Origin of the sequence: Cyclobacterium qasimii M12-11B (genome assembly GCF_000427295.1) — a bacterium.
GTDB lineage: Bacteria > Bacteroidota > Bacteroidia > Cytophagales > Cyclobacteriaceae > Cyclobacterium > Cyclobacterium qasimii.
On record NZ_ATNM01000147.1, the window covers coordinates 115,344 to 161,451 of the forward strand.

The window sequence follows — 46,108 nt, forward strand, 5'->3', positions numbered from 1 at the left end:
ATTTATAGAAAAATTTCAATTAATGAAATCAGCTGGAATACAGAACAGATAAAAAACATAAAATAAAATGGCTTTGCTAAAAAAAGACCTGGATTTAGAAAGAAGATGGTCAAAACTTCTAACTGGATTACAGGATATATTTGGAAAAAAACCCTCCGATCTAAATGCCGTATTGTTTATAATAGGGGTACAGGAACTTGGAAAAGGACCACACAATTTCTCAAAAGAAGAGAAACAGGATTTAATGCACATTGCGGTATGTAAAGTATTAAGTTTCTCGGGGTTCTACTCTTTAGATTTTATTGACCAAGACGGTTGGCCACATTGGAAGTTACTAAAGAAACTACCGCATTTAGACAGTGCTGAGCAAGAAAAGATGTTAAAAATCCATGTTTTGGATTACTTTGAAGATGAATTTGAAATAGATATTAAATGAAGATAATATCCTACAATGTAAACGGAATTAGGGCAGCGTTAAAAAAAGGCTTTGCTGACTGGCTAGCAACTGAAAACCCTGATGTAATCGGGTTACAAGAGGTAAAGTCAATGGCTAACCAAATAGATGTTTCTATTTTCGAAGACTTGGGTTACCATGTTTACTGGTACCCAGCAGTAAAGAAAGGATACAGTGGAGTAGCCATTTTAAGCAAACAAAAACCTGAAAACATCGAGTATGGAATGGGGATGGGAGCTTATGATGATGAGGGAAGGACAATAAGGGCAGATTATGGAGACTTTTCATTCTTATGTGCATATTTCCCCTCTGGAACTACAGGAGGGATAAGGCAGGAGTTTAAATACGCTTTTCTTGATGATATCTATGGCTACACTCAGGACTTGATAAAACAAAGACCCAACCTTATATTAAGTGGGGATTACAATATATGTCACAAACCGATAGATATTCATAATCCCATAGCCAACAAAAAGACATCTGGTTTTCTTCCAGAAGAGAGAGCATGGATGGATAAATTCACTTCCACTGGTTTTGACGACAGTTTCAGGTTATTAAACCAGGAACCTGACCAATACAGCTGGTGGAGCTACCGTGCCAATGCAAGGGCCAATAATAAAGGCTGGAGAATAGATTATCACATGACCACTCCACCGATGAGCGCTAAAGTAAAAAAGTAAACATTTTACAAGGAATTCATCATTCTGATCATTGTCCAGTAGTAGTAGAAGTTTAGAGAATAACAAAATAAAGTCGTGGTAAAAGCCAAATAAATCGATGAAATCAATAAAAATTTCCATTCCATCTTTGATTGAAAATATTACTATCGTTGAGAGTTTTATTGATAATGCCAGAGAGAAGTTTCAGATTAACGATGATATCTATGGCAATATCATGATTTCGGTAACGGAATGTGTGAACAATGCCATTGTGCATGGTAATAAGATAGACAAAAACAGACTCGTCAAATTAGAACTTATTTTCTTAGATGATCAGATAAAATTCATTATTGAAGATGAAGGGGATGGTTTTGACCATAACCACCTCAATGATCCAACTTCTTTAGAAAATTTAGAAAAGTCAGGAGGTAGGGGAGTATTCATTATGAAACATTTATGTGATGAAGTAGAATTTGAGAACGAAGGCAGAAAGATTACCCTCACTTTTTATATGAATTAAAATGGCTATTAATTTCTTTGAAGAAGAAATAAAATCATCCTTAACCAGTAAAAGAATGGTAAAGGAATGGATCAAGCAAATTGCAGGCAATAAAGGGTTCAAGATTGTGACTTTGAATTACATTTTTTGCACAGATGAATATTTATTAGATATAAATATCAACTATCTGAACCACGACACTTATACTGATATAGTCACCTTCGACCAATCTGAGAAAGAAACTGAAATTGAAGGGGATATTTACATAAGTATTGACAGAGTAAAAGAAAATGCTAATAACCAACAAACGGAGTACAAAGAGGAGCTTTTAAGGGTGTTGGCCCACGGGCTTCTACATCTTTGTGGTTATAAGGACAAAACCAAGTTGGACAAAGCAGAAATGAGAAACGAAGAAAATCTTTCCCTCTCATTGTTTCCAACAGCAACTGTTCCACGTGGAACAGTAAAATGAAATCATTAAATCAAAGACAAGTGTTCCACGTGGAACACTAGATAAAACGAATATGTTTCCAATATACGATGTAATAGTAGTAGGTGCAGGACATGCGGGTTGCGAAGCAGCTCAAGCAGCAGCAAAGATGGGGTCATCCGTTTTATTGTGTACCATGAACATGAACACCATTGCTCAGATGTCATGCAACCCAGCAATGGGTGGAGTCGCCAAAGGGCAAATAGTAAGAGAAATTGATGCACTAGGAGGTAAGTCAGGGATAATATCCGACAAATCTACAATACAATTTAGAATGCTAAACAGGTCTAAAGGACCAGCAATGTGGTCTCCTCGAAGTCAAAATGACAGAATGCGTTTCGCCGAAGAATGGAGACTAGCATTAGAAGCCACTCCAAACCTTGATTTTTGGCAAGAAATGATCACTGGCCTTATTGTAAAAGATGGGAGAATCAAAGGGGTTAAAACAGGGCTTGGTATAGAAATAAGAAGCAAGTCTGTTGTTTTGACCAATGGAACATTCTTAAATGGAATAATCCATATTGGAGAAAAGAAGATGGGAGGAGGCAGAACTGGAGAAAGTGCTTCCAAAGGAATAACTGAAGACCTTATTGAAATTGGGTTTGAATCAGGAAGAATGAAAACAGGAACACCGCCTAGAGTAGACGGTAGAAGCCTTAATTATTCTTTAATGGAAGTACAGGAAGGTGATGAAAACCCAGAAAAATTCTCCTATTCCGATGAAACAACTCCGATTAAAAATCAGAGAAATTGCTGGATTACCTATACAAATAAAGAAGTACATGAAACACTAGAGACAGGTTTTGACAGGTCTCCAATGTTTAATGGTAGAATACAGGGCTTAGGTCCAAGATACTGTCCATCCATAGAGGATAAAATCAATCGTTTTGCTGAAAGAGAAAGACATCAGATATTTGTGGAGCCAGAAGGGTGGAATACAGTAGAGATATATGTCAATGGTTTTTCTACATCTCTCCCTGAAGATGTACAATACAAAGCCATTAGGAAGATACAAGGTTTTGAAAATGCTAAAATGTTCAGGCCTGGTTATGCGATTGAATATGATTTCTTTCCACCAACACAGCTGAAATTAACACTTGAAACAAAGCTAGTAGAAAACTTATACTTTGCTGGGCAGATCAACGGTACAACAGGTTATGAAGAAGCAGCAGCTCAAGGCCTCATGGCAGGAATAAATGCTCATAACAAAGTAAAAGAAAAAGAACCTTTCATACTTAAAAGGTCTGAAGCCTATATAGCAGTTCTAATTGATGACCTAATTAACAAAGGCACAGAAGAACCCTATAGGATGTTTACCTCCAGGGCAGAATTCAGATTGTTACTCAGACAAGACAATGCAGACTTAAGATTGACACCTTATGGCTATAAATTGGGTTTGGCAAATGAGAAAGAATACCTGCAAACATTAGCCAAAGCAGAGAAAACAGAGGAGTTAACCAAAAAGCTAGAGAAGTTCAGGTTATCACCAGACGAAGCAAATATTGGATTGGAAGGTCTAAATACAGCACTTATCAAAGAGAAGATAACCGTTGAAAAACTATTGAAAAGACCCAATATAGGTTTACAAGATATTATAAATATCAGTGATTTACTTAAAGAGGAGACAATAGAATATTCCAATGCTGTAAAAGAGCAAACTGAGATTCTTATTAAATACAAGTCTTACATAGATAAGGAAAGACAAATGGTAGAAAAAATAAGTAGCATGGAAGATCTACAAATTCCAGCTACAATTGAATATGCTAATATGAAAGCACTTTCAGCTGAAGGAAGACAGAAATTAGCTAAAATTCAACCACAGACAGTTGGACAAGCATCAAGAATAAGCGGAGTATCACCAGCAGATATGTCAATACTTACCATTTATTTAGGAAGATAACATGTACGAAAGGTTAACCAAATGTCCACTATGTAAAAGTGAACAGTTTATTAATCATCTTGTAGTAAAGGACCATGCCATAAGCAAGGAGTCATTTATCATATGTGAATGCCAAAATTGTAAGGTATGGTTTACCAATCCTAGACCGACTGAGGAGAACATAGCGACCTATTACGACAATCCAAGCTATATTTCCCATCAGGACAAAAGTAAAAACATCACAGATTTAGTTTATAAGGCAGTCAGAAAGTATACCTTAAACCAAAATTAAACTGGATCAATGCAAGACAAAGTTCCAAAGGTAGAATGCTTGATTACGGCTGTGGGGTAGGGCTATTCGTAAAAGCATGTACCAACGATGGCTGGGAAGCTTATGGAATGGAACCCAATGAGAAAGCCGCTACATTTGCTATTGATAACAATGGTATAGATATAATTCCTGACTTCAAAAGTCTTGAGAAGAAAAAGAAATTCGATGTCATTACACTATTTCACGTATTGGAACACGTACATAAGTTGAATAAAACCATCGATATCTTACTGAATAGACTTAAGAAACGAGGTACCTTATTCATCGCAGTTCCCAATAGGGATTCACTCGATGCAAGTACATTTAAAGAGAATTGGGCAGCATTGGATGTACCAAGACACTTGTACCACTTCAATCCTAGCTCAATGGAGTACCTCACAGATAAACACAACTGTAGGATAGTCGATACAATACCGATGAAATTTGATAGTTATTATGTCTCCCTATTAAGCCATCAATATATAGGTACAAAAAACAAATACATAGAAGCTATTAAATCAGGATACAATTCCAATAAACAGGCCAAAAATAATAGCAATAACTATTCAAGTTTGCTATTCGTGATTAAAAAGAAATGAACAAGATTTTCCATAAAATAGCATACGTTTTAATAGCACTTACATTGATATCCTGTGCAAAACAAAGTTCTCCTATGGGCGGACCAAAGGATGAAACAGCACCAATACTATTGTCATCAAGTCCTAAAAACGAAAGCAAAAACATCAAACCAAAGGAAATTAACCTGGAATTTGATGAATATGTGAAACTTGAAACTCCTTCCCAATCTATTATAATTACTCCAAAAGTAGAAAAAGATAAAGTAGAATTTTTAGCCGTTAAAAATAGGGTGCTAATAACCCTAAACCAGGAGCTAGAAGATAGCACAACTTATGTCTTTAACTTTCAAAAAAGCATTCAGGACATTGCAGAAAGTAATCCAGCAGAAAGATTAAAACTTGTGTTTTCTACAGGTTCAACCATAGATAGTCTTACAGTATCTGGTAAAGTAGATTATTGGTTTCCCAAAGCCAAAGAGGATTATGAAGACTTATTGGTAGGTTTATACATAGACCAAGACACATTAGACCTATTCAGTTCAGCACCTTATTATATAGCACAGGTAGATACAGCAGGTAAATTTGAGATAACAAATATAAAGGCTGGAACCTTTAGGGCATATGCCTGGTATGATGACAATAATTCTTTAAAAACTGAATACCGAAGTGAACCTTATGGATTCATTTCTGAACCAATAGAAGTAAACAAAAACTTAGAAGACCTACAAATTAACATTAATAGGGCAGATTTGAGTCCATTAAAAATCAACAGGTCTTCCAATTCAGGAAGTAATTTCGATATCATCCTAAGTAAAGAACTGGCCAATTATGAGGTTACCCATGAGGATAAAAACTCAAAGTTATACTTCAGATTAAAGGAAAATAACTTGAGGTTTTACCATACTGATTTAGTCAATGACAGTACCCAAATTAGATTACAATTGGCAGACTCAGTAGGAGTAGTAGTTGATACCACTTTGTATGCTCGATTTGAAGAAAGCGAAAGAAGCAAAGAAAAACTTGAAGTTAGCTCTAAGGGATCCATCAAATTCACAGACACCATAAAAGCAAAACTTGGCTTTAATAAACCACTGCTTCAAATCAATTATGATTCGCTGTATATGATGTATGATACTGCCAGCATTATACCGATAACACCTTCCATGCTATTCTTAACAGATAGCACAGGTAGCAGAACAGAACTTAATATTTCCATACCCATAAATGATTCGATCCCTTTTGAGAAATACAAATTAGTAGCAGCGGATTCTACCTTTAAGGATGTAGAAAACCTCTTCAATGAAAAGCAATTTGAAGCTACATTCAACCGTCTTAAAAAAGACAATTTGGGGGATGAAATAAGTGGTACTATAGATACAAAAGAAGGCCCAATAATGGTTCAATTATTGGATAACAAGGGAACCGTAGTAACCGAACAATACCTTGAAGGAACAAACAAATTTAGCTTCACAAAACTAGAGGCAACAAATTATCAGCTACAAGCATACATAGATAGGAACGGGAACAAGGCTTGGGATCCAGGCAACATAAATTTAAAAAAGCAACCGGAACCTATCTACTATTTCATGGATCAGGAAACCAAAAGCAAAGAGCTCATCTTAAGGGGAAAATGGACGCTAAATAAGCAAGTAATCTACAAAAGGAGAGAGTCAGGCCTACTTGTTAACAAAACTGAAGATGAGAATCCGGAAATAGAGGGATTACCACTTAATGTTTTAGAAATTACTGAAGATTATTTATTAAACAATTGATTAATAGGTATTTATATAAAATTTAAGGGAATATGAATTCTGTTGATAAGCCAAAATTAAAAGTGGATAAGTATATAGATACCTGTTTATATCAACATCCAAAATTGGGATTAATAACAATTTTTATCAACATCTCATTCTTGTGGGGATAACCATCTACTTGTACACATTTATCCACATAGATACCAACCGAATACTTATACCCAATTAAAATACACCATTTATACACACAAATTACTTGAATGAAATTATCCATCACAAGGTCAATAACTTAGCTATAAAAAACCATGTGGGTAAGAAGTGCATAAGTATCTAATTACCTGTACAGGAAAGTGAGTAATTATTTTAAGACTAGTTTACCAACATATCCACTCTATAATAATAACAATAGCTTTTTTAATTTATGAAAATCCTAAAATAAATAAGGTGTGTATAAACGTTCAACCTTAAATTTTCAATCCAGCTTTAAATTGAAAATTTCACCTTTCTTTTCAAGACGCTTTTTTCAAATTCCAATCCCAGATCAACTATCTTCAGAATACGTTATTTTTAAATAATTAGAAGGTTAAATTTTAATTGATTACAATTCTATTCGTTAATTCTTAAAAGCTTTAAATGATAAAAAATAAGATTAAGGGTTTTGGCTTTCAAATTTTTTTTAGAATAAGTAATCAAACCCTAAACTTTAAAATCTCCTTTGATACTTTAATTGAATTCTCAAATGCCCTAAAAGACGATTTTGCCACTTTAAAAATTTTTTAAGAGGATCCTTCTGGTTTAAAACAAATATCCCTTTTATCATTTTATCGATAAAAACAAAGACTGAACTTTCTAAGTTGCTTGTTACAAACTGCTTAAATCTTGCAAATTTATTATGCATGCATAATTATTTTTATTAAATTGAAGGCGATAGAACAAATGAAAAAGGAAGAAACCATAGATTTTCAAATTAAATCCTGTTGGCATTCAATCTCTAGAATGTATAACCAAAAAGCGACTATGGAAGGAATTACAACTTCCATGGGGTTTGTGCTTATAAACATACATTCTACCGAAGGAACAGCTGCTACTAAAATTGCGCCCAAAATGGGTTTGGAATCAAGAAGTCTTACAAGACTATTGAAGACCATGGTAGAAAAAGGGTTGATAGTGAAAATTCCTGATTTGGAGGATAAACGATCTGTTAAGGTTTATTTAACAGAAAAAGGGAAACAAAAAAAAGCCGCAGCAGTAAGTACTATTAAGGAGTTTAACGTAAAACTTCGTGAAAATCTAACCGAAGAAGAGTTTGGTGCTTTTTTTGCGCTATTTAGAAAAATTAATACGGTGATAGATGAACTCCAGAAACCGTAGAGCAATCAGAAATATTCAATAACAATAAGCAAATATATAACCAATGAAAAAAAGCATAAAAAAAGTTGCCGTTTTAGGCTCCGGAATTATGGGGTCCAGGATTGCTTGTCATTTCGCCAATATTGGGATTGAAGTGTTGCTTTTGGATATAATTCCTAAAGCCCCAAATGATAAAGAAGCAAAGAAAGGTTTAACTATTGAAAGCAAGGAGGTAAGAAACAGAATTGTTAACGATGCCTTAAAAAGCACCCTTTATTCTAAACCGTCTCCTATTTACGACAAGGAATATGTGAAAAGGATTACTACAGGTAATTTTGACGATGACTTGCCAAAAATCAATGCTTACGACTGGGTAATAGAGGTAATCGTTGAGAACCTTGAGATCAAACAAGGTCTATATGAAAAAGTAGAAAAATACCGTAAACCAGGAACACTCATTACTTCCAATACATCAGGCATACCTATTCATTTGATGAGTGATAATAGGTCCCAGGACTTTCAGGAATGTTTTGCAGGAACCCACTTTTTTAACCCTCCGAGATACCTACGATTATTTGAAATTATACCAGGACCTAAGACCAAGCCAGAAATCATTGATTTCTTAATGGATTATGGGGATAGGTTCCTTGGTAAAGAAACCGTTTTATGTAAAGATACTCCAGCCTTTATAGCCAATAGAATTGGAGTGTATGCGCTCATCTCTGCTATCCATACGATAGAAAAGCAAGGGCTTACTGTATCTGAGGTGGATAAGATGACTGGCACGGTAATAGGAAGGGCAAAATCAGCCACTTTCAGGACCTTAGATGTAGTTGGGCTAGATACTACTGTCCATGTGGCTAACAACCTCTACAAGGTGCTTGAACATGATGAATCAAGAGATAAATTTATACTACCCGAGAGTGTTCAGGTTTTATATGACAATAAGTGGTTAGGTGATAAAAGTGGAAAAGGCTTTTTTCAAATGATCAGACATGATGATGGTCGCAAAGAGCTGAAGGAAATTGATTTTCAAACCTATGAGTATAAACCTGTAGAAAAACCAAAAATAGAGGCATTAGAAGCCTCTAAAGGAATTGATGATTTAAAGGAAAGAATCAAATTTTTGGTTAATTATGAGGACAAGGCCGGAACCTTTTATAGGGCTATCTTTTATGACTTGTTTCGCTATTGTTCGTTTAGAATTCCAGAGATAGCGGATGAATTGTATCGAATAGACCAAGCTGTTAGTGCTGGATTTGGTTGGGAATACGGGCCCTTCGAGAATTGGGATATATTGGGAGTAAAAACTACCGTAGAGGCAATGGAAAAAGCAGGTGAAAAACCTGCTGAATGGGTTTACGAGATGTTAGCAGCAGGCCATACAAGTTTTTATAAAGTGGAAGATGGTAAAAAACAATACTATGACATTCCAACTAAATCCTATAAACCTGTTCCTGGATTAGAAGAGTACATACTCTTGGATACCCTTAAGTCTACCCAAAAGAAAGTTTGGGGCAATGAAGGAGCATCTATTTATGACCTTGGGGACGATGTAATCGGCCTTGAATTTCATACTAAAATGAATTCTCTTGGTCAGGAAGTTGTCGAAGGGATTAATACCGCCATAACCATGGCAGAAAAGTCTTACAAAGGCCTGGTGATAGGCAATGAAGGAGGCAATTTTTCTGCTGGTGCGAATTTGGCCATGTTATACATGTATGCAGGAGATCAGGATTTCGATGAAATCAATTTGATGATTGCCCAATTTCAAAACACCGTATTAAGGGCAAGGTTCTCATCAGTTCCAGTAGTGGTAGCACCTCATAATATGGCATTGGGAGGAGGCTGTGAATTGTCCCTTCATGCAGATGCAGTCCAGGCACATGCTGAATTGTATATGGGCTTAGTAGAAGTAGGCGTAGGCCTTATTCCTGCAGGTGGTGGAACGAAAGAAATGACGCTGAGATTCTCTAAGAACATTGCTCCTGGTGATGTTGAGTTAAATCGATTGCAGGAGACATTTATGAACATAGCTACAGCTAAGGTTTCCACTTCTGCGGCTGAAGCCCGAAACTACGGGTATCTTGAACAAAAGGATGCCATTACCATTAATAGAAAGCGTCAATTGGCGGAAGCAAAAGAAAAGTTATCGCATTATTTGATGCAGGATATACCCAACCATTAGAGCGAACAGACATTAAGGTGCTAGGAAAGTCTTCATTGGCACTCTTTGAAACTGGAATAGCCGGAATGCGATATGGTGCCTATATTTCTGAACATGATGCAAAAATTGCTAAGAAATTAGCTTGGATAATGAGTGGCGGTGATCTATCTACACCAACAGAAGTAAGTGAAAGGTACTTGCTGGATTTAGAAAGAGAAGCCTTCCTCAGTCTTTCAGGGGAAAAGAAAACCTTAGAAAGGATTCATAGCATTCTTTTCAAAGGCAAACCTTTAAGGAATTAAGCACAAGAAGACCAATTAATTAAAATTGGTCCTGCTTTGAAAGATCAAAGCGAGCTTCATTCAATTTAACCATATTCAAGCATTAAAATACACATCAAATGGAAGCATATATTATCAATGGCTATAGATCTGCAATAGGAAAAGCAAAAAAAGGTGGATTTAGATTTTACAGGCCCGACGACTTGGCGGCCGATATTATCAAATACCTAATGGCTGATACCCCTGGCTTGGAAGCCAAAATGGTAGATGACCTAATTGTAGGAAATGCTGTCCCGGAAGCAGAGCAAGGCATGCAAATGGGACGAATGATTTCTTTGCTGGCATTGTCAGAAGATACTCCGGGTTTTATTATCAATAGGTATTGTGGATCAGGTCTGGAAGCAATTGCTTTGGCAACGGCTAAAATCAAATCTGGAATGGCAGATTGTATCATTGCTGGTGGGACGGAGTCCATGTCTTTGGTACCCATGATGGGTTACAAGACAGCGCTGAATTACAATATATCAACACATAACCCGGATTATTATTTAAGCATGGGTTTAACAGCAGAGGAGTTAGCGAAAGATTTTAATGTCACCAGAGAGGACTCTGATCAGTTTGCTGTCAGGTCTCATGAAAAAGCCATCAGCGCCATAAAAGAAGGAAGGTTCAAAGATGAGATTGTACCAGTAGAGGTAGAAGAGACCTATCTGGATGAAAATTTAAAAAGACAAACGAGAAAATATACGGTAGATACTGATGAGGGACCAAGACCAGGGACTACCATGGAGGTTCTGGCGAATCTAAAACCTGTCTTCAGACAAGGTGGACAGGTGACGGCAGGAAACTCTTCTCAAACTTCAGACGGGGCTTCATTTGTAGTAGTCATGTCAGAAAGGATGATGAAAGAACTTGGTTTAGAACCTATGGCCAGACTTGCTTCTTATAGCGTAGGTGGCGTAGAGCCTAGAATAATGGGTATGGGGCCGAAAATAGCTGTTCCAAAAGCCCTTAAACAAGCAGGAATAAGTTTAAATGATATTGATCTAATAGAATTAAACGAAGCTTTTGCGGCACAGGCTTTGGGCGTTATTCGTTCCCTGGACTTTAATCCGGACATTGTCAATGTAAATGGAGGAGCTGTTGCTTTGGGACACCCGCTAGGTTGTACAGGAGCCAAGCTTACCGTTCAAATGATGAATGAGTTAAAAAGGAGAGAGGGTAGATACGGTCTTGTGACAGCATGTGTTGGAGGAGGTCAAGGTGTAGCGGGAGTCATTGAGCTATTATAATTGAACTTAGTACGGGTAATTGGCTTTAAGCTAAAATTACCTTAGGATTTTAGCTTAAAGTTTTAATTATCTAAAGAGAAATTAACGATGGAAAAGATAAATAAAAAGAATGCCCTTGATGGCGGAGCCTACCTTATCAAAGAAACGGAAGCTTCTGCTGTCTTTATACCTGAGGAGTTCAGCGAGGAACAAAAAATGATGGCTCAAGCATGTCAGGATTTTCTCGATATGGAGATTACTCCAAAAATGGAGGAAATCGACAGCATGAAGAATCCAGATCTCGTGCCTACAATCTTAAAGAAAGCAGGAGAGTTAGGTCTCCTCGGAATAGCTGTTCCTGAAGAATATGGCGGGTTGGGCATGAGTTTCAATACTTCTATGCTGATTGCAGATATCATTGGAGCAGCGGGTTCATTTTCCACAACTTATGGTGCACATTCTGGAATAGGAACACTTCCTGTACTTTATTACGGGACAGAGGAGCAAAAGAAAAAGTACTTACCCAAGCTTACTAATGCGGACTGGGCCGCTTGTTATTGTTTAACGGAACCAGATGCTGGATCTGATGCAAACAGTGGCAAAACCAAAGCCGTAATAAATAAGGAAGGAACCCATTACCTGATCAATGGGCAGAAAATGTGGATTTCGAATGCTGGCTTTGCGGACTTCTTTATTGTCTTTGCCAAAATAGAAGACGATAAAAATCTTTCAGCCTTTTTGGTTGAAAAGACCTTCGGTGGAATCACAATGAATGCCGAAGAGAAAAAGATGGGAATCAAAGGAAGTTCTACCCGACAAGTCTTTTTCAATGATTGTCCTGTGCCAGTGGAGAATTTGCTTTCTGAAAGAGGAAAAGGCTTTAAAATTGCTGTCAATATTCTCAATATTGGGCGAATAAAATTAGGCGCAGGTGTGCTGGGCGGATGCCGGACTATTTTGGGTCATTCGATAAAATACAGTGCTGACAGGAAACAATTTGGTGTTTCTATCAATTCCTTCGGCGCTATTCAAGCAAAACTTGCAGAAATGGCCATCAGGACTTATGCCTGTGAATCGCTCTGCTATCGTGCCGGTCAGGATGTGGAAGACAGAATAGCGGCATTGGAAGCTGAAGGGATGGAACCCAACAAGGCCAAACTGAAAGGAGTAGAGCAATTTGCCATTGAGTGTGCCATTGCCAAGGTTCATGGATCTGAAGTGCTGGATTACGTAACCGATCAAGGCGTTCAAATTTATGGTGGAATGGGATATTCAGCCGATGCTCCTATGGAACGTGCCTTTAGGGACGCCAGAATTTCCAGAATATATGAAGGTACCAATGAGATCAATCGGATTTTGATGGTAGGCATGTTGCTTAAGCGTGCGATGAAAGGGGAAATCGACGTTTTTGGCCCAGCTATGGCTGTCGCTAAAGAGTTAACATCTGTTCCTAGCTTTTCGAGTGAAGATACTTCTCAACCTTTGGCAGCAGAAAAAGCAGTCTTGAGAAACCTTAAAAAGGTGTTTCTGATGATTGGGGGAAAAGCTGCTAAGGATTTGGGGGCTAAAATGGATCAGGAACAAGAGATTATGATGAATTTGGCAGATATTATGATTGAAATATATGCTGTGGAGTCTACTTTGTTGCGAACTGAGAAACTGTTGAATAAAAATGGTGAAGAAGCGGTGAAGGATCAATTGGCAGCCACCAAAGTTTACCTTTACGAAGCAGTAGAAAAAATTCAATCTGCCGGAAAAGAGGCCATCATGTCGTTTACCAAAGGTGATGAACAGAAAATGCTTTTGATGGGTTTAAAACGATTCACCAAGTATGACAATGTCAACACCAAAGATTTGCGCCGCGAAATTGCAGCTTCGCTTGTCTCAAAAGGAAAGTATTTCTTCTTTCATGCCTAATAGACAAAGATGATTCAAACTGAAGCCTGGTTAAATGGGCCTTTACCTGAAATTCCATTTCTGCTCCAACCTGCTGCACATGCACTTGTACAAGCAGAAATGGAATTAAAGGAATGCATGGAAGATTTTCCTGATAAGCTGCTGTGGAAAACTGTTGGAGGGAGAGCTAGCGTGGGGTTTCACCTGCAACATTTATGGGGAGTAATGGATCGACTTACCACCTATGCCAAGGAACTCCCATTATCAGAATCTCAATTTCGTTATTTAAAAAAAGAGAAGATCCCTGACTTTACCTTAACCTCTAAGGAGTTGGTAAATCGTTTTAGCGAAAAATTGGCAGAGACGCTGGAGATTTTCAGCCATACTACAGAAGAGGAACTTAGGGCTTTTCGCACGGTTGGAAGAAAGAAATTTCCAACAACCGTCATGGGCTTGTATTTTCATATTGCAGAACACAGCCAGCGCCATTTTGGACAACTTTTGGTAACGGTAAGTGTACTTAAAGAGCGAGATTTAATGGATAGGTAAATCATAAATACCGAAAAACTCACTTTGTAATTTAAAAGAAAGAGTATTCATCAAACTTAATTATTTGTAAGGCCTTTCGCTATCCATTTATTTTCTAAATTACAGTGTAAACCCTATTTGGCTAAATGACGGTTGCGACTGTGAAGCAAAATAATAACTGAGCGAATGAAAACTATCAAACAAGTTGTTTTTATCTTTTTTTCCCTGTTTTTGCTATATTTTTCTTTTTCAACGATAAGGCAAATAATACTTTATGGGCCAGTGCAATTGGGTTTTGGCGAGTCGTTTTTTCTGGCTTTTTTAATTAATCTATGTGTCACTGGAGTTTTCGCATTTCCAGGTTTTGTGTTTCCCACACATAGGCTGTTGCCGAGTAGCTATTATGCGATTAAAAATCCCTCCAAGATGATGAAATGGTATCGTATTCTAGGGGTAAAATATTTTCAAAAATTACTGATGCTATTCTTTTGGGGCAGAAAAGCCAACCGGAAGAAATTTTTTGATGGAACCAAAAAAGGCCTGAAGAATTTTAATTACCTATCCAGACAATCTGAATTTGGGCACATGGGTCCCTTTATTATGATTCTATTGGTAGCAATTTTACTTTTACCCTCCTCATATTTTCTATTGGTGTTTTTCATTGTTCTTATTAATTTCATAGGTAATCTTTATCCCGTAATCCTTCAAAGATACCATAGGATAAGAATCGGAAAAATATTGTCCAACTGAATTTAGCAGACCAGTAAAGTATTCTGCCAAAAGGAACTAAATCATTTCAGCTTATATCATAAATTCGCAAACCTTCCAGGTTTTGCTGATAATCAGCCTGATGTTAAAATATGACGAGTGAAACCTGGAAGGTTTTATTTTCATAAGAACCAATTGATAAAAAAAATAGGCTGATGATTTTAGGTTACAGGTAATACTGAAAATTGAATAAGAATAAATTATAAATGAAAACGATGAAAGTGGGAGTAGGAGGAGGGTGCCACTGGTGTACTGAAGGGGTATTCAGATCTGTGTTGGGTGTAAAGGAAGTCAAGCAAGGATGGATTTCTTCAGAAGCCCCTAATAAGGACTGGTCGGAAGGGGTAGAAATTACTTTTGATCCGCTTTTGGTTGATTTATCCTTATTGATAGCCATTCATTTGCATTCACATAGCTGCACAAGTGATCATGCCTTTCGACAAAAGTACAGGTCAGCCATCTATTATTTCAATGAGGAGCAGGAAGAGCTCAGTAAATCTGCTTTGCTAGAACTACAGCGTGATTTTGATGCGCCAATTGTCACCAAAGTGATTCCGTTTGTAGATTTTAAAATGAATACGGAGCAGTTTTTGGATTACTATAAGAAAAACCCTGACTTGCCTTTTTGTATCAACTATATAAAACCTAAACTAAATGCGTTGAAAGAACGTTTTCAAAAGCAAATGGTTAAATAATCCTTAAGCCTGGATTATTTATGAATTTAGAAAAACATAAAATTAAATACCTATGAATTGGAATGATGTCATCAGCTACGCCAATAATGGAAATTTAAAGCCCGATCGTAGGGTGGAAAAATCAGATGCTGAATGGAAAAAACAGCTTACTGAAGAGGAGTTTCGGGTAACTAGACAAAAAGGAACCGAGAGGGCTTTCAGCTCAGATGTATGCAGTTCTTTTGAACCTGGTATATATGCTTGCGTTTGCTGCGGCACTTTGCTTTTTGATGCAAGTAATAAATTTGAAAGTGGTACTGGATGGCCTTCTTTTACCCAACCCATCAAAGACAATGCGGTGGCGCACCACAAAGACAGCAGTTTTGGCATGGTGCGAGTAGAGACGCTTTGCAATACCTGCGATGCACATTTAGGACATGTATTTCCAGATGGCCCGGCACCTAGCGGATTGCGGTTTTGCATGAATGCTGTCTCCCTTAAAAAAGTGGAAGAGGAGAATTAAAAATAGAATGCATAAGGGTTAGCATTCAAAAAAGAAATGCCTGAATTCTGTTGGGCATTTAACATTCAAAAGATTATAACCCTTTTTGCCCTTGTAAATTATCGCCAATTATGTTTAACACCGACCTACTGAGTAGGTGAAAGAAGATTTTCTAATTAAAATAAATACCCTAATGACCTATTCCAAACCGAATCCACTGGTAAAAAATAGCCTAAGGATGATTTTTAATTTATTGATCGTCTTTTGTGCTGTTCCTGCATTTGCGCAGCAGAATGCTGTTCCGGTATTTGAAAATGGCGAAGCACAGGAAGTGAAGGCCTTTAAAGATGCAGGGAAGTGGATCCGACATGACCTTTGGGTGGAAACGGATTTTGACAGTGATGCGGATGGTAAAATGGACCGCATGCATGTGGATGTTACACGTCCTTATCAAACTGAATATGAAGGATTAAAACTTCCGGTAATTTATATATCAAGTCCCTATTTTACCGGTGTAGCTCCAGACGTTCCCGGACTTTTTTGGGAGGTAAGGCATGAATTGGGAAACCCACCCAAAGAAAGGGCACATCCGGAGGTTAAAACCATTTATAAGCGACCATTTATCTCTGATTCCCATATTCGAGAATGGGTGCCAAGGGGATATATTGTTGTGCATAGCTCCTCTCCTGGAACAGGTTTGTCTCAAGGTGCACCTACAGTGGGTGGAGAAAATGAATCTCTTGCACCCAAAGCGGTGATTGATTGGCTTTGCGGCCGGAGAGAAGGGTATACAAGCATTGACGGCAATGAAAAGGTAGAAGCCTTCTGGTCCACGGGCAAAGTAGGAATGACCGGTACTTCCTATAATGGCACCATTCCGCTTGCTGCTGCCACTACTGGGGTGGAAGGTCTGGAAGCCATTATACCCATTGCACCCAATACCTCTTATTACCATTATTACAGATCGAATGGCTTGGTGCGTTCCCCCGGAGGTTATTTGGGTGAAGACATCGATGTATTGTATGACTTTATCCACAGTGGGGATACGGCTATGAGGGCGAGCAATAATGCACGTATTCGAGACAAGGAAATGAAAAATGGTATGGACAGGGAAAGCGGAGATTTAAACGATTTCTGGTTTGGACGTGACTACTTATACCAAATGGGACCAATGAAGGCGGCTTTGTTGATGTCACATGGCTTTAATGATTGGAATGTAATGCCCGAGCATAGCTATAGAATCTATAAAAAAGCCGTTGAAATGGGCATCCCATCCCAACTTTATTACCATCAGGATGGCCATGGCGGACCACCGCCTTTTTCCATGATGAACCGTTGGTTTACCCGGTACTTGCATGGAGTAGAAAACGGCGTGGAAAATGATGCGAAGGTTTGGATCGTTCGTGAAAATGATAAACATGATAAACCAACACCATACACAGCTTATCCCAATCCGGAAGCTTCAGCTGTGGAGTTTTATTTAAAAGGAAAGGCACCAGCTGTAGGAGAATTGAACCTTGTCTCTTATGCAAACCAAGGAACTGAAACCCTGGTGGACAATTTTTCATTTAATGGTGCTTCTCTAGCTCAAGCTGAAATATCAAATCAGCGTCTTATGTTCGTAAGTCCAGAATTAAAAGAAGACCTGCACTTATCGGGAACGGCAGAAATTACCATAAGGCTTGCTTCAAGTAAGCCTGCTGCCAACCTTTCTGTTTGGCTTGTTTCCTTGCCCTGGAATTCAGCAAAAAACGCTAAAATTACCGATAACATCATTACCAGGGGATGGGCTGATCCTCAAAACCATAGCTCACTTAGAAAAGGGAAACCACTTAAACCTGGAAAATTTTATACCATTTCATTCCCTCTCCAGCCCGACGATCAAATAATCCCTATAGGACAGAAAATTGGTTTGATGATTTTCTCTAGTGACAAGGAGTTTACCATTTGGCCGGATCCAGGGACGGAACTAACAATTGATCTTGAAAAGACTACTTTAGAATTGCCAATAGTAGGTGGAAAAGAAGCCATAATTCGAAGCTTTACCAAGCCATAAACCCTATTTAAGCTAAAGAAGCGTTTCATTTTTTACTAAAATGAGCTGAACCCAAGAATAGAAATCTGCGTTTGGTCAAATAAGAATTATGTAAAAGCATCACTTCTGAATTGCCCTATAACCTTACTGATCTTTCTATCAGTTATTTAGCACCAAAATTCATTTTAGTAAAAAAACCATGAAAACACAAACACTAGCATTATTAGTCTTTTTATTTATTTCTCAAGGCCTTATGGCACAAGAAAAAGTGAAGGACTTCACACTACCTGCCGTTGGGGATGAAAAACCATTTGTTTTAAGTGAAGCAAAAGGAAAATACGTTGTCTTACATTTTTTGCTTAAAACGGAATGCCCTTATTGCATTCGGCATACAAATGATTATGTAGAAGAAACTGCGGGACTAAAAGATGTAGTTCAGGTATTTATTAAACCTGATTCTGATGAGGAAATCAAGGAATGGGCAGAAAATCTGGAGGAAGATAGTTTTACAATCTACCGGGATGTGGATGCTCATTTGGCAGATGAATTAGGTGTTCCTGGCGGGTACTCTTTTCACAATCAACTGGTACATTATCCCGCTTTGATTTTGATTGGCCCTGATGGAAAGGAAGTCTATAGGTACATAGGAAAGAAAAATTCCGACAGATTACCTGTTAAAAAATTTATGACTGTTTTGGAAGGTTTAAAGAATTAAACTGCTAGTAGTTGAAAGTGGATTGTTTTATTTCAACAGCCTTAGAAGTGAAATTTAAAAAGCTTCTAAAGGCTGTTGTTTACAATAAGCAGAAGCAGAACCAAGTTGATAACCAATCGAAAGATCCCCAGTAAAATGGCTGTTCTGAGATGATCTACAAGATTTTTATGGGTTAAGCTTATATAGAGCATTGCCCCAACCAGCACAATATTACATAGGGTAACGGCTATTAAGGAATAATTATACCAAATGGGCAAGTCAACCCTGTAAAAAACCCCGTAGAGGATGTAAATGATCAGGGTCAATGTACTGCTTCGGGTATTCCATTTGTACAATAATTCTCTGTTTATTTCTTTGGCAAACATTTTTTTTATTTATGGTGAACTCAATATAACCAATTGAAAGCCCATAACAAACCTAGGCCATTTTGAGGGTTGAGCTTTCGAGGAAAGATCAGGTAGACATTAAGATTGGTGGAATTCAAATAAACTTTAAATCCCTAATAGTTATCCTTTTGCTATCGGTAATCGCTTATTTAATAAAAATAGTCCATGACTTCCAGTCACTGCTCCAGCTATAGTCAAATGGCTTAGCAATAGGAGAACCCAAGGGGCCTTGTGCATGAATGAAAGGTTTTAATCAGATTTTCTTTGGCGAAGGCCATTCTGTTGAAAAAAAAAAGCAAAAAAACCCACCTTCGCTTTATTTGACAGCAAAGGTGGGTTGATACTGAAATTATTGGGTTTATTGAAAATTCTATTTCATCATTAAGGTACCTTTTACAAAGGTTTTCCCAATGCAGCGTACCAGATGCCACCATAAAGGTGTTTTAAGAAATCTGCATCTTCAAAAGCTTCTTCCACATGACCTAGACCGGTGTAGAAAACCCTTCCTCCATCATATTCATGGTACCAGGAGATCGGGTGGACAGCACCCATGCCCATTTTTTTTACCATTGCGTTCTCCTACATTATAGGATGACTCATCCAGTTGTAAAAGGATATTTACATTTGAATTGAAGTTTTTAAACTCGTACCACTCATCTGTCCAAAGCCATTTGTCGTTCAGGTGATAAGTAGACGGGTGGTCTCCATTCATCACTTTAATCCTGGCCGTTTGTTGGTGGGGGTGGTTGTTAAATTGCCCGCCAATCAATTTGGTATACCAGGGCCAGTCATATTCTGTATCCGTAGCACTATGAACACCAACTATGCCTTTTCCACTTTTAACGAAGCGTTCAAAAGCTGCTTTTTCATCTGCGTTTAGAATTGTTCCTGTGGTACTCATCATTATGATAACATCGTATTTTTCAAGATTTTTATCGTTAATCAAACTGGCATCTTCTGTTGCATATACATCAAATCGATGCTTGTCAGCCAACTTTTTTATGGCAGCCACACCCTCAGGGATGGATTGATGCCTGAACCCAGAAGTCTTACTCAGGACCAAAGCCCTAAATTGCTGGGCTTGACTAATTGATGGAAGCCCTGCCAATAATAGGCATAGGGCCAGCAGTGAATATAATTTGAGTTTATTGCTTAGGATGTTCATAGGATAGGTTATTATAATTAAAAATATGCAACGATTATAACGTTTTTATTTAACAATCTCGAATTTCTCTCTGGCAATCTTTCGACTAAATGCATTAAAGTGCCACCATTCAGATCCGATGCCCTTAAAACCTGCTCCTTTCATTACTTCTCGGAGCAATTCTCTGTTGTCCACCTGTAGTTGATTGATTTTACCTTCTTTCAGCATTTGAGCCTCTCTATCTGGATAGGCTGGATAACCAAAATAATCAAAATCAGTACCCATATCCAGTGGCTTTCCATTGCTTTGATCCGCTAGGGTAAGATCCACAGCTACACCAAAATTGTGTAAGCTACCTTTTTGAGGGTCCGCTACGTAAAGCGGTTTTAATTTTCCGGTTTATCCAATTCATCCCAAAGGATCTGTTGAACGGATTGAGGCCTAACACCATCGAATATCAAAAAAGTCAATGAAGAGTTCTTTTCTCTCAAAGCAAGGAGCGCTTTTTTGAGCATTTCAGCTACTTCTGGCTGTAAATACGCCTTGTCAAGTTCCCCATATACATCTTTACCAAAGAAATTATTGCTTGTCGAATACCTCAGGTCTACCAATATTCCGGGAATTGCCTCTTGTAAGTCTACAAGTCCTGCATCTATCAGCCGTTGTTCCAAAGCTCCCTTAACAGAAACAGTATCTTTCATAGAAGAATCCAATGCAACATTGTCTTCAAGGATTATTTCCTGCTGGGCTTCTTTTGCTGGCGCCAAAGTATTCTCTTGTTTGCTTTGCCCGCAAGCCAGGGCAATTAAACTTGCAAAGCCAGCTATTATGACTCTCATAACCCTTCTTTATGCAATAGGGTAGTGCTGGCTTGAGCAGTTGGGAGAATGGTAACATCTGCTAAAACTACATGGGGAGGCCTGGTAACGGCAAAACGAACTACATCCGCGATGTCTTCTGCTTTGAGTGGGGTAAAACCTTGGTAGACATTTGTTGCTTTGTCTTCATCACCCTTAAACCGTACGAGAGAAAACTCTGTATCTACCAAACCAGGGTTAATAGCCATTACCTTGATGCCATATGGGTTCAGGTCCAGGCGCATTCCTTTGGTGATCGCGTCTACCGCATGTTTTGAACCACAATATACATTGCCTTTAGGGTATACTTCTTTGCCAGCCGTTGAGCCAATATTGATAATCTGTCCTTGTTTTCTTTCTACCATACCAGGTATGATTTTTTTAGAAACATAAAGCAATCCTTTCACATTGATGTCCATCATGGAATCCCAGTCGTCTTCACTTCCATTTTGGATAAAGTCAAGGCCATGTGCATTTCCAGCATTATTGATCAAGACTTCTATTTTTTTCCAATCTTCGGGTAAGGAGTCAATGGCAGTGTAAACAGCTTTCTTTTCTTTGACATCAAAGACTAAATACTGATAAGGTGTATTTTCAGGAAGGAGTGTCTTTAATTCTATAAGCCTTTCCTCTCTACGTCCACATGCAATGATAGCAAAACCTTCTTCGGCAAGGTATATTGCGCAAGCTTTTCCTATACCGGAAGTTGCCCCCGTGATAAATGCAATTTTCTTTTCCATAAGGGAAGTTAAAATTTTTCCCCTAAGATTAAAAATCATAAGGGTGGCAATACTTCCTGGTTATTGAAAATTTAAATACAGTGTAATGGATTTTCTTCTGATGTCTGAAATGGCTCCTGCCAATCTATCGTCGGAATGACCATCCTGATAAAGGTTCATCAAACCGTGGGAAAAACGGATTTCAGGGGAGAATTTAAAAAATTGAAAATACATATCGAACCCTAGTCCCATTTCCAACGCTACATCTGTTCCTTTCAATGCAACAGGGTCTTCATTGGCTTCCTCTTGATTTTTAGTTCTGAATTGGCCATTTAGCCCACCCACAAAAAACATTCGGGTATTGTTAAAGCGTTGGGACTTGTATTTGAGCAATAGCGGTAATTCTATAAGGGTTTCTTCAGTAAGCAAAGGTACCGTAGAGATTCCAATGCCGTTAGCGGCATTTGGATCATCTGTAAATAGTTGTAATTCTGTTCGATACTCATAAAATCCTACTTTCGGGTTAAAAAGCAGGTTTACTTGATCATGCATTCTTGCCGTAATAAGAAAACCCAGGGCAAAGCCAGGCGAAAACGCTGGCATTATAGCCCTTACATTACCTAGGCCAGGATAGTTGGGGTTGAGGAAATTGTCAGAATACTTTATTCTTAACGAGCTGTTGTGCGCCGCAAGGAAAAAGCCATACGACAGGGCTTTATTATCACTTCCTGATGAATTAAAGATAAAACTCTTTTGCTGCGCTTTTACCAGTTGGGTTTGGAAAAAGAGCAGGCACAAAGAGAAGAGTATTACTTTATACCAATGTATATCGAACTTATGCCAAATGTTAGCGTTTTGCATTGCGTGTTTTTGAAACCTACCCTTTCAAGAATATTAATGAAATCATTTCCATCAGGAAAAGCCTTTACCGATTCGGGTAAATAAGTGTAGGCAGAGTTGTCCTTTGAAATGACTTTACCAATCTGAGGTAAAATATATTTAAAATAAAAGGAATAAGCTTGTTTCATCGGGAATTTTTTGGTGTGGAAAATTCCAATATTACTGTTTTCCCTCCAGGTTTAAGCACCCGATACATGTCTGCTAAGCCTTTTTCAAGGTTTTCGAAGTTCCTTACACCAAAAGAAACGATTACAGCATCGAACTTATTTTCTTCAAAGAGTAACTTTTCTGAATCACCCATCTGTAAATCTATGAGGTGGTCCAATTTCTTTTGCTTCATTTTCTTACGACCCACATTAAGCATGCCTTCAGATATGTCTACACCGATTATCTTATCCGGTTTCAGCGCCAGCGCTTCTATGGCAAAGTCACCTGTACCTGTGGCGATGTCTAAAATTAGCTTAGGCTGGTCATCTTTCAACATTTTAATGGCCTTCTTTCGCCAGATAATGTCGATCCCCATGCTCAGAACATGGTTTAGCAAATCGTAATTTTTGCTAATATTATTAAACATGTTGGCAACCTGTTGCTTCTTGCCTTCTTTTTGATTTTTGTATGGAACTACGGACATGGCTTCTATTTTCATTACAATATTACTAAGTAAACTTGAGCAATGGAAAATTGTTAATGAATTAATGGTTTGGAGACCATTCAGGAATTTAGTTACCTTTGTTAAAAAAAAGGGCCATGTTGAAGAATGCACGCTTTTTAATGAGTAATAGTGACCATACAAAGTGTCCGGCACCTACTAAGCCGGAGTTTGCTTTTATTGGTAGATCCAATGTTGGCAAAAGCTCGCTTATCAACATGCTCACTGACAATAAAAATCTCGCCAAAACCTCAGGAAGGCCAGGTAAAACTCAGCTAATCAATCACTTTGAGATTGATTCCCGCTGGTTTATGGTGGATCTTCCCGGCTATGGATTTGCGAAGGCTAATAAAAAATTGAAAGCCGAATGGAATAAAATGATCCGAAATTACCTTACGGAAAGGGAAAATCTTGTTTCAGTTTTTATTTTGATCGACAGTCGTTTATCACCTCAGCCTATAGACATAGAATTTATTAACTGGTGTGGACAATTGGAATTGCCTGTAACCATTATTTTTACAAAAGCCGACAAACAGTCTCAAACAAAGACTTCAGAACATGTTCATCGTTTTTTAGATGAAATGGATAAAATGTTTGTTGAGGCACCTGACTTTTTTGTGACCTCTGCTACGACGAGAGTAGGAAGAGATGAATTGACTAAATTTATTGAAGAAAACGTATCGGAATACTACGAGTAGGGGGTAAGTGCCCCAGTCTTTCTCTAGTTAACCTTATATTTGTAGCCAAAAAAAAGAACTATCATGGAATTTAAAGACATTGCCACTGTTTCTGGAAAACCAGGTTTATATAAAGTATTAAAGCCCAGCAGAAGTGGGGTAATCCTCGAATCTCTGGATGAAAAAAAAGGTAAACTGGTTGTAGGTGCCGCTCAAAGGGTATCTCTTCTAAGTGAAATATCCATTTATACCTTAACTGAAGAAGGAGCATCTCCACTTCAGGATATAATGTACAAAATTGAAAAAGAATTTCAAGGCGACACTGGCTTGGAAGGTGCAGACAAAGAAGAATACCAAGCTTTTATGAAGCATATTCTTCCTGAATTTGATGAGGAAAGAGTCTATGCTTCTGATGTCAAAAAATTGATCAATTGGTACCATATTCTACGAGATCAGTGTCCTGAGGTTTTAGAAGAAAAAGCGGCTGAAGAAACTGATTCCAAGGAAGAAGAAAATAAAATTGATGAATCCGTCTAATACTGATTCAGTCCTCATAAAAACAGTTGCAGTAGATCTAAAAGATTTACTGCAACTGTCTGTTATACCTGATAGTGTGGACCGAGAAGATTTGGCAAAGGCCATTGCCCCAATGGTTTCCCAATTACTCAACCGGGAATTTGAAAGATTTTTGCAGCTGTGTTATCGGCTTGATCTTGGAGAGGGAAAAGTTCGTGAAATATTAAACCAAAGCCCACCCGAAGAAATCACCGAGCGCATGTCGCTGGCAATTGTTGATAGGCAATTGATAAAGGTGCATTTTCGAAAAAAATACAGTGAATAACCTAACTTTATTATAGGGCTTTCATCAAGTATTAACCATTCAAAACTTTTTTCAGCTTTTTAACCATGTTCGTAGAGCCAATAAAGAAAGGTGTGCGTTGATGCAGGCTTTCCGGCTGGATGTCTAAAATTCTATTTTTTCCGTCAGATGCCATTCCACCCACTTGTTCAGCGATAAAAGCAAGGGCATTTGCTTCATAAATCAACCTTATTTTTCCTTTGGTAGCCTGACTTGTTGCAGGATATAGGTAAATCCCACCTTTAAGTAAGTTTCTGTGAAAATCTGCTACCAGACTTCCAATGTACCTCGCTGAAGCCCCCTCCCGTTTGCAACTTTCTAGATAGGAGAGAATATTTGGGTTTATAAGTGGAGTAAGCCCCTCATTCATTGTAAAGATATTTCCATCTTCGGGCATTTTCATGTCAGGATGGGAAAGAAAAAATTCTCCCAAAGACCGCTCGTAAGTGAACCCATTGGCTCCCCGTCCGGTGGAGTAAACAAGCATGGTGGAAGAACCGTAAAGTACATACCCTGCAGCTACTTGTTCGCTACCTTTTTGCAAAACGTCAACCTCCTTGATAGGAGAACCTGCAGGTGTAACCCTGCGGTAGATTGAAAAAACGGTACCTATGGACACATTCACATCAATATTAGAAGAGCCGTCAAGTGGGTCTATTGCCACTACATATTTGCCCTTGCTGTTTTGTAAATCAATGACAAGGTCTTCTTCTTCTGATACTATGGCGCAGACTTCACCACCTTTGGTAAGGGCTCTGGTAAACCGAATATCTGCAATTACATCAAGTTTTTGTTGCTCTTCTCCTTGAACGTTGATATTACCAAAAGCTCCAGTAACATCTGATAGGCCAGCCCTACTTATTTCCCGTGAAACAATTTTTGCTGCTAAGGCAATATCACGCAAAATTTGGGAAAGTTCCCCAGAAGCAAAAGGAAAATCTTCCTGTTTGCTTTTAATAAAACGATCAAGAGTAACCCCAACATTATAAGCGAGGTTTTGGGTATCTTGTTTGTAAGGCTGTGTCTTCATATCTTTGAAGTTAATAGATTATAGTTAAAAAAGTACTTTTTCCATTCTATATTTTCATGACACAACCTTTGGTATATAAGTTCGGTGGGGCCTCTATAAAAGATGCAAAAGCCATTCAAAGAATTGCTCAATTACTCAAAAATCATTGGGCAAATAACCTGGTAATAGTGGTTTCGGCCGCAGGGAAGACTACCGACAAATTGGAGCACCTTATTTCCTTATCATTTGATAATAAGGATTTTGATGTACCCTTATTTGAACTATTGGATTATCACCTTGACCTTTGTAAAGGACTATTTGAGGAAGGTCATCCAATTTTCACCAGGGTGGAAAATCATTTTGCTCAATTGAGGAGATCCCTTGAAAATAGCGCTATAAAAGAAAATCAAGCTTTTTTTTATGATCAAATTATCGGTTATGGGGAGTTGATTTCTACAAGGATATTTCAGGAATACCTTTGCCTGAAGGGTTGCCCTTGCTTATGGCAGGATGCCAGAGAGCTTGTAAGTACCGACTCACGTGCTAAAATGGCGAGAGTTGATTGGGCTTTGACCATGCAGCATTGCCGTAAAATCCTGATTCCTATGTTGGATACCTTTCCTGTGGTTACCCAAGGCTTTATCGGTAGGGATCTTCAAGGCAATACTACTACCTTAGGTAGGGAGGGGTCAGATTTCACAGCAGCTATTATGGGAGTAAGTCTTGGCGCCTCCTCTGTCACTATTTGGAAAGACGTAGCAGGAATTCTAAACGGAGATCCTGATATTTTTCCTGATGCGGTCAAATTTGAATACCTTGATTTCGAAGAAGCTGCTGAAATGACCTATTATGGTGCCAGTGTTATTCACCCTAAAACAATAAAACCACTTAGTAAACATGGGATTTCTCTCCATGTAAAATCATTCCTAAATCCTTCTTTGGCTGGAACGATCATAGGAGCCTTTGGTCAGGCGCCGAGAATTCCTATAACCATCATTAAGCATAAACTAAGTCTGATAGAATTGAGGATTAGGGATTTATCGATGTTTGGAGGGTTTCATTTTGACTATATCTATGATGTGGCCGAAAAACTGAATGCTGATATTCAATTGATTCAAGGTGCTGCTGCCCATATAAATATTGTCATAGATGCCCTACCTATAGATGAGGAACAAATTAACAAAGCATTTAGAGATGTGTTTCGTGTAAGTATAAAAAACAACTTGAGGCTGGTCACTGTAAAAAACCCTACTTCTGTGGAAATTGATCATTACCGCAAGATGGAAATGGAGCTTGTCCTTGAGCAAAAAAGCCCAGACCTGATTCAATGGTTGTTTGAAAAAGAATAACCAAGCAATGAAATTTTCTATAAGTCTTGGTTGAGCCTAGCTACCTGAAAACAGGCTTAAGCGTGCATGATCCTTTTATGTGTGGTAGGTAAGAAAATCTGAAAGATTAATTTCACCAATAAAACCCCTTCAAACTAGTATCAGTTAGGTGGAATTTCTCAAATGGACTTTAAAGTATTTCTTAGGAGTTGATTTATCAAGGCTATTACCTGTTTCAGGGGAAGGTTGATAAAACCATATGGGCAATGCAGGTATTATTTTTTTCTAGTAGCTGTTGTTTCTTTTCAAGCTCTTCTATCAATCCATCCAAGGAACTATCAAGAATGTCATACACTTTTTGAAATCCGTCTACACCGCCATAATAAGGGTCTGGAACTTCCATGAATTCCGGATCCTTCTGAAAAGTACGCATCAATAAAAGGTTTTTCGGAACTGCTTTGTGCTGTTCAGCAGATTTTTTAACGTTTTCCAAATTAGACTTATCCATTACTATGAGATAATCAAAATCCCTAAAGTCTGTTCTGTTAAGTTGTCTTCCACGGTGATTCATCTTAATACCGTTTCTATTGGCACAGGCGATGGCCCTTTCATCGGGCAACTCCCCAATGTGGTATTCAGAAGTTCCACAGCTGTCACAGCTAAAGTGGTCCTGATAATTCTTTTGCTTAATTTTATGATTGAAAAGCGCTTCAGCTATTGGAGAGCGGCAAATATTTCCTAAGCATACAAACAACACTTTTACCATAAAACGATCACTTTCTGTCTTTTAGCCACTTCGAGCAGCATATTATTATAAAGGTTAGATTAATAAATGGTTAATTTACAGAAATGAAAGAACTATCCATATGAATTTTGCAAATTATTACCTACATTTGCAGAATGAATCCTAAACAGGAATGATTCTTATATGAAAATGAATGTTGAAAAGCTAAAGGAAAAGATCACTTCTAAAGGGATGAAATTTACGCATCAGCGTTTGGTTATCTACCGTTCACTGTGTGATTCTCAGGATCACCCAACAGCTGATATGGTCTATAATCAAATCACCGAGGAAAATCCTAGTATCTCTAAGGGTACTGTTTACAAAACCTTGGAGAGCTTTGTCAATGCGGGTATTTTGCAAAAATTTAGAGATGATTTAGGCTTGATGCGTTTTGACCCGGTAATGGACACCCATAGTCACCTTTATTGCAACGAAAGCAGCAATATTCGAGATTATAAGAACCCTGATTTGGAGCAATTATTAAATAATTTCTTTAAAGAGAACCAAATCGAAGGATTTGAAGTTGAAGAAGTATCGTTGGTAATAAAAGGAAAAACGAAATAAATTTCTATTTATATCATTAATATATCTATAAACAATTAAAAATTAACTTATGTCATTAGTTGGAAAAAAAGCACCTTTATTTAACGTACCTGCAGTAATTGATGGAGAAGAAATTGTAGAAAATTTCTCTTTGGAGCAATATCTAGGTAAAAAAGATGTTATTTTCTTTTTCTACCCTAAAGATTTCACTTTTGTTTGTCCTACTGAAATTCTTGCATTCCAGGAGAAGTTAGCAGAATTCGAAAAAAGAGGAGTTGCAGTTGTAGGCGCATCTTGCGATACAGAGGAATCTCATCTTGCTTGGTTGAATTTACCAAAAGCAGAAGGTGGAATTCAAGGCGTAACTTATCCAATCATAGCTGACCCAGTAAAAACAGTAGCGCATAATTTTGGCGTATTGGCAGGAGACTGGAACTATAACGAAGAAGGAGAACTTAACTACCAAGGACTTCCTGTTGCTTATAGGGCTACATTCCTTATCGATAAAGAAGGAACAATCAGACATGAAACTGTAAACGATCTTCCATTAGGAAGGAATATCGACGAAATGTTGCGTTTAATCGATGCATTAAGACACGTAGAGAAATTCGGTGAAGTTTGTCCTGCAAACTGGGAAGAAGGAAAAGAAGCAATGAGTGCAACTAGAGAAGGAGTAGCTTCTTATTTATCAAAAAATTAAGCATTAAAATGCTTCTTAAAATAGAAAACCCTGCCATTCGGTAGGGTTTTTTTATGTCCAATTCAGTTTACCTTTATCATTAATCGCCTGCTTAATTTTTTTTGCTGTTGAATTTTTTCCTTTTCTCTCTGTAAATTTTGTCCAGGTCACGTGTAAACTGATCCAATTCTATGGACACTGATTTAATATAGCCAACGTACTCCATAAGTTCTGATTTGTTAATGGCTTTACCGTCTTCCAACAATTGTGTCAAACCTAGAAGACTTGTTACAGGTTTCCTCAAGACATGCGAAATGTCAAAGGAAATTTGTTCTAAGGCATTTCCAAATTCGATACGGTTATTGATATTTTGAAAAGAACCATACAGTAAGACAGACCCATCAGGCATCTTTTGTGGTTTTGCACTTATATAGTGCCAGTTGTACTCATTTTTTACCTTTACCCGATACTCAATACAGAATGGAGTTAGGGACAATAAAGAATCACTAAGACTTTTTTGAAAAGGCCCTATGTCGTCGGGATGAATCAATGAAAAACCCAATTCAGGAGATTTTGCCCATTCTTCAAAGTTGATGGTTGGGTGAAGAGCCTTCATTCCACTGCTTAAAAACTCGAAATTCAACTCACCATTTGGATCCATTTTTAGTTGAAAAATACCACCTGGAACATTGTCTGTTAACTTTTTAAGTTCAGATATATTGGTTTCTATTTTACTGTTTTGTTCTAAAAGTAATTTGCGGGTATTGAGGTAATCCATTGCTTTTTTGGCCAATATTTGCAAGGCCTTCTTATGGTTGGAAGAGATACTTCTTGGCCGATTATCAAGCACACATAAGGTGCCCAAGACATTGCCATTAGGAGTCTCTAGTGGTGCGCCCGCATAGAAGCGTATTTTTGGTTCACCAATTACAAAAGGATTGTTCTTAAAGCGTAAATCTTTAGTTGAATCCCGTACCACCAATACTTCTTTAGGCTTATGCAAGGCATGTTGACAAAAAGAATCTTTACGTTTGGTTTCACTAATGCCCAATCCCGAATTCACCATAAGCCATTGGCGGTCCTTATCGATAATTGTGATTAAAGAAATGGGAACATTACAAATCAAAGAGGCAATTTTAGCTAATTCATCTAGTTCCTTTTCTGGAGGAGAACCCATAATATGGTATGATCTAAGTTCTTTTAGTCTTGCCGTTTCATCTGCCATTTTTAATCTTTTGAAGAAGCTGGTTATAAATTACTTAAGGAAACATCTAATGATAAAAGTTAAAAAATAAATATTGAAAGGAGATTGCTTAATACTTCTTTGGTTTCGGATCCTTCGATATTTACAATATATAATTCTGATTTTAAAATTCAAAGAAATGAATCAAATCACTCGTAAATATTACTTTATCAACGTTTTACCATCAATGAATATACAATTATAACTAATTGTTTCATAGTAAAATGTCGATAATTAGTTTTCATATCTTTAGGGTATTAACCCTGGCTTAAGATTCAAAATATAGTAAACAGCATTAGCTCAAAAATTCAAATCGTTAGTGAACCTGCCATCCTAATTTGGTTAGAAAATTAAATGTTTCACAACGGTTATAGCTGAAATAATATTCTTTTATAGGTTATTGTTGGAATAGATGCTTAATTTTAAACATCATGTGCCCAAAACCTCAAGTTTCTGTATTAATTTCCAGTTACAACACTCCTTTTTATAAGTTGGAAAGGGCAATAAACTCTGTGCTCAACCAAAGCTTTCAGGATTTTGATATTGTTCTTGTAGATGATGGTTCTCACAATGACCCAGAAAATAAATTGATTGACTTTTGCCGGCTTCATGAAACCAAGTTGACCTATATAAGGAAAATCAACGAAGGTCAGTCTCAAGCCATAAATAAAGCTGTGCTTTGGAGTGAAGGTAAGTACATTGCTATACTAGATGCTGATGATGAATATCTTCCTAATCACATTGAATCTTGTATCGATCAGATGAAATCTTATGATCTTATTGCTTCGAAAACTTTCACAGTGACAAATAAGCCCGAAGATTTTTTTGTAAGAGACAGGTATGATTGGAAAAAAACCATCCACGTGGATGATTGTATTCTTTTTGCTACCCTGTTTGGTAAAAGAAAAGTATTTAAAAAAATCAAGTTCAAAGATGGTTATGGGGCCGATGCAGCATTCTATGAACAGGCAAAGGAATTATATACGGTGGGTAAGGTGGATCTCAGGACCTATGTTTACTATAGAAATAATCCTGAAAGCACTTGTGAAAAAATAAAATCAAAGTATGCAACGGATTAGCTATGGTGGCACCAATTGTGTACCAGCTCCATACAATTCAGTAAAAGTTTGCAAATAAAAGGCATGCATTATAACCGTACCTTCGAAAAAATCGAACAATAGAACAATGGCATCTAATACAGAAGAGAACTCATGTTGCGAAATGCATAATCATTCTCAGTCATCAAAAAACACTTTTTTTGATTCACCATGGATACTTAGTTTATTTAGTTTTATTCTTTTAATTATAGCCATTTCTGGAGAGAGCATGCTGCCTTTCCAAATTATTGGAATTAATGGCTGGCTCTTCGTTTACCTTTTGGCCTATTATTTTGTAGGCTTTCCAGTGTTACGCACAGCATGGAAATTGATCCGACAAGGGGATGTGTTTACGGAATTTTTCCTGATGGGTATTGCTACCATTGGGGCTTTCGCTATTGGTGAATATCCAGAGGCAGTGGTTGTTATGCTTTTTTACACGATCGGAGAACTGCTTCAAGACCGTGCTGTCAGTAAAGCCAAAGGCAATATTCAAGCCCTACTGGATATTAGACCCGATAGTGCACGAGTGATTAGAGATGAGGCCTCGACTTTGGTCAAACCAGAGTCTGTGGATACCGGAGAAATTATAGAAGTAAGGGCTGGAGAAAAGGTGCCTTTGGATGCAATACTTTTAAGTGAAAGCGGAACGTTTAATACGGCTGCCATTTCAGGGGAGAGTATGCCAGCAGAAATCAGTGAGGGAGAGGAGGTCTTGGCAGGGATGGTAAACATTCAGGACTTGATTACCTTACGTGTATTGAGGCCATTCGCGGAGAGTTCCCTACAAAAGATCATTTTAACCGTTCAGGAGGCCACGGCCAAGAAAGCTAAAACAGAAAAATTTATTCGAAAATTTGCTAAGGTATATACACCGATTGTTACTTATTTGGCCCTGGCCTTGGTTATACTTCCTTATTTTATTGTAACAGATTACTCCTTTAGTGAATGGTTGTACAGGGCTTTGGTGTTTTTGGTTATTTCCTGTCCATGCGCCTTAGTCATCTCCATTCCCTTGGGATATTTTGGAGGAATAGGAGCAGCATCAAGAAAAGGGATTTTGTTTAAGGGTTCTAATTTTCTAGACCTTATCACCACCATTAATACAGTCGTATTTGACAAAACAGGGACTTTAACCAAAGGGGTTTTTGCTGTCGAAAAAGTGGAAACGATGCCAAATGCTAATCCGGAATGGCAACATTTGGCTGCTTCTCTGGAAGCCAATACCAATCATCCCATTGGAAAAGCCATAGTGAAACATGCATCAGTGGAACCAAGTCCTGTGATTTCACTAAAAGAAATACCTGGTAAGGGATTAACGGGAGAGGTAAAAAATAGGAGGGTGCTTGCTGGGAATAGGCTGCTAATGGAAGGTCATAAAATACAGGGTTTACCAAAAGAGACTTATCCCAATAAAACCATCATTTATTGTGCAATTGATGGGGTGTTTTGTGGCTTTTTTGTCTTGGCTGATATGATTAAACCGGATGCAAAAGAAGCCTTTACCTCACTTAGAAAACTTGGAATTAAACGCTTAATGATTCTTTCAGGGGATAAAGTGGAGGTTGTCGAAGCCTTAGGTAAGGAACTAAAAGCCGATGAAGCCATCGGCGGAATGCTACCAGAGGAAAAGCTTGCCATAATTGAAACGTTGAAGGAAGACCCGAGCAATGTGATTGCTTTTGTCGGAGATGGGATAAATGATGCTCCTTCCATTGCTGCAGCGGATGTAGGAATTGGAATGGGGGGAATGGGAAGTGATCTGGCCATAGAGACAGCGGATGTAATTATTCAAACAGATCATCCTTCCAAAGTAGCTTTGGCTTTTAGAATAGGAAAGGCAACCAAAAGAATCGTTTGGCAAAATATAAGCCTTGCCTTTGCTGTGAAATTTCTGGTATTGGCTTTAGGAGCAGCAGGGATGGCCGGAATGTGGGAAGCCGTATTTGCTGACGTTGGTGTGGCTTTACTTGCCATTCTGAATGCAATTAGAATCAATTATTTATTCAAATAACAAACAGCATGCTTTTCACTGCTTCATCTTCTCAAAAGGAAGTCTGGTCAATTATTAAAAATCACCTGCATCTGGGAGCTTCTGATCCTAAACACCCTTTTCATTTTGTAAACCTTTGTACCCTCGATGGGGATCAGCCAGACAGTAGGTATGTGGTTCTTCGTGAAGTAAATGCGGCCTTACAATTGTTTATTTATACCGATAGTCGAAGTGAAAAAATAGCTCAAATAAACAAAAACCCCAATGTTTCCCTGCTCTTTTACCATGCAGAAGAACGCTGTCAAGTTAAAATTAACGGGAAAGCTAACATTGTTTCCAATACTGAAATCCACAAAGAACATTGGAAGAGTATCCAAAAAGATGCCCAAAAAGGCTATCAGTCTATTTTGGCACCTAAAACTACGGTTTCCCGACCAGAAGAAGGCTGGGAGCAGAAAAGTGATTTCCAAAGCAAGAATTTTTCAGTGATATCAATTTTACCTGATCAAATTGAATGCTTGCAACTTGATAGAAGAGGTCATTTAAGGATCGCTTTTGATAAAGTAAAAATAACTGGATTCCAGCTTGGTTGGTCCCTTGACATTTTGACCATTTATATTGCCCGTTGGGCATAAAGAATAAAATTGCTATCTTCATTGGATTAAATCCAGCAATAACATTTTCTAAAAATTTTATTTCCATGCATAACAGAAGAGACTTTATCAAAAAGACCGGATTGGCTACAGCCTTTTTAGGTTTAGGCCTTGGAGGGCAGGCTTTTTCATTGGCGCCCCGTGAGGAATTGTTCAAAATTTCATTGGCCCAATGGTCTGTCAACAGATTGCTTTTTTCTAAGCAAATGGACAATTTGGATTTTGCCATCCTCGCAAAGAAACACGGTATTTCTGCAGTAGAATATGTGAACCAGTTTTTTATGGACAAAGCCAAGGACACAAGTTATCTGAGAGAAATGAAAACCCGGGCAGAAGGCGAAGGCGTCACTTCTGTACTGATTATGTGTGACAATGAAGGAAAATTAGGAGCAAGGGATGCCTCTGAAAGAATGGAAACTGTTGAAAACCATAAAAAATGGGTAGAAGCGGCTAAATTTCTTGGATGCCACTCAATTAGGGTAAATGGATACTCTTTCGCCAGGTACAGTGCTGATAAGAAAGACTTTGCAGAATCCATGAAACTTGTGGGCGATGGCTTGCGAAACCTTTGTGAATTTGCAGACACAATGGGTATAAATGTAATGATTGAGAATCATGGTGGTTTTTCCAGCAATGCCAAGTGGCTTACTGGTGTAATGAAAGCAGCAGATCACCCAAGAGCAGGAACCTTACCAGATTTTGGTAACTTCTTGATGTATAGGGAAGAAGGAGAAAAAACCCTTTCTTACGATTCCTATAAAGGTGTAAAACAATTGATGCCTTATGCCAAGGGAGTAAGTGTGAAACCTACTGTTTGGGATGGAAAAGGCAACCAATCTCCGTTGGATTATGAAAAAATGATGTCAATCGTTCTTAAAGCGGGTTACCATGGATATTGTGGTATTGAGCATGGAGAACAAGGGCGTATTTGGGAAAGCATTGTAGAAATACGTGAACAACTTGAGGCGACCGAGAAAGCGCTAAGAGGTTCTTTTTCAGTTTAAAACTTTGAACCGCATCAAATAATTTGATGGATAATTATAATCCTCTGATTCCAGAAATCAGGGGATTTTTTTATGGCTATAGCTGTTCCTTTTACCTGAGGTAGAGCAAAAAAACCTCACAAAGTACTTTTTATAGGGTACTAAGCTAGAAAAGGCTGTGGTAATCTACCTTAACTGGAGTTTTTACAGCGATCTTCAATAAAAGCCCTATTAATCCTCCGATGAAGATTTTTTTTATGAGCTTAGGTCGATCTCAGCTCTTATTAGGATTAATCGGGCCCCTAATGCCATGAACACGTTTATAAACAATATTACTACGCTTCTATATTAGAATATATTTTGTCTATTTAATGAAATATGATTATAATATGCATTAAATACAGTGGTTTGATAGTAGTATGTTTTGTCAAATGACATTTTTATATGATTTTTAATACTGAAATATCTGTTGAATGTTTTAGGAACAGTATTATGCCTATTTTCTTTGATACAAGAAAATTATAAATGAAAAAAAACATGACCCAAAAGCGCTTATTTTATATACTATTCACAGCAATAATCTGCTCATGTGCTGAACAAAAAGCACCTTTACCAAACATTGTATTGATAATGGGGGATGATATTGGCTATTCTGATATTGGCGCTTATGGAGGAGAAATTGAAACACCTAATATTAACCGCCTGGCAGATGGAGGTTTAAAGTTTACGACTTTTTACAACATGGCCAAATGCAACCCTACCAGATCAACCATGCTTACAGGCCTGTACAGCGGAGGGGAAGGAGCGGTGCATATAGGCAACCTGACCAAACAAGCAGGCTATACCAACATTATGAGCGGAAAAGAGCATTTTGATTCTTGGGTGCCCGAATATTGTAAAGCTGAAAATGTATTTGATCATTCCTTTTATTTCTGGGCCACAACAGAATACTTTTTACCTCCATCGGGAGCGTTCGAAAGGCCTTTTTACCTTGAAGGTAAAGAACTGTCGGCAGATGAAATTGAACATGAAAAATCGCCAATGTACAAAACTGATTTCATCACGGATTACGCTTTGAAATGGCTGGATGAAACCTTTCAAAAGGAAGATCCATTCTTTCTCTATTTACCATACCATGCCGCTCACTATCCCCTCCAGGCAAGACCTGAGGACATTGAAAAATACAGGGGAAAATACCTGAAAGGCTGGGATGTGCTCCGTCAAGAACGGTTTGATAGAATGGAAGAAATGGGTGTGTTCCCACAGGGGGCAAAATTAAGCCCACCGGAAAATAACCTAAATAAGTCTCGGGGACCATTTTTAGAAGACTATACTGATTATTATGCATGGGATAGCCTGTCTGCCGAAAAAAAGGATTCTCTAGACTTGGAAATGGCTGTTTTTGCAGCCATAATTGACCGAATGGATCAGAATATTGGTCGGGTTTTGAAGAAGCTGGAAGACAACGGAAAGCTGGAAAATACCATCATCATGTACCTCAATGACAATGGATCCTGCCCGTTTTATACCAATAAAATTCCCAATAAGGAGCCAGGTCCTGCGGATTCTTACTGGAGTTTGCGAACGAATTGGGCCATGTTGGGAAATACACCATTCCGTCAACACAAACAGTCAGGGCTTGAAGGAGGAAGCCATACGCCGTTTATCGCTTTCTGGCCAGGTAAGATTGCGCCCAATACCATCACTGAACAGGTTGGGCATGTGGTGGACATTGCGCCGACCTTTTTGGACCTGTTAAATATACAATATCCCGATTCAATCCAAGGGCATGCGACTTTACCGTTGCATGGTAGTTCATTACTGCCGGTTTTCATGGGAGAGCAGCGCAGAGAGCCTGAATTCTTTATCTCAGGAATGGATAAATTCAGAATGTTTAGAAGTGGTGACTATAAAATTGTCCGAATGAATGGAGGAGAATGGGAATTGTACAACATGGCTACTGACCCATCTGAACTGGTGAATTTGGCCGCTAACATGCCAGAAAAAGTCAATGAATTGGCTATGAGCTATGCTTCAAGCCCAGTAGCATCCGGCAATGACCTCCCTTAACCGTGGATTTTTGGTTGCTATAAAATAAAAGAAGCCCTGATGCATTTAAAGGCAACAGGGCTGACAAATTCTAATGGTGAATGCACTTATTGTTTTTCGATCAGAGATAAAATTACTCCATCAAAAAAACCACCATACTTCTTGGCCCATGGGCGCCAATAATCAATGATTGTTCAATATCAGCAGTCTTGGAAGGGCCGGCCACAAAGACACCGTAACCTGAGTCGGCTACATTTATCTTTTGATACACTTCATGCATGTTTCCAAGCAATTTATCGATTTTCAGTAAGACGATTAAATGCTGGGCAATAAACGGCAAAGCCCGATGAGCAATTTTGTCCTCAGGAAGCCAAATTGCTGCATTTTCTACTACTCCCCAATCACCCTCCAGGATGGCCACTTCTATATGTTCCAATTCATGTGGATCTTGGACATTCTTGACATCAAAGTTCCCAGTGATTCCATCTACTAAAGACAATACCTGTTTGTCTGCGGTGAAGTTTTCTTGAAGATACGTTTGTATGGCTGCTTTTCCTTCTCCCGTTCTGGCTGTTCCGCCATTCAGCTTTATGCTGGACTGAAATTGTTCGATCAGGTTGTCTTCATAAGGATATTCCGGATGCTCCGGTAGAGGAAGCAAATCGGGTTTGTTCTTTTTTATAGCCGCTATTATGGCTTCTTTACTACTGTTCATTGCTTCCTGTTTTTTCGGTACCATTCCTTAAAACTTTCCTTGGGTACTTCTGGTAATTCTCTGTGTTTACCCCATGCATTAAAGCTATTGTAAACAAAACCTCGAGGACTAATCGATAGCGATTTTCTAGCCAGGTTGCCCATCATGTCAAAAAGTTTTGGCTTGGACATCACATTGCCACCAAAACGCATGGCCCATTTCTTAGAAGGTTGGGATGGCCCTTCTTTGGTAATTACCTGTCGCCATTTGTACAGTTGTTCGTGAATATTAATTTTTACCGGACACACATCTGTACAGGATCCGCAAAGTGTGGAGGCAAATGGTAAGGAGCTGTGTTTTTTCAGGTCCATACCGGGAGACAAGATGGAACCGATAGGTCCCGGAACCGTGGAACCATAGCTAAATCCACTGCTTCTACGGTAAATAGGGCAGGTATTCATACATGCGCCACAGCGGATGCATTTAAGGGAGTTTCTGAAATCCTCTCTGCCCAATTGATTGGTTCTGCCGTTGTCCACCAAGATCAGGTACATTTTTTTTCCTGGTCTTGGACGGTGGAAATGAGAGGTATAGTTCGTAATGCTTTGCCCTGTGGCACTTCTGGCCAGGAGCCGAAGAAATACACCAAGATCTGCTGCGCGAGGAATGAGTTTTTCTATCCCCATACAGGCTATGTGCAAATCTGCCAGGTGGGTTCCCATGTCTGCATTTCCCTCATTGGTGCAAACCACAAATCCTCCAGTCTCAGCAATTCCAAAGTTTACGCCTGTGATGGCTGCTTTGGCTTGAATAAATTTTTGCCTTAAATGTTGTCTAGCTGCTTCGGTAAGGTAGGCTGGATCATCTGCACCGGCATCTGTTCCCAGATGTTCGTGGAAAATGTCTCCGATTTCTTTTTTCTTAAGGTGAATTGCAGGCATCACTATGTGACTTGGTACCTGCTTGTTGAATTGTATGATTCTTTCTCCAAGGTCTGTGTCTACTACATCATAGCCTTTGTCTTCCAGGAAATGATTGAGACCACATTCCTCTGTCAGAATAGATTTACTTTTGACCAGATTTTTCACCTGATTTTCCTCCAATATCCGCAATACATGCTGGTTATGTTCATCCGCATCTTTTGCCCAGAGCACTTCTATACCATTTTCTATGGCATTTTTTTCAAACTGAAGGAGCAATTGATCGAGATTGGAAAGTACATTGTCCTTGATCTGAGAGGCAGTGGTTCGTAAACTTTCCCATTCAGGAATCTTTTGTGCCGCTACATCTCTTTTGCTACGGACATGCCATAGGGTATCATCATGCCAATGGCTACGTTCCTCGTCCTTAAGAAATTCTTCGGCCGCAGCCGCGTGGGTTGGTGTCGCTTTCATTTTCTACTGGTTTTGGGTTTTCGATACCTTCGCATTCAGGATCTCTGCAATGTGCATGACCTTAATAGGACTTTTGTCTCGTCGAAGGATTCCCTCCAAATGCATTAAACAGGACATGTCTGCCCCAGTGATCACCTGAACACCATGTTCCTCATGGTCTTTGATACGGTCTTTGCCCATACCTACCGAAACGGCCTCTTCAAGTACGGCAAATGTGCCACCAAAACCACAGCACTCATCTTTTCTGGTAAGTTCTATGAGTTCAATGCCATTGACCATTTCCAGTAATTGCTTGGGTTTATTAAATTCAACACCCATAAGCTCTGAAGGTTTTGCCAAATTGAGACCCCTAAGCCCATGACAACTCGCATGTATGCCCACTTTAAAGGGGAAATCTGCTGTCAGTTCCTTTATTTTCAATACATCGGTAAGAAACTCACAAAGCTCATAAACCTTTGGTTCATTTTCTTTACCCGAATAAATATGGTCTTTGGTATGTAAAGTACAGCTGCCCGAAGGGCAAACGACATAATCAAATTCACTAAAATTTTCTCGAAACAAAGCAGCGGGACCCTCTCCATATTCCTGGTAACCTGAGTTGGCCATGGGTTGGCCACAACAGGTTTGTTTAAGGGGATAATCCACGTCAACACCAGCGCTTTCTAAAAGCTCAAGGCTGGCAATGGCTACCTGAGGGTAAAATTGATCAACGTAACAAGGTATAAATAATCCAACTTTCATCAATGCGGTTATTCTTGGATAAGTAACAAAATACAAGGAGTCTTTGTTGGCTCCATTTTATAAATATAAGCATCAAAAGGTTTAGTCCCATTGGTTCAACCCGAAATATGGTAGGGACATCCTATTAATTTTTTCAAGTCAAGGATAAATTCTGTCTATTGAAAGACAAGTCTTCAACGGTATTGGGTTGAACCTAAACTTACATTTAACAATAAACTTACCTAGTAATCCTTCCACTTCCATCCTGCACTGTGCTGATAGCTTTGAATTATTCCTTGCGTTCTCCCTCATCAAAGTCCCGTAAAGGGTATTATAAATACCTATTGTTAATCCGACATTTTTTCTCACTACCTATTTAATGGGCCAAATACATCCTAACCTATAATAATAGACGTGCACTTGTAACTATACTTTTAATTATATATATTTAATCCTGACTTTCTCATTTACAGTGAATTCAGGGAGATTAGTCTCTTTGATTTATCCGCAATGGGCAATAATTATTAGTAGGTTGAGGGTTTTCAAGTAGTGTAAAAGTCAGGGTAATTGTTTCCATAGGTCTATATAAAAACCCAAACACATGAAAAAACCCAATCTAATTTTATTGTCAATAGAAATGCTGGTCTTTCTTTTTTTTGTGGCTTGTTCAGGTCCAGCTACAGAAGAAAAGACAATTAATGTTTCAATTGCGCCCGACGATTATCCCACACTTTCTTTTCAGGATTTTACGGTAAAGGAAATGATTCGGCTGGAAACAACGGAAGACAACCTTATGGGTATGGACCTGAGGGTAAAGTTTTCTGAAAATCTCATAGCAGTAATGGATGAAAACAAAACGAATAAGCTACACTTATTTGACCGGAAAGGAAGTTATCTTAGTGCTATTGCCGAGGTAGGTGAAGGTCCTGGAACCATCCGATCTCTGAGAGACTTTGAGTTTGGAAAAGCAGAGGAAGTGTTGGTGCTTTCACCTATTGCAGACAAAGCCAATGTATACAAAATTTCAAAGGATGGAAATTTAAGTGAAGCATTTGAATTGGCTTATAGTGCGAATTCTTTTATTAGATTAGAGGGGGGAGGTTTTCTATTTCAAGGAGGGTATAATCTACCATTTGTAACGCATAGGGTGATTCAAACAGATGCTGAAGGGAATATTCAGCACCGATATTTGAAAAACGATTATGAAAACCAAATGCTTCCCATGACTGAACGAAACTTTTTCCCATCTGATAAGGGAGTTTTTATGCTGGAAATATTCAACCCAAATTTATACTTGTTTCAGACCGATAGCCTTACCCAAGTACTCCATGCTAACTTTGGCATTTATGACTTACCGTCTAATTTTTGGGAGGTTGATCTAATGGATAGTTTCGGGGAGATCAATGAAAATGGTTTTGCCACTTTTAAGGGTGTTTTCCAACAAGGAAATTTGATGGTGATAGACATTGTAGCACAAAAAGGAATGTCTATGTCCAAGCACATTTTGTTCAAAAAGGACAAAGATATTTACAAACTAAAAGCAGATAGAGACGATGATATGGTATTCTTTTACCCTATCGGTATCAATAAAGAGGAACAAGTGCTTTTTGTAACTTACCGATCTATTTTAGAAAAGCATGCCAAGGAATACCCTGAAACATTCTCTGTAGATGGATTGCCGGAAGGAGATTTTGATTATCCTGTTATATTGCATGTAGCATTAAAAGAGCATTTATGAAAAGGACATTATTTATTGCTTTTAGCGTTTCACTCTTAGTCGTTTCCTGTAAGGAGTCGGTTAAGGAAGAAATTGAGACAAATCCGTTGGAGCTGAGCATTGCAATGGAGGAAATTCAACCGGCTTATGATTTTAGTAAATCCGAGCTTATACCCCTGGAATCAAATGATTTGTCATTGGTTGGTGCAATTGACAAAATGATTGTGGAAAAGGATAAAATATTTCTACTTGACAAGGAGATTACAAAAAGTGTTTTTTGTTTCTCCACTGTCGGAAAATTCCTGTTTAAAATAAACAATATTGGTGAAGGCGAGGGGAAATTTTCCAAACCATTTGATTTAAACCTGTTCAATGAATCGATCCAGATTTTAGATGTCATTCAAAGGAAAATCCTTGTATTCGATTTGAAAGGAAACTTTAAGAACGAAAAACCAGTCCCGTTTGAGGAACAGATTGTCAATTTTTTCCCAATCGATCAAGACCTTACCGCTTATCATATGGATGGTAGGTCTTTTGGGTCGGAGGAAACGGACTTTATCAGGGTTTCTGACAATAGGGATTCCACCTTTTCTATTCAAGGAGTGTCGGATATTGGAAGTACAGATGCTTACCAAATCCCTATAGAATTTTCTGGTCATAATGGCAATGTTAGGTTTCTCCATGCCTGGACGGATACTATTTATAACATCTCGGAAAAAGGAATTGAGGCTGAATTTATCTTGAATTTTGGTGCAGATCGTCTCGATGAAAAAGTTAAGAAACTGCCTTTAATGGACATGCGGAAATATATTATGGAAAATCCATATGTTTTCAATGCTGCAAATCTTGTTGAAAATGAGGAATACCTGAGCTTTCAATGGACCAGGAGTAAAGCCGGCTATGCCAATTCTGAAGATCAAACTTATGTCTCCTATTTTAAAAAAAGCACTGGGGCACTATTTCATTTTCCATTGGTAGAAAATTGGCAGGGAAATTTAAATTTACAAGGTCCTCTCTATGGAGCTGAGAATTGGTTTTTTGGTTACCTGAACTATGAAGACTGGACCAAGCTTTCAGAAGAGCTTCGGGATGAGCTTATAAAACAAAACCCCAAGGTGAATACCGAATATTTGGATGCCGGAAATCCCATTGTGGTCAAATACAGGCTAAAGGAGGAGTAAAAAGAGTGTAAGTATCTCCTAATCTAGATCACAAGCTTATGATTTAAATTTGTACCTATTTCGAGAAAAAGAATTTGGATTAGCCTAAAAATTCAAAACCCCATGTTGAGACAGGGGGTTTTGAACAAATCAAATTTTCGAGCTGTTGCTGCCCCTTTTATGAATCCATCCTGACAAAATTCAATTGTCGGTTTCTTTAAGAATGATGGATCAGAAAAACGGCTGGAATTTTATGAAGGTCCGGATGTTTTTTGCGCCAGTCCGCGACTTTTTTTGTTAGGATCATTTCATCAGTACCCGTAATATTGCTTGCAATACATAGCAAAGTATTGCTGCTCAGGTTAGCCAATAAATCTTCGATCATCCGATTGTTTCTGAAAGGCGTTTCCATAAACATTTGAGTGGTGTTTTCCCGGATCGATTTGGCTTCCAGTTCTTTGATCGCTTGTACCCTGTCTTTTCGATCGATGGGCAAGTAGCCATTGAAAGTAAAGGACTGTCCATTAAAACCGGAACCCATCAAAGCCATAAACATGGAGGAAGGTCCTGGCAATGGAACCACTTTAATCCCTAGTTTATGTGCCAATGCCACTGCATTAGCGCCAGGGTCAGCGATCCCAGGGCAGCCTGCTTCAGAAAGGATGCCCACATCATGTCCCTTTAATAAAGGAGCAAGCAATTTCTTTAACTGTAGTTCTGGTGTTTTCTTATCCAGTTTTTCCAGGTGCACCTCTTCCAGGTTGACCCCTAGTTTGAGGCTACTGATATACCTGCGAGCTGTTCTAAAATCTTCCACCAGGTAATGGGAAGTTGCTGCAATTACGTTTTTGACCACGGGTGCCATGATGTCCTGGCCTGTTTCAAGCACCAATACATTAGGTATCAGGTATAATATTCCCTTAGCTTTCATTATTTTTGGATTATGGAAAATGGATTGCCTTCTTTAGCAAAAGTACTTATTTTTATTGGACTGCTCTTACTGATTGCGGGATTGCTGCTCTGGTTCCTGCCTAAATTTCCGGGTTTTAAGGGTTTGCCCGGTGATATGGTGTTTAAAAAAGAAAATTTTACCTTTTATTTTCCCTTGGGCACCAGCATACTGCTCAGTTTGTTGTTGACTTTATTGCTGTATTTGTGGAGGAAATTTGGGGGTTAAGGTAGTTGGGAGCTCTGCTATAAAGCTAAAAAGGATGGTTTTTGATTGAAAGCATTAAGTGATAAATTTTACTCCTATTATCATTTTTCGCTAGCAAACTTGGGTTTTGTTCAACCCCATCCGGGGTTGAGGTAAATTGTGGTATTTACCTGTCCGTGAGTAAAACTCACGGTTATTATTGTTCAGGCCCTTCAGGCCTGGGTCACGACAATTCGTTCCTTTCCACTTTTTGTCAGGTTGATGCGGTATTGGTAATTAAGGAGTAACCGAAAGATGCCTGCAGGGCTTCACCAACAATAACATTGGGTGAAAACCCGTGGACAGGACGGGTTAGTTTTTTTCTCAACCCCTTAGTAGGTTGAACATTACTGCTAAGGAATTTTTCCTGTAGTTTTAGGTATACGCTAAACCCTATTTAATGCATAGTAATAGTTAAATTATCTTGCTGATGTTCAACCCTATCCAGGGTTGGGATATAAATTGGTAGTTACGTGTCCGTGAGTAAAACTCATGGTTATTATAGTTCAGGCCCTTCAGGCCTGGGAATAGGTGAAACTATATTTTTACTTTCTGTTGAGTTCAGCCATAAGGTAGAAAATTAGAAAGAAACGAAAGAAGCCTGAAGGGCTTCAATAATAATAGCCACGGGTTTTACCCGTGGACAGGATAATCAGTTTTTTTTACAACCCCGGAGTGGGTTGAATATCTACTAGTTATGAAAAACTTTATATCTTTAATTAAACATAAAATTCTTTTAGAAGCATAATGTTTTCTCATTTATCAAGCTCAGGTTCATTCTCATCCAGGCTTGAGGTATATAATGGTAGTTACGTGTCCGTGAGTAAAACTCATGGTTATTATAGTTCAGGCCCTTCAGGCCTGGGAATAGGTGAAACTATATTTTTTACTTTCTGTTGAGTTCAGCCATAAGGTAGAAAATTAGAAAGAAACGAAAGAAGCCTGAAGGGCTTCAATAATAATAGCCACGGGTTTTACCCGTGGACAGGATAATCAGTTTTTTTTACAACCCCGGAGTGGGTTGAATATCTACTATTTAGGAAAAAATTTCGTAAATTTGAGAATATCCAAAATCTTATTGTGATGAGCAGTTATAGGCAAATTCTTTACCATTCGGTAATAAGCACTAAGGATAAAAAACTAACCATTCCAGACGACCATTGCGAAGCCCTCTATAAATATATATGGGGAGTTATAAAGAATAATGATTGTACGCTTTATCAGATAAATGGGATAGGTAACCATATACATCTTTTGAATGATTTAAACCCCACAACATCCTTGTCAAATTTTATTAAAAGTGTTAAAGTTGCTAGTAGCATGTGGATGAAGGAACAGAAAAACTTTCCATTATGGGAATCCTGGGGAAAAGGATATGGATCGTTCACTTGCTCTTTTCGAGAAAAGGACCAAATAATCTCCTATATCAAAAACCAAAAAAGTCATCACCAAAAGGAGTCTTTCGTGGATGAATACAAGCGTTTGCTTAAAGAAAACGGAATTGAGTTTGATGAGCGATATCTTTTAGGGTAGTACGGTATTGTATTGTTCAACCCCATTCGGGGTTGGGGTATAAGGTAGTAGTTACCTGTCCGTGAGTAAAACTCACGGTTATTATTGTTCAGGCCCTTCAGGCCTGGGAAAAGGTAAAGCTTTATTTTCTACTTTCTGTTAAGCTTGATCTAAGGAAAGAAATATGAATGAATCGTAGGAAGCCTGAAGGGCTTCACCAACAATAACCACGGGTGAGAACCCGTGGAAAGGCCGAACCATCTTTATTCTCAACCCCCGTAAGCGGGTTGAACATCTACTATTAAGGGAAAAATATTCGTAAATTTTAAGTATACCCAAAGCTTTTTTGGAAAC

40 protein-coding genes and 5 pseudogenes are annotated in these 46,108 nt (G+C 38.4%); 32 read left to right on the forward strand and 13 right to left on the reverse strand.

From position 1 onward, the window contains the following. Nucleotides 1–73 precede the first annotated feature (73 nt). The 17 genes and pseudogenes from ADICYQ_RS19480 (at nucleotide 74) to ADICYQ_RS19560 (ending at nucleotide 18,810) form a co-directional block, all read left to right on the forward strand. Nucleotides 74–436 carry a hypothetical protein gene (locus ADICYQ_RS19480; RefSeq protein WP_040417190.1) on the forward strand — a complete coding sequence of 121 codons (363 nt, stop codon included), beginning with the start codon at nucleotides 74–76 and terminating at the stop codon, nucleotides 434–436. Further along, nucleotides 433–1,190, forward strand: a pseudogene (locus ADICYQ_RS19485) (exodeoxyribonuclease III). Before ADICYQ_RS19480 ends, ADICYQ_RS19485 begins: the two are co-directional and overlap by 4 nt. Nucleotides 1,191–1,231: 41 nt before the next feature. Beyond that, nucleotides 1,232–1,633, forward strand: coding sequence for an ATP-binding protein (locus ADICYQ_RS19490; protein WP_020889691.1), 402 nt, complete (start codon nucleotides 1,232–1,234; stop codon nucleotides 1,631–1,633). A gap of 1 nt (nucleotide 1,634) precedes the next feature. Then, a complete protein-coding gene (ybeY, locus tag ADICYQ_RS19495) occupies nucleotides 1,635–2,084 on the forward strand; it encodes an rRNA maturation RNase YbeY (protein WP_020889692.1) in 450 nt (149 codons plus the stop codon). 52 nt (nucleotides 2,085–2,136) lie between these two features. Beyond that, nucleotides 2,137–4,002: a tRNA uridine-5-carboxymethylaminomethyl(34) synthesis enzyme MnmG gene (mnmG, locus tag ADICYQ_RS19500; RefSeq protein WP_020889693.1), complete on the forward strand. Its 1,866-nt coding sequence runs from the start codon at nucleotides 2,137–2,139 to the stop codon at nucleotides 4,000–4,002. A gap of 306 nt (nucleotides 4,003–4,308) precedes the next feature. After that, nucleotides 4,309–4,890: a class I SAM-dependent methyltransferase gene (locus ADICYQ_RS19505; RefSeq protein ID WP_020889694.1), complete on the forward strand. Its 582-nt coding sequence runs from the start codon at nucleotides 4,309–4,311 to the stop codon at nucleotides 4,888–4,890. After that, complete coding sequence (locus tag ADICYQ_RS19510; RefSeq protein WP_020889695.1) at nucleotides 4,887–6,641, forward strand: Ig-like domain-containing domain; 1,755 nt, start codon at nucleotides 4,887–4,889, stop codon at nucleotides 6,639–6,641. Before ADICYQ_RS19505 ends, ADICYQ_RS19510 begins: the two co-directional genes overlap by 4 nt. A 918-nt stretch (nucleotides 6,642–7,559) precedes the next feature. Then, the gene (locus ADICYQ_RS19515) at nucleotides 7,560–7,994 is read left to right on the forward strand and encodes a MarR family winged helix-turn-helix transcriptional regulator (RefSeq protein WP_020889697.1); all 435 of its coding nucleotides are present in this window, start codon (nucleotides 7,560–7,562) and stop codon (nucleotides 7,992–7,994) included. A gap of 43 nt (nucleotides 7,995–8,037) precedes the next feature. Continuing rightward, nucleotides 8,038–10,442, forward strand: a pseudogene (locus ADICYQ_RS19520) (3-hydroxyacyl-CoA dehydrogenase/enoyl-CoA hydratase family protein). A 98-nt stretch (nucleotides 10,443–10,540) separates the two neighbouring features. Next, a complete protein-coding gene (locus tag ADICYQ_RS19525; protein WP_020889700.1) occupies nucleotides 10,541–11,713 on the forward strand; it encodes a thiolase family protein in 1,173 nt (390 codons plus the stop codon). Between the two features lie 87 nt (nucleotides 11,714–11,800). Further along, nucleotides 11,801–13,609, forward strand: coding sequence for an acyl-CoA dehydrogenase FadE (locus ADICYQ_RS19530; RefSeq protein WP_020889701.1), 1,809 nt, complete (start codon nucleotides 11,801–11,803; stop codon nucleotides 13,607–13,609). Nucleotides 13,610–13,618: 9 nt separating this feature from the next. Then, entirely contained in the window at nucleotides 13,619–14,137 is a 519-nt protein-coding gene (locus ADICYQ_RS19535; protein WP_020889702.1) for a DinB family protein, read from the forward strand. A 165-nt stretch (nucleotides 14,138–14,302) separates the two neighbouring features. Then, on the forward strand, nucleotides 14,303–14,866 hold the full coding sequence (locus tag ADICYQ_RS29400; RefSeq protein WP_020889703.1) for a glycosyl-4,4'-diaponeurosporenoate acyltransferase CrtO family protein: 564 nt from the start codon (nucleotides 14,303–14,305) through the stop codon (nucleotides 14,864–14,866). A 224-nt stretch (nucleotides 14,867–15,090) separates the two neighbouring features. Further along, nucleotides 15,091–15,579, forward strand: a complete 489-nt coding sequence (locus tag ADICYQ_RS19545; RefSeq protein WP_020889704.1) for a peptide-methionine (S)-S-oxide reductase — start codon at nucleotides 15,091–15,093, stop codon at nucleotides 15,577–15,579. 52 nt (nucleotides 15,580–15,631) lie between these two features. After that, nucleotides 15,632–16,081 (forward strand): peptide-methionine (R)-S-oxide reductase MsrB, encoded by a 450-nt coding sequence (gene msrB, locus ADICYQ_RS19550; RefSeq protein ID WP_020889705.1) that lies wholly within the window; start codon nucleotides 15,632–15,634, stop codon nucleotides 16,079–16,081. A gap of 172 nt (nucleotides 16,082–16,253) precedes the next feature. After that, entirely contained in the window at nucleotides 16,254–18,116 is a 1,863-nt protein-coding gene (locus ADICYQ_RS19555; RefSeq protein ID WP_020889706.1) for a Xaa-Pro dipeptidyl-peptidase, read from the forward strand. A 178-nt stretch (nucleotides 18,117–18,294) separates the two neighbouring features. After that, a complete protein-coding gene (locus ADICYQ_RS19560) occupies nucleotides 18,295–18,810 on the forward strand; it encodes a peroxiredoxin family protein (protein ID WP_020889707.1) in 516 nt (171 codons plus the stop codon). A 65-nt stretch (nucleotides 18,811–18,875) separates the two neighbouring features. Here ADICYQ_RS19560 and ADICYQ_RS19565 read toward each other — a convergent pair whose 3' ends face one another. The 6 genes and pseudogenes from ADICYQ_RS19565 to ubiE all read right to left on the reverse strand — a co-directional run bounded on the left by ADICYQ_RS19565 (nucleotide 18,876) and on the right by ubiE (nucleotide 23,447). Beyond that, nucleotides 18,876–19,175 carry a hypothetical protein gene (locus ADICYQ_RS19565; RefSeq protein ID WP_020889708.1) on the reverse strand — a complete coding sequence of 100 codons (300 nt, stop codon included), beginning with the start codon at nucleotides 19,173–19,175 and terminating at the stop codon, nucleotides 18,876–18,878. A gap of 414 nt (nucleotides 19,176–19,589) precedes the next feature. Further along, nucleotides 19,590–20,361: pseudogene (locus ADICYQ_RS19570) on the reverse strand (ThuA domain-containing protein). 45 nt (nucleotides 20,362–20,406) lie between these two features. Continuing rightward, nucleotides 20,407–21,179, reverse strand: a pseudogene (locus ADICYQ_RS19575) (M15 family metallopeptidase). After that, nucleotides 21,176–21,937 (reverse strand): SDR family NAD(P)-dependent oxidoreductase, encoded by a 762-nt coding sequence (locus ADICYQ_RS19580; protein WP_020889714.1) that lies wholly within the window; start codon nucleotides 21,935–21,937, stop codon nucleotides 21,176–21,178. Before ADICYQ_RS19580 ends, ADICYQ_RS19575 begins: the two are co-directional and overlap by 4 nt. Nucleotides 21,938–21,997: 60 nt before the next feature. Beyond that, entirely contained in the window at nucleotides 21,998–22,777 is a 780-nt protein-coding gene (gene porT / locus ADICYQ_RS19585) for a type IX secretion/gliding motility protein PorT/SprT (RefSeq protein ID WP_040417166.1), read from the reverse strand. Further along, a pseudogene (ubiE, locus tag ADICYQ_RS19590) lies at nucleotides 22,726–23,447 on the reverse strand (bifunctional demethylmenaquinone methyltransferase/2-methoxy-6-polyprenyl-1,4-benzoquinol methylase UbiE). The gene porT and the pseudogene ubiE overlap by 52 nt, the downstream one beginning before the upstream one ends. A gap of 116 nt (nucleotides 23,448–23,563) precedes the next feature. Here ubiE and yihA point away from each other — a divergent pair. The 3 genes from yihA (at nucleotide 23,564) to ADICYQ_RS19605 (ending at nucleotide 24,983) form a co-directional block, all read left to right on the forward strand. Further along, on the forward strand, nucleotides 23,564–24,163 hold the full coding sequence (yihA, locus tag ADICYQ_RS19595) for a ribosome biogenesis GTP-binding protein YihA/YsxC (protein WP_020889719.1): 600 nt from the start codon (nucleotides 23,564–23,566) through the stop codon (nucleotides 24,161–24,163). Between the two features lie 63 nt (nucleotides 24,164–24,226). Then, on the forward strand, nucleotides 24,227–24,679 hold the full coding sequence (locus ADICYQ_RS19600; RefSeq protein WP_020889720.1) for a DUF5606 family protein: 453 nt from the start codon (nucleotides 24,227–24,229) through the stop codon (nucleotides 24,677–24,679). After that, entirely contained in the window at nucleotides 24,666–24,983 is a 318-nt protein-coding gene (locus ADICYQ_RS19605; protein ID WP_040417167.1) for a hypothetical protein, read from the forward strand. The genes ADICYQ_RS19600 and ADICYQ_RS19605 overlap by 14 nt, the downstream gene beginning before the upstream one ends. A gap of 31 nt (nucleotides 24,984–25,014) precedes the next feature. Here ADICYQ_RS19605 and fbp read toward each other — a convergent pair whose 3' ends face one another. After that, nucleotides 25,015–26,031: a class 1 fructose-bisphosphatase gene (fbp, locus tag ADICYQ_RS19610; protein WP_020889722.1), complete on the reverse strand. Its 1,017-nt coding sequence runs from the start codon at nucleotides 26,029–26,031 to the stop codon at nucleotides 25,015–25,017. A 56-nt stretch (nucleotides 26,032–26,087) separates the two neighbouring features. On the opposite strand from fbp, the gene ADICYQ_RS19615 reads away from it, so the two are divergent. Then, complete coding sequence (locus ADICYQ_RS19615; RefSeq protein WP_020889723.1) at nucleotides 26,088–27,359, forward strand: aspartate kinase; 1,272 nt, start codon at nucleotides 26,088–26,090, stop codon at nucleotides 27,357–27,359. A gap of 214 nt (nucleotides 27,360–27,573) precedes the next feature. On the opposite strand, the gene ADICYQ_RS19620 is transcribed toward ADICYQ_RS19615, so the two are convergent. After that, the gene (locus tag ADICYQ_RS19620) at nucleotides 27,574–28,104 is read right to left on the reverse strand and encodes a low molecular weight protein-tyrosine-phosphatase (protein WP_020889724.1); all 531 of its coding nucleotides are present in this window, start codon (nucleotides 28,102–28,104) and stop codon (nucleotides 27,574–27,576) included. 162 nt (nucleotides 28,105–28,266) lie between these two features. Between ADICYQ_RS19620 and ADICYQ_RS19625 the strand changes: the two genes are divergently transcribed. Both ADICYQ_RS19625 and ADICYQ_RS19630 read left to right on the forward strand, forming a co-directional pair. Beyond that, nucleotides 28,267–28,686, forward strand: a complete 420-nt coding sequence (locus ADICYQ_RS19625) for a Fur family transcriptional regulator (protein ID WP_020889725.1) — start codon at nucleotides 28,267–28,269, stop codon at nucleotides 28,684–28,686. A 49-nt stretch (nucleotides 28,687–28,735) separates the two neighbouring features. Next, nucleotides 28,736–29,365 (forward strand): peroxiredoxin, encoded by a 630-nt coding sequence (locus tag ADICYQ_RS19630; RefSeq protein ID WP_020889726.1) that lies wholly within the window; start codon nucleotides 28,736–28,738, stop codon nucleotides 29,363–29,365. 91 nt (nucleotides 29,366–29,456) lie between these two features. Here the strand turns inward: ADICYQ_RS19630 and ADICYQ_RS26270 are convergent, their stop codons facing one another. Beyond that, nucleotides 29,457–30,569: a GAF domain-containing protein gene (locus ADICYQ_RS26270; RefSeq protein ID WP_051160295.1), complete on the reverse strand. Its 1,113-nt coding sequence runs from the start codon at nucleotides 30,567–30,569 to the stop codon at nucleotides 29,457–29,459. Between the two features lie 449 nt (nucleotides 30,570–31,018). Between ADICYQ_RS26270 and ADICYQ_RS19640 the strand changes: the two genes are divergently transcribed. The 5 genes from ADICYQ_RS19640 to ADICYQ_RS19660 all read left to right on the forward strand — a co-directional run bounded on the left by ADICYQ_RS19640 (nucleotide 31,019) and on the right by ADICYQ_RS19660 (nucleotide 37,383). Beyond that, nucleotides 31,019–31,666 (forward strand): glycosyltransferase family 2 protein, encoded by a 648-nt coding sequence (locus ADICYQ_RS19640; RefSeq protein WP_020889728.1) that lies wholly within the window; start codon nucleotides 31,019–31,021, stop codon nucleotides 31,664–31,666. Nucleotides 31,667–31,772: 106 nt separating this feature from the next. Further along, entirely contained in the window at nucleotides 31,773–33,698 is a 1,926-nt protein-coding gene (locus tag ADICYQ_RS19645) for a heavy metal translocating P-type ATPase (RefSeq protein WP_040417168.1), read from the forward strand. Nucleotides 33,699–33,706: 8 nt separating this feature from the next. Then, nucleotides 33,707–34,312: a pyridoxamine 5'-phosphate oxidase family protein gene (locus ADICYQ_RS19650; protein ID WP_020889730.1), complete on the forward strand. Its 606-nt coding sequence runs from the start codon at nucleotides 33,707–33,709 to the stop codon at nucleotides 34,310–34,312. A gap of 65 nt (nucleotides 34,313–34,377) precedes the next feature. Next, the gene (locus tag ADICYQ_RS19655) at nucleotides 34,378–35,334 is read left to right on the forward strand and encodes a sugar phosphate isomerase/epimerase family protein (protein ID WP_020889731.1); all 957 of its coding nucleotides are present in this window, start codon (nucleotides 34,378–34,380) and stop codon (nucleotides 35,332–35,334) included. A gap of 504 nt (nucleotides 35,335–35,838) precedes the next feature. Then, entirely contained in the window at nucleotides 35,839–37,383 is a 1,545-nt protein-coding gene (locus ADICYQ_RS19660; protein WP_020889732.1) for an arylsulfatase, read from the forward strand. 112 nt (nucleotides 37,384–37,495) lie between these two features. Here the strand turns inward: ADICYQ_RS19660 and ADICYQ_RS19665 are convergent, their stop codons facing one another. From ADICYQ_RS19665 to ADICYQ_RS19675, 3 genes are read right to left on the reverse strand one after another with little or no spacing between them, the layout of a single operon-like run. Further along, entirely contained in the window at nucleotides 37,496–38,077 is a 582-nt protein-coding gene (locus ADICYQ_RS19665) for a LutC/YkgG family protein (protein WP_020889733.1), read from the reverse strand. Further along, a complete protein-coding gene (locus tag ADICYQ_RS19670) occupies nucleotides 38,074–39,450 on the reverse strand; it encodes a lactate utilization protein B (protein WP_020889734.1) in 1,377 nt (458 codons plus the stop codon). The genes ADICYQ_RS19665 and ADICYQ_RS19670 overlap by 4 nt, the downstream gene beginning before the upstream one ends. 3 nt (nucleotides 39,451–39,453) lie before the next feature. Beyond that, on the reverse strand, nucleotides 39,454–40,191 hold the full coding sequence (locus ADICYQ_RS19675; RefSeq protein ID WP_020889735.1) for a (Fe-S)-binding protein: 738 nt from the start codon (nucleotides 40,189–40,191) through the stop codon (nucleotides 39,454–39,456). A 580-nt stretch (nucleotides 40,192–40,771) separates the two neighbouring features. Here ADICYQ_RS19675 and ADICYQ_RS19680 point away from each other — a divergent pair. Continuing rightward, on the forward strand, nucleotides 40,772–41,908 hold the full coding sequence (locus ADICYQ_RS19680; protein ID WP_020889736.1) for a DUF4934 domain-containing protein: 1,137 nt from the start codon (nucleotides 40,772–40,774) through the stop codon (nucleotides 41,906–41,908). Continuing rightward, on the forward strand, nucleotides 41,905–43,068 hold the full coding sequence (locus ADICYQ_RS19685; RefSeq protein ID WP_020889737.1) for a DUF4934 domain-containing protein: 1,164 nt from the start codon (nucleotides 41,905–41,907) through the stop codon (nucleotides 43,066–43,068). Before ADICYQ_RS19680 ends, ADICYQ_RS19685 begins: the two co-directional genes overlap by 4 nt. 196 nt (nucleotides 43,069–43,264) lie before the next feature. Here ADICYQ_RS19685 and ADICYQ_RS19690 read toward each other — a convergent pair whose 3' ends face one another. Beyond that, nucleotides 43,265–43,978, reverse strand: coding sequence for an SAM-dependent methyltransferase (locus tag ADICYQ_RS19690; protein WP_020889738.1), 714 nt, complete (start codon nucleotides 43,976–43,978; stop codon nucleotides 43,265–43,267). Nucleotides 43,979–43,990: 12 nt separating this feature from the next. On the opposite strand from ADICYQ_RS19690, the gene ADICYQ_RS19695 reads away from it, so the two are divergent. Continuing rightward, nucleotides 43,991–44,224: a DUF2905 domain-containing protein gene (locus ADICYQ_RS19695; protein ID WP_020889739.1), complete on the forward strand. Its 234-nt coding sequence runs from the start codon at nucleotides 43,991–43,993 to the stop codon at nucleotides 44,222–44,224. 1,101 nt (nucleotides 44,225–45,325) lie between these two features. Then, nucleotides 45,326–45,775 carry an IS200/IS605 family transposase gene (gene tnpA / locus ADICYQ_RS19700; RefSeq protein ID WP_040417169.1) on the forward strand — a complete coding sequence of 150 codons (450 nt, stop codon included), beginning with the start codon at nucleotides 45,326–45,328 and terminating at the stop codon, nucleotides 45,773–45,775. Nucleotides 45,776–46,108: the final 333 nt, after the last annotated feature.

Bases quoted from the DNA above. Each gene is read 5' to 3' on its own strand.
- ADICYQ_RS19490 (WP_020889691.1), top strand. From the start codon at position 1,232: ATGAAATCAATAAAAATTTCCATTCCATCTTTGATTGAAAATATTACT.
- ybeY (WP_020889692.1), top strand. From the start codon at position 1,635: ATGGCTATTAATTTCTTTGAAGAAGAAATAAAATCATCCTTAACCAGT.
- mnmG (WP_020889693.1), top strand. From the start codon at position 2,137: ATGTTTCCAATATACGATGTAATAGTAGTAGGTGCAGGACATGCGGGT.
- ADICYQ_RS19505 (WP_020889694.1), top strand. From the start codon at position 4,309: ATGCTTGATTACGGCTGTGGGGTAGGGCTATTCGTAAAAGCATGTACC.
- ADICYQ_RS19510 (WP_020889695.1), top strand. From the start codon at position 4,887: ATGAACAAGATTTTCCATAAAATAGCATACGTTTTAATAGCACTTACA.
- ADICYQ_RS19515 (WP_020889697.1), top strand. From the start codon at position 7,560: ATGAAAAAGGAAGAAACCATAGATTTTCAAATTAAATCCTGTTGGCAT.
- ADICYQ_RS19525 (WP_020889700.1), top strand. From the start codon at position 10,541: ATGGAAGCATATATTATCAATGGCTATAGATCTGCAATAGGAAAAGCA.
- ADICYQ_RS19530 (WP_020889701.1), top strand. From the start codon at position 11,801: ATGGAAAAGATAAATAAAAAGAATGCCCTTGATGGCGGAGCCTACCTT.
- ADICYQ_RS19535 (WP_020889702.1), top strand. From the start codon at position 13,619: ATGATTCAAACTGAAGCCTGGTTAAATGGGCCTTTACCTGAAATTCCA.
- ADICYQ_RS29400 (WP_020889703.1), top strand. From the start codon at position 14,303: ATGAAAACTATCAAACAAGTTGTTTTTATCTTTTTTTCCCTGTTTTTG.
- ADICYQ_RS19545 (WP_020889704.1), top strand. From the start codon at position 15,091: ATGAAAACGATGAAAGTGGGAGTAGGAGGAGGGTGCCACTGGTGTACT.
- msrB (WP_020889705.1), top strand. From the start codon at position 15,632: ATGAATTGGAATGATGTCATCAGCTACGCCAATAATGGAAATTTAAAG.
- ADICYQ_RS19555 (WP_020889706.1), top strand. From the start codon at position 16,254: ATGACCTATTCCAAACCGAATCCACTGGTAAAAAATAGCCTAAGGATG.
- ADICYQ_RS19560 (WP_020889707.1), top strand. From the start codon at position 18,295: ATGAAAACACAAACACTAGCATTATTAGTCTTTTTATTTATTTCTCAA.
- ADICYQ_RS19565 (WP_020889708.1), bottom strand. From the start codon at position 19,175: ATGTTTGCCAAAGAAATAAACAGAGAATTATTGTACAAATGGAATACC.
- ADICYQ_RS19580 (WP_020889714.1), bottom strand. From the start codon at position 21,937: ATGGAAAAGAAAATTGCATTTATCACGGGGGCAACTTCCGGTATAGGA.
- porT (WP_040417166.1), bottom strand. From the start codon at position 22,777: ATGCAAAACGCTAACATTTGGCATAAGTTCGATATACATTGGTATAAA.
- yihA (WP_020889719.1), top strand. From the start codon at position 23,564: ATGTTGAAGAATGCACGCTTTTTAATGAGTAATAGTGACCATACAAAG.
- ADICYQ_RS19600 (WP_020889720.1), top strand. From the start codon at position 24,227: ATGGAATTTAAAGACATTGCCACTGTTTCTGGAAAACCAGGTTTATAT.
- ADICYQ_RS19605 (WP_040417167.1), top strand. From the start codon at position 24,666: ATGAATCCGTCTAATACTGATTCAGTCCTCATAAAAACAGTTGCAGTA.
- fbp (WP_020889722.1), bottom strand. From the start codon at position 26,031: ATGAAGACACAGCCTTACAAACAAGATACCCAAAACCTCGCTTATAAT.
- ADICYQ_RS19615 (WP_020889723.1), top strand. From the start codon at position 26,088: ATGACACAACCTTTGGTATATAAGTTCGGTGGGGCCTCTATAAAAGAT.
- ADICYQ_RS19620 (WP_020889724.1), bottom strand. From the start codon at position 28,104: ATGGTAAAAGTGTTGTTTGTATGCTTAGGAAATATTTGCCGCTCTCCA.
- ADICYQ_RS19625 (WP_020889725.1), top strand. From the start codon at position 28,267: ATGAAAATGAATGTTGAAAAGCTAAAGGAAAAGATCACTTCTAAAGGG.
- ADICYQ_RS19630 (WP_020889726.1), top strand. From the start codon at position 28,736: ATGTCATTAGTTGGAAAAAAAGCACCTTTATTTAACGTACCTGCAGTA.
- ADICYQ_RS26270 (WP_051160295.1), bottom strand. From the start codon at position 30,569: ATGGCAGATGAAACGGCAAGACTAAAAGAACTTAGATCATACCATATT.
- ADICYQ_RS19640 (WP_020889728.1), top strand. From the start codon at position 31,019: ATGTGCCCAAAACCTCAAGTTTCTGTATTAATTTCCAGTTACAACACT.
- ADICYQ_RS19645 (WP_040417168.1), top strand. From the start codon at position 31,773: ATGGCATCTAATACAGAAGAGAACTCATGTTGCGAAATGCATAATCAT.
- ADICYQ_RS19650 (WP_020889730.1), top strand. From the start codon at position 33,707: ATGCTTTTCACTGCTTCATCTTCTCAAAAGGAAGTCTGGTCAATTATT.
- ADICYQ_RS19655 (WP_020889731.1), top strand. From the start codon at position 34,378: ATGCATAACAGAAGAGACTTTATCAAAAAGACCGGATTGGCTACAGCC.
- ADICYQ_RS19660 (WP_020889732.1), top strand. From the start codon at position 35,839: ATGAAAAAAAACATGACCCAAAAGCGCTTATTTTATATACTATTCACA.
- ADICYQ_RS19665 (WP_020889733.1), bottom strand. From the start codon at position 38,077: ATGAACAGTAGTAAAGAAGCCATAATAGCGGCTATAAAAAAGAACAAA.
- ADICYQ_RS19670 (WP_020889734.1), bottom strand. From the start codon at position 39,450: ATGAAAGCGACACCAACCCACGCGGCTGCGGCCGAAGAATTTCTTAAG.
- ADICYQ_RS19675 (WP_020889735.1), bottom strand. From the start codon at position 40,191: ATGAAAGTTGGATTATTTATACCTTGTTACGTTGATCAATTTTACCCT.
- ADICYQ_RS19680 (WP_020889736.1), top strand. From the start codon at position 40,772: ATGAAAAAACCCAATCTAATTTTATTGTCAATAGAAATGCTGGTCTTT.
- ADICYQ_RS19685 (WP_020889737.1), top strand. From the start codon at position 41,905: ATGAAAAGGACATTATTTATTGCTTTTAGCGTTTCACTCTTAGTCGTT.
- ADICYQ_RS19690 (WP_020889738.1), bottom strand. From the start codon at position 43,978: ATGAAAGCTAAGGGAATATTATACCTGATACCTAATGTATTGGTGCTT.
- ADICYQ_RS19695 (WP_020889739.1), top strand. From the start codon at position 43,991: ATGGAAAATGGATTGCCTTCTTTAGCAAAAGTACTTATTTTTATTGGA.
- tnpA (WP_040417169.1), top strand. From the start codon at position 45,326: ATGAGCAGTTATAGGCAAATTCTTTACCATTCGGTAATAAGCACTAAG.